Source organism: Winogradskyella epiphytica, from assembly GCF_003217215.1.
Lineage (GTDB): Bacteria > Bacteroidota > Bacteroidia > Flavobacteriales > Flavobacteriaceae > Winogradskyella > Winogradskyella epiphytica.
This window is the reverse complement of sequence record NZ_QJTD01000004.1, coordinates 115,343-173,013: the sequence shown is the minus strand read 5'-3', so window position 1 is coordinate 173,013 and position 57,671 is coordinate 115,343. Positions and strand designations below refer to the sequence as shown.

At 36.4% G+C, this 57,671-nt stretch carries 44 protein-coding genes (1 of these 44 cut by a window edge); 19 read left to right on the top strand and 25 right to left on the bottom strand.

Annotated elements, in window-relative coordinates; genetic code table 11:
- Nucleotides 1-1,262, bottom strand: the 5' portion of a protein-coding gene (locus tag DFQ11_RS10890) for a RagB/SusD family nutrient uptake outer membrane protein (RefSeq protein ID WP_110475911.1). Its footprint begins 223 nt before the window's first position; 1,262 of the gene's 1,485 nt are visible here — the first part of the coding sequence; its start codon is at nucleotides 1,260-1,262; the stop codon falls past the left edge of the window.
- Nucleotides 1,263-1,274: 12 nt separating this feature from the next.
- Complete coding sequence (locus tag DFQ11_RS10885) at nucleotides 1,275-4,499, bottom strand: SusC/RagA family TonB-linked outer membrane protein (RefSeq protein WP_110475910.1); 3,225 nt, start codon at nucleotides 4,497-4,499, stop codon at nucleotides 1,275-1,277.
- A 213-nt stretch (nucleotides 4,500-4,712) separates the two neighbouring features.
- On the opposite strand from DFQ11_RS10885, the gene DFQ11_RS10880 reads away from it, so the two are divergent.
- From DFQ11_RS10880 to DFQ11_RS10865, 4 genes are all read left to right on the top strand, one after another.
- On the top strand, nucleotides 4,713-5,315 hold the full coding sequence (locus DFQ11_RS10880) for a ribonuclease HII (protein WP_110475909.1): 603 nt from the start codon (nucleotides 4,713-4,715) through the stop codon (nucleotides 5,313-5,315).
- A gap of 32 nt (nucleotides 5,316-5,347) precedes the next feature.
- A complete protein-coding gene (locus DFQ11_RS10875; protein WP_110475908.1) occupies nucleotides 5,348-7,723 on the top strand; it encodes a ribonuclease HII in 2,376 nt (791 codons plus the stop codon).
- Nucleotides 7,724-7,796: 73 nt separating this feature from the next.
- Nucleotides 7,797-9,356 carry an OmpA family protein gene (locus tag DFQ11_RS10870; RefSeq protein ID WP_110475907.1) on the top strand — a complete coding sequence of 520 codons (1,560 nt, stop codon included), beginning with the start codon at nucleotides 7,797-7,799 and terminating at the stop codon, nucleotides 9,354-9,356.
- A gap of 152 nt (nucleotides 9,357-9,508) precedes the next feature.
- On the top strand, nucleotides 9,509-10,558 hold the full coding sequence (locus DFQ11_RS10865) for a nucleoid-associated protein (protein WP_110475906.1): 1,050 nt from the start codon (nucleotides 9,509-9,511) through the stop codon (nucleotides 10,556-10,558).
- 8 nt (nucleotides 10,559-10,566) lie between these two features.
- On the opposite strand, the gene DFQ11_RS10860 is transcribed toward DFQ11_RS10865, so the two are convergent.
- Nucleotides 10,567-11,742 carry a dicarboxylate/amino acid:cation symporter gene (locus DFQ11_RS10860; protein ID WP_110475905.1) on the bottom strand — a complete coding sequence of 392 codons (1,176 nt, stop codon included), beginning with the start codon at nucleotides 11,740-11,742 and terminating at the stop codon, nucleotides 10,567-10,569.
- Nucleotides 11,743-12,112: 370 nt separating this feature from the next.
- Between DFQ11_RS10860 and DFQ11_RS10855 the strand changes: the two genes are divergently transcribed.
- Nucleotides 12,113-12,616 (top strand): GreA/GreB family elongation factor, encoded by a 504-nt coding sequence (locus DFQ11_RS10855; protein ID WP_110475904.1) that lies wholly within the window; start codon nucleotides 12,113-12,115, stop codon nucleotides 12,614-12,616.
- Between the two features lie 20 nt (nucleotides 12,617-12,636).
- Here the strand turns inward: DFQ11_RS10855 and lipB are convergent, their stop codons facing one another.
- The 3 genes from lipB to DFQ11_RS10840 form a co-directional block, all read right to left on the bottom strand.
- A complete protein-coding gene (lipB, locus tag DFQ11_RS10850; RefSeq protein ID WP_110475903.1) occupies nucleotides 12,637-13,353 on the bottom strand; it encodes a lipoyl(octanoyl) transferase LipB in 717 nt (238 codons plus the stop codon).
- Between the two features lie 4 nt (nucleotides 13,354-13,357).
- Nucleotides 13,358-14,194, bottom strand: a complete 837-nt coding sequence (locus DFQ11_RS10845; protein WP_146221528.1) for a hypothetical protein — start codon at nucleotides 14,192-14,194, stop codon at nucleotides 13,358-13,360.
- Nucleotides 14,195-14,318: 124 nt separating this feature from the next.
- A complete protein-coding gene (locus DFQ11_RS10840; protein ID WP_110475901.1) occupies nucleotides 14,319-14,477 on the bottom strand; it encodes a YqaE/Pmp3 family membrane protein in 159 nt (52 codons plus the stop codon).
- Between the two features lie 219 nt (nucleotides 14,478-14,696).
- Here DFQ11_RS10840 and lysS point away from each other — a divergent pair, with 219 nt between their 5' ends.
- The 3 genes from lysS to DFQ11_RS10825 all read left to right on the top strand — a co-directional run bounded on the left by lysS (nucleotide 14,697) and on the right by DFQ11_RS10825 (nucleotide 20,098).
- Nucleotides 14,697-16,385: a lysine--tRNA ligase gene (lysS, locus tag DFQ11_RS10835; RefSeq protein ID WP_110475923.1), complete on the top strand. Its 1,689-nt coding sequence runs from the start codon at nucleotides 14,697-14,699 to the stop codon at nucleotides 16,383-16,385.
- A gap of 154 nt (nucleotides 16,386-16,539) precedes the next feature.
- Nucleotides 16,540-17,523, top strand: coding sequence for a hypothetical protein (locus tag DFQ11_RS10830; RefSeq protein ID WP_229791284.1), 984 nt, complete (start codon nucleotides 16,540-16,542; stop codon nucleotides 17,521-17,523).
- Between the two features lie 88 nt (nucleotides 17,524-17,611).
- Complete coding sequence (locus tag DFQ11_RS10825; protein ID WP_373287855.1) at nucleotides 17,612-20,098, top strand: zinc-dependent metalloprotease; 2,487 nt, start codon at nucleotides 17,612-17,614, stop codon at nucleotides 20,096-20,098.
- 65 nt (nucleotides 20,099-20,163) lie between these two features.
- Here the strand turns inward: DFQ11_RS10825 and DFQ11_RS10820 are convergent, their stop codons facing one another.
- Complete coding sequence (locus tag DFQ11_RS10820; protein ID WP_110475900.1) at nucleotides 20,164-20,736, bottom strand: GDYXXLXY domain-containing protein; 573 nt, start codon at nucleotides 20,734-20,736, stop codon at nucleotides 20,164-20,166.
- Between the two features lie 18 nt (nucleotides 20,737-20,754).
- A complete protein-coding gene (locus DFQ11_RS10815) occupies nucleotides 20,755-22,038 on the bottom strand; it encodes a DUF2157 domain-containing protein (protein ID WP_110475899.1) in 1,284 nt (427 codons plus the stop codon).
- A gap of 249 nt (nucleotides 22,039-22,287) precedes the next feature.
- Between DFQ11_RS10815 and DFQ11_RS10810 the strand changes: the two genes are divergently transcribed.
- Both DFQ11_RS10810 and DFQ11_RS10805 read left to right on the top strand, forming a co-directional pair.
- On the top strand, nucleotides 22,288-22,749 hold the full coding sequence (locus tag DFQ11_RS10810) for a Spy/CpxP family protein refolding chaperone (protein WP_110475898.1): 462 nt from the start codon (nucleotides 22,288-22,290) through the stop codon (nucleotides 22,747-22,749).
- Nucleotides 22,750-22,860: 111 nt separating this feature from the next.
- Complete coding sequence (locus DFQ11_RS10805) at nucleotides 22,861-23,202, top strand: hypothetical protein (RefSeq protein WP_146221527.1); 342 nt, start codon at nucleotides 22,861-22,863, stop codon at nucleotides 23,200-23,202.
- A 53-nt stretch (nucleotides 23,203-23,255) separates the two neighbouring features.
- Here DFQ11_RS10805 and hemL read toward each other — a convergent pair whose 3' ends face one another.
- From hemL to DFQ11_RS10790, 3 genes are read right to left on the bottom strand one after another with little or no spacing between them, the layout of a single operon-like run.
- A complete protein-coding gene (hemL, locus tag DFQ11_RS10800; RefSeq protein ID WP_110475896.1) occupies nucleotides 23,256-24,542 on the bottom strand; it encodes a glutamate-1-semialdehyde 2,1-aminomutase in 1,287 nt (428 codons plus the stop codon).
- A gap of 6 nt (nucleotides 24,543-24,548) precedes the next feature.
- Entirely contained in the window at nucleotides 24,549-25,370 is an 822-nt protein-coding gene (locus DFQ11_RS10795) for a glucosaminidase domain-containing protein (protein WP_110475895.1), read from the bottom strand.
- Nucleotides 25,371-25,373: 3 nt separating this feature from the next.
- Nucleotides 25,374-26,267 (bottom strand): 1-aminocyclopropane-1-carboxylate deaminase/D-cysteine desulfhydrase, encoded by an 894-nt coding sequence (locus DFQ11_RS10790; protein ID WP_110475894.1) that lies wholly within the window; start codon nucleotides 26,265-26,267, stop codon nucleotides 25,374-25,376.
- A 270-nt stretch (nucleotides 26,268-26,537) separates the two neighbouring features.
- Between DFQ11_RS10790 and DFQ11_RS10785 the strand changes: the two genes are divergently transcribed.
- The 3 genes from DFQ11_RS10785 to DFQ11_RS10775 all read left to right on the top strand — a co-directional run bounded on the left by DFQ11_RS10785 (nucleotide 26,538) and on the right by DFQ11_RS10775 (nucleotide 36,312).
- Nucleotides 26,538-26,999, top strand: coding sequence for a hypothetical protein (locus tag DFQ11_RS10785; RefSeq protein ID WP_110475893.1), 462 nt, complete (start codon nucleotides 26,538-26,540; stop codon nucleotides 26,997-26,999).
- A 25-nt stretch (nucleotides 27,000-27,024) separates the two neighbouring features.
- Nucleotides 27,025-30,807, top strand: a complete 3,783-nt coding sequence (locus DFQ11_RS10780) for a CUB domain-containing protein (RefSeq protein ID WP_110475892.1) — start codon at nucleotides 27,025-27,027, stop codon at nucleotides 30,805-30,807.
- Between the two features lie 462 nt (nucleotides 30,808-31,269).
- Entirely contained in the window at nucleotides 31,270-36,312 is a 5,043-nt protein-coding gene (locus DFQ11_RS10775) for a T9SS sorting signal type C domain-containing protein (protein ID WP_146221526.1), read from the top strand.
- A 1-nt stretch (nucleotide 36,313) separates the two neighbouring features.
- On the opposite strand, the gene DFQ11_RS10770 is transcribed toward DFQ11_RS10775, so the two are convergent.
- Nucleotides 36,314-36,637 carry a hypothetical protein gene (locus tag DFQ11_RS10770; protein WP_110475920.1) on the bottom strand — a complete coding sequence of 108 codons (324 nt, stop codon included), beginning with the start codon at nucleotides 36,635-36,637 and terminating at the stop codon, nucleotides 36,314-36,316.
- Between the two features lie 347 nt (nucleotides 36,638-36,984).
- Here DFQ11_RS10770 and DFQ11_RS10765 point away from each other — a divergent pair, with 347 nt between their 5' ends.
- The 5 genes from DFQ11_RS10765 to DFQ11_RS10745 all read left to right on the top strand — a co-directional run bounded on the left by DFQ11_RS10765 (nucleotide 36,985) and on the right by DFQ11_RS10745 (nucleotide 41,955).
- Nucleotides 36,985-37,170 carry a DUF5522 domain-containing protein gene (locus DFQ11_RS10765; RefSeq protein WP_110475919.1) on the top strand — a complete coding sequence of 62 codons (186 nt, stop codon included), beginning with the start codon at nucleotides 36,985-36,987 and terminating at the stop codon, nucleotides 37,168-37,170.
- A complete protein-coding gene (locus DFQ11_RS10760; RefSeq protein WP_110475890.1) occupies nucleotides 37,170-39,170 on the top strand; it encodes a urocanate hydratase in 2,001 nt (666 codons plus the stop codon). Before DFQ11_RS10765 ends, DFQ11_RS10760 begins: the two co-directional genes overlap by 1 nt.
- 19 nt (nucleotides 39,171-39,189) lie before the next feature.
- The gene (locus DFQ11_RS10755) at nucleotides 39,190-39,735 is read left to right on the top strand and encodes a DUF4136 domain-containing protein (RefSeq protein ID WP_110475889.1); all 546 of its coding nucleotides are present in this window, start codon (nucleotides 39,190-39,192) and stop codon (nucleotides 39,733-39,735) included.
- A 231-nt stretch (nucleotides 39,736-39,966) separates the two neighbouring features.
- A complete protein-coding gene (locus DFQ11_RS10750) occupies nucleotides 39,967-41,637 on the top strand; it encodes a SulP family inorganic anion transporter (protein WP_110475888.1) in 1,671 nt (556 codons plus the stop codon).
- Nucleotides 41,638-41,763: 126 nt separating this feature from the next.
- Nucleotides 41,764-41,955: a cold-shock protein gene (locus DFQ11_RS10745; protein ID WP_020895249.1), complete on the top strand. Its 192-nt coding sequence runs from the start codon at nucleotides 41,764-41,766 to the stop codon at nucleotides 41,953-41,955.
- Between the two features lie 166 nt (nucleotides 41,956-42,121).
- Here the strand turns inward: DFQ11_RS10745 and DFQ11_RS10740 are convergent, their stop codons facing one another.
- From DFQ11_RS10740 to DFQ11_RS10725, 4 genes are all read right to left on the bottom strand, one after another.
- Nucleotides 42,122-42,364 carry a hypothetical protein gene (locus tag DFQ11_RS10740; RefSeq protein WP_110475887.1) on the bottom strand — a complete coding sequence of 81 codons (243 nt, stop codon included), beginning with the start codon at nucleotides 42,362-42,364 and terminating at the stop codon, nucleotides 42,122-42,124.
- A 62-nt stretch (nucleotides 42,365-42,426) separates the two neighbouring features.
- Complete coding sequence (locus DFQ11_RS10735) at nucleotides 42,427-44,481, bottom strand: alpha-ketoacid dehydrogenase subunit alpha/beta (RefSeq protein ID WP_110475886.1); 2,055 nt, start codon at nucleotides 44,479-44,481, stop codon at nucleotides 42,427-42,429.
- Nucleotides 44,482-44,726: 245 nt separating this feature from the next.
- Entirely contained in the window at nucleotides 44,727-45,788 is a 1,062-nt protein-coding gene (locus DFQ11_RS10730; RefSeq protein WP_110475885.1) for a branched-chain amino acid aminotransferase, read from the bottom strand.
- Between the two features lie 85 nt (nucleotides 45,789-45,873).
- Nucleotides 45,874-47,205 carry a dihydrolipoamide acetyltransferase family protein gene (locus DFQ11_RS10725; protein ID WP_110475884.1) on the bottom strand — a complete coding sequence of 444 codons (1,332 nt, stop codon included), beginning with the start codon at nucleotides 47,203-47,205 and terminating at the stop codon, nucleotides 45,874-45,876.
- Between the two features lie 165 nt (nucleotides 47,206-47,370).
- Here DFQ11_RS10725 and DFQ11_RS10720 point away from each other — a divergent pair, with 165 nt between their 5' ends.
- Nucleotides 47,371-47,853: an Lrp/AsnC family transcriptional regulator gene (locus DFQ11_RS10720; protein WP_110475883.1), complete on the top strand. Its 483-nt coding sequence runs from the start codon at nucleotides 47,371-47,373 to the stop codon at nucleotides 47,851-47,853.
- Nucleotides 47,854-47,902: 49 nt separating this feature from the next.
- On the opposite strand, the gene DFQ11_RS10715 is transcribed toward DFQ11_RS10720, so the two are convergent.
- From DFQ11_RS10715 to DFQ11_RS10675, 9 genes are all read right to left on the bottom strand, one after another.
- Nucleotides 47,903-49,243 (bottom strand): phenylacetate--CoA ligase family protein, encoded by a 1,341-nt coding sequence (locus DFQ11_RS10715; RefSeq protein WP_110475882.1) that lies wholly within the window; start codon nucleotides 49,241-49,243, stop codon nucleotides 47,903-47,905.
- A gap of 11 nt (nucleotides 49,244-49,254) precedes the next feature.
- Nucleotides 49,255-49,854 carry an acyltransferase gene (locus DFQ11_RS10710; RefSeq protein WP_110475881.1) on the bottom strand — a complete coding sequence of 200 codons (600 nt, stop codon included), beginning with the start codon at nucleotides 49,852-49,854 and terminating at the stop codon, nucleotides 49,255-49,257.
- A 111-nt stretch (nucleotides 49,855-49,965) separates the two neighbouring features.
- Nucleotides 49,966-50,718, bottom strand: a complete 753-nt coding sequence (locus DFQ11_RS10705) for an enoyl-CoA hydratase/isomerase family protein (protein ID WP_092132343.1) — start codon at nucleotides 50,716-50,718, stop codon at nucleotides 49,966-49,968.
- A gap of 95 nt (nucleotides 50,719-50,813) precedes the next feature.
- Nucleotides 50,814-53,315, bottom strand: a complete 2,502-nt coding sequence (paaZ, locus tag DFQ11_RS10700; protein WP_110475880.1) for a phenylacetic acid degradation bifunctional protein PaaZ — start codon at nucleotides 53,313-53,315, stop codon at nucleotides 50,814-50,816.
- Nucleotides 53,316-53,490: 175 nt separating this feature from the next.
- Nucleotides 53,491-54,705, bottom strand: a complete 1,215-nt coding sequence (gene pcaF / locus DFQ11_RS10695; protein ID WP_110475879.1) for a 3-oxoadipyl-CoA thiolase — start codon at nucleotides 54,703-54,705, stop codon at nucleotides 53,491-53,493.
- Nucleotides 54,706-54,804: 99 nt separating this feature from the next.
- On the bottom strand, nucleotides 54,805-55,665 hold the full coding sequence (gene ypfJ, locus DFQ11_RS10690) for a KPN_02809 family neutral zinc metallopeptidase (protein WP_110475878.1): 861 nt from the start codon (nucleotides 55,663-55,665) through the stop codon (nucleotides 54,805-54,807).
- Nucleotides 55,666-55,684: 19 nt separating this feature from the next.
- The gene (locus DFQ11_RS10685; RefSeq protein WP_110475877.1) at nucleotides 55,685-56,098 is read right to left on the bottom strand and encodes a hotdog fold thioesterase; all 414 of its coding nucleotides are present in this window, start codon (nucleotides 56,096-56,098) and stop codon (nucleotides 55,685-55,687) included.
- A 13-nt stretch (nucleotides 56,099-56,111) separates the two neighbouring features.
- Entirely contained in the window at nucleotides 56,112-56,492 is a 381-nt protein-coding gene (locus tag DFQ11_RS10680; RefSeq protein WP_110475876.1) for a four helix bundle protein, read from the bottom strand.
- Nucleotides 56,489-57,646: a 3-hydroxyacyl-CoA dehydrogenase NAD-binding domain-containing protein gene (locus DFQ11_RS10675; RefSeq protein WP_110475875.1), complete on the bottom strand. Its 1,158-nt coding sequence runs from the start codon at nucleotides 57,644-57,646 to the stop codon at nucleotides 56,489-56,491. Before DFQ11_RS10675 ends, DFQ11_RS10680 begins: the two co-directional genes overlap by 4 nt.
- Nucleotides 57,647-57,671: the final 25 nt, after the last annotated feature.

Below are 57,671 nucleotides of genomic sequence, written 5' to 3'. Positions count from 1 at the left end.
GAAAGTGGTGCCACATATGCAGCAGCCTCAGACGCGCCTAAACGGTTCGTTAACAACTCAACTAATGTAGCTTTAGCACCAGCTTCATCACCAGTTTTAGCTGCAGCTTCTGCACTTAGTAAGTAAAACTCCTCAACTCTCATGAAAATAAGGTCTGTTGTAATAATATATTGTAAACCTGCAGTTCTAGCTGGGTCGAAAAACTTATTAATTGGCATTAAGTCCGCATTTGGAGTCGTACCAAATTGTGTTTTTCTTATATCATTATCAGGAATTTGGCTAAACAAAAGGTTATCAATAGACTTAGCATCACCTGCCCAAGCATAGCTATACGTAAAGTAATCGATTTGTCCCCACCAATCAATTAATTGATGTCCTAAATCTTCAGTTAAATCAAATCCCCACATCCAAGATCCAGAATTGATATCATTGAAACCTGAACCAGCTCCTGGGTATGCAAGTTGACCAGTTGTAGTTAATGGGTAACCACTAGCTATTACTGCATCAGCTTGTACCTTAGCGTTAGCATAATCACCTTTAGCCGCATAAGTATAAGCTAAAAGACCTTGAGCTACTGATTTATCTATTTGACTCTTATTAGAACGTGTATATCCATCTAATAAAGAAATAGCATCTGTTAAATCACTTATGATTAGATCATAAATTTGAGATGCAGGCACTTTAGCAGTTTCAGCAACTTCACTATCGTAATATGGTAAAATAGGTTGTGCTGGATCATACTCTCTCTGAAACAATTGAGTTAAGTAGAAATAAGCATAAGCTCTAGAAGCTTTTGCCTGGCCTAAAATACGACGAGCTCCATCCGTTTCAGGTTGTGCGTCATTACCACCCGATGACATAATTACACTATTAGATAAGTTAACGATCTTATAGTAGTAATCCCAAACAATTTTATTCTCAGTAGCGGTAAAATCTACAGTTGCAACCAAATTGGCAGAACCGTTATACCATCCATAAGAACTTGTAGCTAAGGCCATATCTCCAGACAACATGTCCATCCAGATATCTACACCTTTTTGCCCAATATCGTAGTGTTGCGTTGTAATACCACGATCTTGTATCATGAAACTTGCAATTCCATCTAATGTACCCTCAATTAAAGCAGGGTTTTGGTCTGAGTATTCCACTAATTCCGCACTCGTGATCACATTTGTGTTTCTCACTGGATCTAGGAAGTCCTCGTTACACCCAACAAAAATCATTGAGGTACATGCAATTAAATAAACTATACTTCTTTTCATATTAACGTTTTTTTAAAATTCAATTTTTGCACCAAGACTAAAAGAAGTCATTGGCATATAGATACCAGAGTTAGTACTGCTGATAAGTGTAGCTGGGTTTAATCCATCTCTAGCACTTAACATCATTAAGTTATCTCCAGATACAAATAATCTTACATTAGTAAGATTCATATCACTAACTGCTTGCTTAGGTAATGTATAGCTAAGGTTTACGTTATTTAATGATAAGTAATCTGCCTTTGTTAAGAAACGAGTAGACGTTCCACTAAATCTAGTATCAGCACTATAACCTGCAGAGAATCTAGGGATATTAGTGATATCACCTGGCTGTTGCCATGCATCTCTAACATCTGTATGGAAGTTATCAGATCCAATTAAGTTTCTGTTTTCCATTAATCTTGCGTATCCACTGTCATACACATAACCACCAATACTATAGCTGAACTGTGCAGTTAAGTCAAATCCTTTGTACCCAGTATTAAGACGGAAACCACCTCTTACCTTAGGAATTGCAGATTTTCCAACATACTTGTTCGTAGCATCTGTATAAGTGTCAGTTACTGTTTTTCTTACATTAGCATTTGGGTTCTCATCTAAATAAATAGTCATACTACCTATCTTCTCGTCACCAGGGCTGAATACACCATTATTATCTACATCATCATAGTACATATTCCATAAAGCAGCACCAGATGCAGGATCTACACCAGCCCACTCACGCATATACCAATCGTATAGAGATTTTCCTTGAGATAATCTACCATCTAATACTTTAGGCTCTCCAGTTAAATAATCATTTGGCATTTCAGTGATTTCGTTTTCAAACATTTCACCGTTTACACCTAAAGATAATTTAAAGTCACCATCTCTTAATAATCTGTAGTTAGCGCTAAACTCTAAACCTCTGTTTTGTAATTTACCATCGTTATACTGAATATTAGCTGAACCACTAGATCCTGGTAAGCTTTGGTCAAAGAATAAGTTAGTTGTGTTTTTCACATAGTAATCAACATCAAGATCTAATCTGTCATTGAACCAAGTACTTTCAAAACCAACTTGTGCAATTTTAGAAGTTTCCCAAGTTAAATCTGGGTTAGCTAAAGTAGCACCTTGTGTAAATGAATAACTACCGTCAGCAGTATCATTGATGTTATATAATTGCCATCCGTACTGTAAGTTAGTACCTTGATCTCCAATTACACCATAACTACCTTTTACTTTTAAGTAATCTAACACACCTGAATTAGCCATAAAATCTTCTGAAGTTACAACCCATCCAAGACCTGCAGAACCAAAAGTACCCCACTTATCGTTTAAGAAACGTGAAGAACCATCTCGTCTAACAGATGCAGTAAAGTAATACTTACCATCATAGTTATAATTCAATTGAGAGAAATAACTATCTAATGTCCATCCTTGAGTAAACGAATACGCCTTACCAAATGGAGTTGTATATTGTGCTAAATCTAAAGTGTTTGGAAGGATTGCTGTTTGAGCACCTGCCCCCATTCTCTTAAATCTATTCTCAGTAGATTCGTGAGCTACGAAAGCCTCTACAGTATGAGCTCCGTATGATTTATTGAAACGTAATAACTGTAAGAAGTTTTGGTTGATATTTAAATCTTGTACTTTAAATAATGTACCACCAACATCTGCAGAACCACCATAGAATGGGTTAGCTCTAGACGCGTAATCTTCGTCATTATACTGTCCACTGTAACGAAGCTCTAATTTTAAGTAATCTGTAAAATCAACACCTACATTAAAGTTTCCAAGAACAGTAGCTACATCAGTTTGTACTAAATCATAGTTAGCATCTGCGATACCATTTGTATTAGTCCAAGCACGTCTTCCGTACTCTCCACCATAATCAAATTGGTAACCTCCGAAGATAGGATCTGCAATACGATTACCATCAGCATCTCTAAGATACACATCGTAAATTGTTGGAGTCGTACTTGTAAGTGCAAAAATGTTACCTGAAGAACTTGCTTCATTTTCCGCATCAGAAGAGTTTACATATCTACTTCCAGTGAAAGCGATATTACCTCCTATAGTTAACCAATCTTTAGCTTTATGCTCTAAGTTAATTCTTGTAGCATATCTCGTATATCTCGACTTAATTGCATACCCTTGATCATCTAAGTAACCAAAAGATGTTGCGAAACGAGTTTTTTCGTTACCTCCACTAAACTGAACGTTAGCTTCTTGTCTGTAACTAGTATTAAAAGCAGCATCAGACCATTTTGTTGGCGTATACTTTCTAGCAATACCTGGGTTAAATTTACCTGTAGAAGGATTAATTAAATCAGAACCTTGAGCATCCCAAATGTTATACTGATTGTTAATACCTTCTGGAGTACCATATAAATTAGCACTTGCCCAAGCAGCTGGATCAGCCTGACCTAATAAAGCACCTTTATTTACAAGAGATCTCCAAGACACCTCCATATATTCTTCTGGAGACTCAATCACATCATATTGAGGTAAAAACAAAGTATTGATACTTGTTTTAAAATCTACTGTAATTTTAGAAGTTCCTGTTTTACCTTGCTTAGTTGTAATTAAAATTACACCGTTAGCACCTCTTGATCCATAAATAGAAGTAGCCGCTGCATCTTTTAATACAGTTGTACTTTCAATATCTGCTGCGTTAATCGAAGAGATATCACTATTATATGGAGCACCATCTACTACATATAATGGAGATTGGTTACCGTTAACAGAACCAAATCCACGAATACGTACTGTTGCAGAAGAACCTGGCGCACCATTTCCTGTTACAACATTCACACCTGCAACCTCACCTTTAAGAGCTTGAGATAAGTTAGATACTGTTTTAGCTTCTAGGTTTTCAGCATTAATTTTTGTTGCTGTACCAGTAAAAGCATCTTTAGTTGTAGTACCATACCCAACAACGATAACTTCATCTAGAGTATTTGCATCCTCTAAAGCAACGTTGTAAGTACTAGCAGCACCTATAAGAACTTCTCCAGGCTTCATACCCACATAAGAAATTACTAAAACATCTCCTTGATTGACTTGAATGGAATACTTTCCATCGAAATCAGTTTGTTGACCCCTTGAGGTCCCTTTTACAATCACACTCGCACCAGGAAGAGGTAAACCATCCGCAGCCGTTGTTACTGTACCTGTGACAGTTTTCTCTTGTGCAAAAGAAAATTGCATCACGAACGCCATAAAAAGCGTCAATAACCATGTTAACTTTAATTTCATAAAACAATTATTTGAGTTAGTCTAGCTGCAAACATCTTAATTTAATATTAAATAAACAAGCCTTTTTGCCAAAAATATGTTAATGGGTTGCGTAATTATTAGGAATTCCATAATCCTGATTTTTCCACTGTTTAACACTGCTACTCAATACTTAGATGTGAAAATTGTAAAAGGGTTGCGTTAAAATTTTAACTTTGTTCAAAATTTAATGCTTTGGCTCTAAAAAAACAGTTTTCTACCTATAGTTTTGAATGTGGCACAGATGAAGCAGGAAGAGGTTGTTTAGCTGGCCCTGTTACGGCTGCAGCGGTAATTCTACCTCAATCTTTCAACAATTCTTTGCTTAACGACTCTAAACAACTATCGGAAAAGAAAAGGCATATCTTAAAACCCATAATTGAAATTGAAAGCCTTTCGTTCGGTGTTCAACATATTTTTGAATCTGAAATTGACAGAATTAATATATTAAACGCATCAATTAAAGCAATGCATGGTTCCATTTCACAACTAAAACAATCACCAGAATACATAATAGTTGATGGAAATAAATTTAAACCATTCAAAAACATCCCTTATTCTACAATAATTAAAGGAGATGGTAAATATTTGAGCATAGCAGCAGCGTCTATACTAGCCAAAACATATAGAGATGAATATATGGAGAGAATCCATGAAGAATACCCTATGTACAATTGGAAAAAAAACAAAGGCTATCCAACTCGAGAACACAGAGAGGCTATTAAAAAGTATGGTATAACCAAATATCATAGAAAATCATTTAGATTATTACCCGAGCAATACCAATTGGATATTTAACTTTTTATATTTGTAATCTAAATTTTATCTTAATGAAGCGACTTGGGTTATTTTCGATTTTGTTCATCTTATTATTTGCTTGCCAGAAAGATTATAATAAAACGAAACAGCCACATCAGTTTATTCCCAAAAACACTCAAGCTGTTATACAAATTAATGAGCTCAATGATTTTATCAGTAGTATTAAAAACAATGATGTTCTATCAGGTATACATAATGACGATTTAAAAAATGCTTCCCAAATCCTCAAGCACTTTAATACAACACAAAAAGTATTCATATCCTTATTAGATACCATTAAAGGAAATTCAGATTATGTCATTCTTACTCCAAACGACAGTACTTTATTTGTCGTAGACTCCATACCTAATCACATTTCTAAAACTTTAGTAGACTTAGATATCCAAGAAACTCAAATTGAAAAGTCTACCATATATCACAAAGTCGTTGGAAAAACATTTGCTGCATCCAACAATTTAAAGGTTCTTCAGGAACTTAACTCTAAGAATGAAGATACGGAGCTCAGTCGTTTAATTGAATCAACGAATCACAAATCTGTAGCGTCTGTTTTATTTAAATCTACAGCCAACAATTATTCAAAACTTCTATTCTCTGACGTTCTCGGTAATGACAAGAGCAACTTTACCGTGCTAGACTTTAACTATATAGACAAAGGTTTACATTACAGTGGAATTCTCACATCAAAAGATTCCAGTACAAATCACCTTGAGATATTTAAAAACACCTTACCTCAAAAAACAAACACACCTTCCATTGCTCCATATAATACGAGCTCTTTGATAAGTATAGCTTATGACGATTTTTCAGTATTTAATAAAAATCTCAAAACCTTCAACAATAATGATGATGAAGAGGTGAGCACTGAAAGTTTTTTAAATTTCACAAATGAAATTGCCTTAATTGACGAGGCGCTTGTGCTTCATACTTTAGACCCAAAGCTTATTTTAGAATCTATAGAAGAAAAATCCGTAACTGAAACTTTCCGCTCTATTGATATTTTCGAATTTGAACAACCGGAATTTTTCACCACGAAACTTAAACCTTTTATAAGCTACGATAATGCCCAGTACTTTTCGGTATATGAAAACTTCATGGTATTTGCGAGTACTCTAGATCAACTAAAACAGGTATTAACACACGCACTTAATTCCAATACATTATCTAATTCAGAAGCTTTTAAAAACATCAATCAAAAGTTGAGTAGCGAATCGTCATTATTTATATTTAAAAATGACGAGGCCCTTTCTAACGCTTTAGGCCAACCTATGGATAATTACAATGCCAATGCTGTTCAGTTTATTCGAGAAGATAATTTCACTTACGTTAATGGGATAATCCGTGAATTCAAGAAAAGAGCCGCCTCAAACTCAGTGACCGAAGTATTCACTACTAAAATAGACGCCTCCATCCTAACGCCACCACAGACCGTTATTAATCATGTATCCAAATCACATGATATCGTGGTGCAGGACGTTAACAACGTGCTATACTTAATTTCTAGTTCTGGAAGCATTCTTTGGAAGAAACAATTGCACGGTAAAATCCTTGGCCAAGTCGAGCAAATAGACATGTATAAAAATGGCCGATTACAATTGGCATTTGCCACACCTCACCGCTTGTACGTATTAGATAGAAATGGGAATAACGTATCCCCTTTTCCCTTAAAGTATAATGACGAAATCACACAACCCCTTTCTGTATTTGATTATGAAAATAGAAGAAACTATAGGTTGTTAATCACCCAAGGTAAAAACCTTCTCATGTACACTGCGAAGGGGAAATTCATGAATGGCTTCAAATACAAAAGCAAAGGGTCTGAAATTATTTCACAACCACATCATTTCAGAATTGGTTCTAAAGACTATATCGTATTTGGCGCAGGAGAAACACTCAAAATTCTAAACCGCCAAGGCTCTATAAGAATTAATGTGAAGGATAAAATTCACTTTTCGGGTAATGATATTTATTTATACCAAAATAAGTTCACAACGACCAATACACTAGGCCAACTTGCACAAGTTGACACTCGTGGGCGAATAAATACTACTAGCTTAAATCTAACAGACAAGCATCGTATTACTACCACCAGTAAAACTTTAGTCACTTTAACAGAAAATAAATTAAAGATTAAATCTAGAACAGTAGATTTAGATTACGGGGAATATACCGAACCGCGAATCTTCTATTTGAATGATAAAATTTACGTCAGCACTACAGATTTACAATCTAAAAAGGTCTATCTTTTTGATAGCCAAGCTGAGCCTATTCCTAATTTTCCTGTTTTTGGAACAGGGCCTGCCGAATTACAAAAATTAGATAAAGACCAAAGTTTGGAACTTATTACACAAAGTGATGATAAAACCATCGTTGTTTACAAGTTACACTAGGCAAAACTGAGTTTTCATTTTTTAAATTGATTAGTTATTCTTAAGTTTACAGAGCTATTAATCAATTACTTATATGAAATATTCACTATTTTATAAGCAGTTATGCTTATCGGTTTTACTCCTAATGTTTGTTATTCCTCATGTGGATGCGCAAACCAAAAAAATCAAACGTCCAAGAAGCAGAGTTGGCATATCTAGTGTCGATAATTTCGTTCAGAAATCCTTCAACTTATATGAGAAAGTGTATAAGTATGACGGTTACGCCGCTTCCGGAACACCATTAGATGATGAGGACATAGATGTTTTAGAAGAGGCGCTTGAAGAGGTTACTATAGTCAGTGAAAATGCGCCTAATATTCTCAATGACTTAGACGGCAAAGGCGCTCTAAAACAAGCCAAAGCTACCTTACAAATCAATAAGGCAAAAAAAGCGCTATCCTACAGTATTTCTACATCAAAAGAATTATTACTTGGCCAACGTGAACGCAATAAGAAAAAGGAAGAAAACACTTCAGAAGACAAAGACCAAACAGTAGAAGCCTCTAACGACAATTCAACAAGCAGTACAAACACGCATAGCAACACTAGCACTGCTTCTTCAAACATCTCAAAAGACCTAGAAGTTTACAGTAAATATGATTTTGTTCCAGGTGATGAAACTTTATTTTTTGATGATTTCTCTGAAGATTTTATAGGTGATTTTCCATCACGATGGAACACCAATGGTTCTGGTGAGGTGGTAAGAATTAATAATGCTGAAGGGAATTGGTTTGAAATGCAGCCAGGACGCAAAATTTATTCTATCCCAGATGTAAAAAGTTTGCCAGAAGACTACTCCATCGAATTCGATTTACTTACATCTGGTTTGTCTAAAAAAACCTCTGCTAACGCCATGTTCTCCATATACATCAGTGATACCAATACATTCGAAGATGGCAAAGATCACTTTGTAAAAGTTTCAATTCCTTTAGGCCAACATAATATTTTTAGCATTCACAATTACAACTATTTTAATGGAAGCCCAGGCACCATTGATAGTCATATTTCTACAGATATTAGAAACGAGATTTTAAACCAACCTCATATCGCCATATCGGTAACTAAACACCGTTTTAGACTATGGATAAATGAAACCAAGCACCTCGATATTCCAAGGTTTATTGAAGAATCTAATGTGCTCAACCATATAAAATTTGGCATTGTGAGCCTAGTCCATGACGGTGAACGTATATTTATTAATAACCTTAAAGTAGCTAAAGGTGGTGTCGATTTAAGACGAAAGTTAATGTCGGAAGGGAAAATTTCTACGAATGGCATTTTATTTGAATCAGGCTCAGCAAAAATTGAACCCCAATCCCTGGGCATTGTGCTTCAAATTTCACAAGTCTTAAAACAAGATGAATCGATAAAATTGAACATTATAGGTCATACAGACTCTGATGGTAAAACGGATGCGAATCTAAAACTTTCAAAAGCCAGAGCCGCAGCTGTAAAAGAGGCCTTAGTTTCCATTTATAATATTTCAGAAGAACGCTTAACCACAGATGGTAAAGGCTCGAGCGAGCCCGTTGGGGACAATAGTACATCAGATGGTAAAGCGCAAAACCGACGTGTGGAATTTATAAAAATATAAAGAAGGTTTTAAGTCTTAAAATATCAAAATTAAATGGTCGTTTTATAATTTATATATCTTTCCTTTTGTAGTATTGTAGTCTTAAATTTAGGTTTTGGTTTTATAAACTTAAAAGCCTTTATTAGTGACAAACAATTTGCAAACATTTTAAAATGATTAAACGACAAAAAGCCTCTTTAAAAAGCTGTATTATACACAAGGTTGGAAACAAATTTAACGGCACCAAAAATGCCTTCTCTGATGCTACAGTAGATTTTGACGAAGCCACTTATAACTTAATGCTTCCTTATCTTTTAAAACCTTTTGTGAGTGTTGCAGAGAGCTACAGATTCCATCACCACAGTGATGTTGGACTCAATGAAATCAACATCTACAGCGACCAATTGTTTAAAGAGGATGCCGATTTTGTAGAGATATCAAAACATATTGTCACCCACTTATTTGAGCAGAGTAATTCAGCACAAATTAAGACCGGAGATGTGCTTGTTTGTCATTTCGAAAATGTACAATACGAAGACTATTTTACAGACGCTATTGGTATTTTTAAAATTGAAAATAAAACCGAGTTTTTTCAAACCTATTTAGAGGATAACAACTACGATATTTTAGTTCAGAAAGGCATCCAAGCCAAGAAGGTGGACAAGGGTTGTTTAATCCTAAATACTTCCGATATGGAAGGAAAAATTGTGTTCAGTGTAGATAACAATACTTACGATACACAATATTGGATAAAAAGTTTTTTAAACATCAGATATCCTGACGATAGTAACCAACATACAAAAAACTGTATCGAGCTTTGTAGAGAGTTTTCAAAAGAAGTACTTCAACCTAATTTTGGTGGCCAAGAGCAAAGTAATTTCCTAGCTAAAACCGTCGATTTTTTCAAGGAAAATGAAATTGTAAACATCGAAACTTTTAAAGAGGAAGTCTTTGATGAAGAAGACAAAATTCAACTCTTTGAAGATTATAAGAAAAACTACGAATCAGACCATAAAGTTCTCATTAGAAATCAGTTTGACGTCTCTGAAATTGCCTTAAAAAAGCAAAAACAAAAGATAAAAACAGAGATAAAACTCGATACGAATATTCAAATCAAACTCGATGTCGATGCGCCAGATGCTTCAGCAGAGTATTTAGAACGCGGTTACGACGAAGACAAAAAAATGCACTATTATAAAGTGTTTTTTAATGATGAGTCTTAACGAAGTGGTTAAGCGACGATCTTTTCTTTAGTTATCTTATCGACCACTAAAGAAATAGCACCATCTCCGGTGACATTACAAGCGGTTCCGAAGCTGTCCATAGCAATATACAAGGCAATCATAAGACCTATCATATCTTCGTTAAATCCTAACATAGACTGTAAGATTCCTACGGCCGCCATAATCGCGCCTCCAGGCACTCCTGGTGCTGCAATCATCGCGATTCCTAAAACAAAGATAAAACCAGAGAATAGAGCAAAACTAAAAGGCATCCCTTGTAATATCATTAAAGCCATTGCGCAGGCCGTAATTTTCATAATACTTCCAGACAAGTGAATGGTAGCACATAAGGGAATAACAAATCCTGCAATTTTTTCTGAAACACCATTCTTTAAAGCTTGTTTCAAAGTCACAGGAATAGTCGCTGCCGAAGATTGAGTCCCTAATGCCGTAAAATAAGCGGGCATCATAGTTATTAATAACTTTATAGGGTTCTGCTTTGTTACAACTCCTGCTATCACATATTGAAGTAATAATAGAAGAATATGCAACGCAAAAATAACACCTATAATGCTAATGAATACGGATAAAATAGAGAATACCTTACCGTTAAATGACATACTCACAAATATGCCTAATATGAATAGCGGCAGTAAAGGCACGATGACATTTTCTATTAATTGCATTATAATTTTCTGAAAGTCCTTAACTATTAATTTCAAATTCGATTTCTCTTGAAACGACAGTCCTAAACCAATAACAAACGCTAGAACCAAGGCCGACATTACATCCAAAACAGGAGGTATATTAATACTGAAGTATGGCGTCAATTCCTTACCCGAATCCGCTATTTGCCCCGCAGTTTCCACATGCGACTCTAATAGAAATGGGAAGATATTCGAAGCTGTAAAATAGGTCATAAAACCAGAAAACAAGGTCGAACCATAAGCTATCAAAGCTGTAATCAATAATAACTTTCCGGCACCTCTACCCAAATCGGAAATGGCAGGCATAATTAAGCCCATGATAATTAAAGGTATAGAGAAACTTAAAAATTGGCCAAAAAGCGCATTAAATGTGGTAAATATTCGGTTTATGGATTCAGGTAAAACTTGACCAAAAAGAATCCCTAAAACTATGGCAATAAAAACCTTAAATAATAAATTTGAATAAATACGCTTCATAAGTAATGTTAACTTGATTAAGACTCATACAGTCTTCAGTAGATTATTTTAAGTTTGCTAATATACAGCCTATCGCAAGAACAAGCATTCTCTATAAAGGTTTTATTCATTCAAACAAAGTCTGTACAAAGTTTTAAACATTGATTTTTAGTAGCAATAATTATGAATTATCTTTACCAAAGACTAAATAGATATACTCATGAAATCCAGTAAAAGAATTTTCGATCTCAGCTTTATAATAATTGCAACTGGGTTATTTATAGCTCTAAACGAATTCAATGTGCTTAACAAACACATCGCTTTTAGCATAATTCCGATACTAATTGCTTATTTTATCGGACAGTATTCAGCAAAAAAGTTTCAATAAATTATGAGTAGAGGATTTGTAAAAGAAGATGATCAGGAAGAAATTCCTATTGTACCACCTAGAGCAGACTTACCGGAAGGGGTGACCAATTACGTGACTCAAGTTGGTATGAATCAACTATTGGAAGAAAAACAGTCGTTAATAGACGAAAGAGATAAGCTTGATACCACCAACGACAACGAAAGGCGAATTGCCGTCAACCACATTAATGCAAAATTACAGCTCTTACTAAACCGTATTGCAACAGCCAAAATAGTAGAGCTTGATAAACAACCACAAGAAGAGGTGCGCTTTGGTGCCACAGTGACACTTAAAATCGGAAAAGAGCCCAAACTCAACAGGTATCAAATAGTTGGTGTAGACGAGGCCGATATATCCAAAGGTAAAATAGCATTTATCTCACCAATAGCTAGGTTACTAACCAATAAAAAAGTGGGAGAAAAAGCCGTATTAAAACTCGCCACAGAAGAGCGTGTTTTTGAAATTAAAGGCATCGATTATTTATAACTCCGAAACGCTAATTCAAATTAAAGCACTGAAGGCTCATAAACATATTCTGCTTCAAACAAGTCTTTAAAATGCTTTAAAATCTTTGTTTTCACCTCAGCTTCATCAACCCTATCCACACCTAATTCATTATTAAGTGTTGTGACCGCTTTACCGCGAATACCACAAGGAATAATATTATCAAAATAACCTAAATCAGCATTCACATTTAAAGCAAAACCGTGCATAGTCACCCAACGGCTCGCTCTAACTCCCATAGCGCAAATTTTACGAGCAAATGGCGTCCCTACATCAAGCCAAACTCCTGTTTCTCCAGGACTACGCTCGGTTTCCAAACCGTATTCAGCTAAGGTGAGAATAATCGCTTCTTCCAAAAAACGAAGATATTTATGGATATCCGTGAAGAAATTATCTAAGTCCAAAATTGGATAACCCACAATTTGACCTGGACCGTGATAAGTGATGTCTCCTCCTCTATTTATTTTATAAAATGTAGCTCCTTTTTCCTTCAATTGCTCTTCAGAAAGCAGCAAGTTAGATAAATCTCCACTTTTACCTAATGTATAAACATGAGGATGCTCAACAAACAAAAAGTAATTATCTGTTTCTAAACCAGCGTCCTCTCTTCTATTCTTAATTTTTGTATCTAAAATTGATTTAAAAAGCATCTCTTGGTAATCCCAAGTTTCTTTAAAATCTTTAGTCCCTAAATCTTGTATCTGTACTGTTTTATTCAAAATCTTAATCTTCTAGTATAATATTTAAATTCATCACTGAATTATCTTTGTTTATGACATCCCAAGGCATTACAACCGTGACCGTTTTCCCGTCTTCAGAAATTGTAGCTCCTTCATGCTTAACCGATTTTATTTTCTTCGGAAAGGTATACACCAACGTATAATTAGATTTGGCAAATATCTCCTCAAATTGCACCTTAAACTGCTCTCCGAATTCGTCGGCATCAGCTTCTATTTCGGTGTTTTCATTATCTAATTCCTCTTCTTCAATCGAATCATTATCAATAACACTATCATCGGTCTCAGGAAAAGACTGAGTTCTTGAAAACGTATTGTTTTTAAAAGTATAGATTACTTGATCGGTTTTTGTTAATTCGTCCAGTTGATCTTCGGGAGCTTGCCCCTCCTTATTTCCTAAGGTTTTCACAATACCAATGGCTTCATTAGTTTGATCATGCACACTCTCTAAATCATTAACCGACTTAAATGGTTTAAGAATACTAAATTCAAAAATATGTTCTTCCTCATCCATCCTTATGCTCATGGTCACATCTTTCAATTTTTCCAGTCGTAGACGTTCTGCTTCAGGAAGTGTAGAGATACTATCCTTATAGGTTTCCATTAAAGAACTAAAAACGATAGTCGTATCCATCTTCTGCTCTTTTGCCTTTTGTTCTTTTTCAGCATCTGACTTCTGAGAGTTGGCAAAATTTAGCATAGGCGACATATCAAATGAAGACTTGAAATCGCCACTCATATCCTTATTGAAAACAATCGATTCGGTAACATTGCAACTTGTAAGAAGAACAAGAATAGCAATAAATAATAATTGAATTTTCATACCTAAAATTTGAACCAAAGGTAATTAAAAAGTAATTAGACCAATACGAATACAAACGAAGAATGCTATTCCTTATTGAATTTTTATATTCCTATGGGGCCCATAAAAACATTCAAACCAACTATTATCTTTTGGGATTATTTAAAATAATCAAGGCCGCAATCACCCCCGGAGCCCAACCACAAAGCCATAAAATAAAAGTGATAAGAATAGAACCACAGCCTTTATCAATAACCGCTAAAGGTGGACAAATAATAGAAAGTATAACACGCCAAAAACTCATAATTTAATTGATAATAAAATACAATGATTAGACGCTAATGAACCAATAATGTTACAAAAATCAGTGGTTTTCATTCATAATAGAACAAAATTGATACAATTGTTAAGTTTTAAGCCTTAAGATGCTTAAAACATTCCTAAAAGAATTCCCTAATTTTTCTAAATAGTGTAATTTTGCAAACGCTTGTCAAAAATTGGCAAGATTATAAAATTATTCAGAATGCAACTTTCAGAACAAGAATTGGTAAGACGCCAAAAGTTAGACAAGCTTAGAGCTTTAGGAATCAACCCTTATCCAGCGGATTTATTTCCAGTTGATCACACTTCGAAACAGATAAAATCGAATTACGAAGATGGTAAACAGGTAGTTATTGCTGGTCGTCTAATGGCTATCAATATCCAAGGAAAAGCTTCTTTTGCTCAATTACAAGATAGTGAAGGTCGTATTCAGGTATATTTTAACAGAGACGAAATCTGTCCAGGTGAAGATAAATCCTTGTACAATGATGTCTTTAAGAAATTACTAGATTTAGGTGATTTTGTAGGGATTGAAGGTGAACTTTTCACAACGCAAGTGGGTGAAAAGACAGTAATGGTAAAGCAGTTTAAACTATTAAGTAAGGCTTTAAAACCGCTACCTATTCCTAAGCAAAAAGATGGAAAGACTTATGATGCGTTTACAGATCCTGAACAGCGTTACAGACAACGTTATGCCGACTTGGCTGTAAATCCACATGTAAAAGAAGTGTTCATCAAACGAACGAAGCTTTACAATGCCATGCGTCAATTTTTTAATGATGCAGGATATTTTGAAGTTGAAACGCCAATCTTACAGCCTATTCCAGGAGGAGCTGCAGCAAGACCATTTGTAACACATCACAATAGTTTAGACATTCCATTATATATGCGAATTGCTAACGAATTATATCTAAAACGATTAATTGTTGGTGGCTTTGATGGGGTATATGAATTCTCTAAAAACTTCCGTAACGAAGGGATGGACAGAACTCATAACCCAGAGTTTACAGCCATGGAAATCTATGTATCTTACAAAGATTACAATTGGATGATGGATTTCTGCGAGCGCTTATTAGAGCATTGTGCCATTGCCGTAAACGGAACATCGGAAGCAACTTTCGGTGAACATAAAATCAATTTCAAAGCGCCATACAAGCGTATTACCATGCGTGATTCTATATTGGAATTCACAGGTTTTGATATTTATAACAAAACCGAAGATGAAATTAGAGCCGCTGCAAAAGCAATGCATATCGAAGTGGATGACACCATGGGTAAAGGCAAATTGATAGATGAGATTTTTGGAGAGAAGTGTGAAGGCAATTATATTCAACCAACGTTCATCACAGATTATCCAAAGGAAATGAGTCCACTATGTAAAGAACATAGAGACAACCCAGAATTAACAGAGCGTTTTGAATTGATGGTTTGCGGTAAGGAAATCGCTAATGCCTATTCCGAACTTAATGACCCAATAGATCAACGTGAGCGCTTTGAAGAGCAACTGAAGCTCGCTCAAAAAGGCGATGACGAAGCTACCGAATTTATAGATTACGATTTTTTACGTGCCTTAGAATACGGAATGCCGCCAACATCTGGTATGGGAATTGGAATGGACCGTTTAATCATGTACCTCACCAATAATCAAAGCATTCAAGAAGTATTGTTCTTCCCTCAAATGCGACCAGAAAAGAAGAAAGTAAATCTTAGCGATAACGAAAAAACGATTTTTGAAATTCTTAAACTTCAAAATCGAATGGATTTAAATGTTCTAAAATCGCAATCAGGCTTAAGTAATAAAGCTTGGGATAAAGGCATCAAAGGTTTAGGAAAACACGGTTTAACAAAGGTAGAAAAAACCGATGAGGGCCTATTTGTTGAGTTGGTTTAAACTTAAAATTTTAATCATGAAAAGGAGTTACTGAAGAGTAATTCCTTTTTTTTATCCTGTTTTTTGGAGTATGAACAGATAAAAATTAGTTTTTAATCTGTTTTTCTATACTTTAGAATTCTTTATTTAAATTAGAAAAGTCATATCTCTTAACATGAAAAACCTATTCAAACTACTTATTCTTACCCTACTTTTCAGTTCTTGTGAGAAAGACCCCTCTATCTTCCCTGTTGAAACTCCCGAAGTTGTGGCAGAATTCAAAACCAACCTCTCTGAACTCAATCTATTTACTGGTGAATTAAGTGAATTAAATCATTCATCACGTGCTTTTGAATACAATCTGAGTAGCACCCTATTTTCAGATTACTCGCATAAACAACGCCTTATAGCTCTACCTGAAGGGACAAGCATGACCTTTAATGGCGACGGCTTACCTATTTTTCCAGACGGGACCCTGATTGCTAAAACCTTTTATTATAATAATGATGAACGAGACCTTAGCTTAGGCCGTACGATAATAGAGACCCGCATATTAATAAAAACTAATGGCGAATGGGAATCGGGCGATTACAAATGGAATGACGAGCAATCAGAGGCCGTGTTAGACTTATCAGGCAGCTCTTTGCCTGTTTCATGGATCGATAGTGAAGGCAACAGCCAGACGACCACTTATAAAATCCCTTCAAATACAGATTGCTTTACCTGCCATAACAATTATGGCTCCACCCAACCTATTGGCCCAAAATTACGATCGATGAATTTCAACATTAATGGCGTGAATCAATTAGAGCAATTTATCACTAACCAACAACTAACGGGCCTCTCAAATAGTTCTTCAGTAAGAAGTCTTCCTAATTGGGAAGATACTTCTATTCCGCTAGAATACAGAGCTAGGGCCTATATGGATATTAATTGCGCGCACTGTCATGTTCCTGGTGGTACTTGCGACGATTTATCCACCTTAAACCTGGCATTTGAAACACCTTTAGAGGAAAGTCAAATTATTGAGCGCAGCTTTAGTATCGATTATAGAATTTCATTTTACTTAGAGGGATTAAGCATGCCATATATTGGAACATCAATGCTGCATAACGAAGGAGTAAGTTTAATTCAAGAATATCTGAATTCCCTAAACTAAACCCGTTAAAGATTTACTAAAGTCGCTTTTAATACTCTCGGAATATCAATAGAATCCTTATTTTCAACAAAATTTTTTAAAACCAACAATTTTGAAACACGTATCAATCAAATTAGTCTTTGTAGCGTCTGCATTTCTTGCATTTTCATGCTCGACCGTGCAAAACGCTGGAAAGTCAAAAAAGGATGCCACTGAAATGGCTCAAAATTCAGGAAAAAAACCTGGAAAAAACGACCCTAAACCTTACGGAAAAGTCATCACTAAAGACGCAAAAAGCGACCAAGGATTATTTACTGTACACGCTTTAGATGACAAATACTACTATGAGATCCCAGATTCTCTTTTTAATAGAGAAATGCTCATGGTTACTCGTATTGCTAAAACAGCATCAGGACTTGGTTTTGGTGGTGGAAAGCAAAATGAACAAGTATTACGCTGGGAAAAAAGAGACAAAAAAGTAGTACTTCGAGTAGTCTCTTATAACGTGGTGGCTGCCGATTCTCTTCCGGTAAATGAAGCAGTAATCAACTCTAACTTCGAGCCTGTACTATTCACATTTCCTATTGAAGCTATAGGCAAAGATTCAACAAGTACAGTCATCGATGCAACACCTCTTTACGAAAAGGATGTTAAACCATTAGGTTTACCACAATTCAGAAGAACAGCCTATAAGATATCTCGATTAGAAAGCGATAAATCGTTTATCGAATCCATTAAAAGTTACCCACGAAATATTGAAACACGTCACGTAAAAACGTATACGGCTGGAAAACCACCTTCAAATTCAAGTACAGGAACAATTTCACTAGAGATTAATAACTCTATGATTTTGTTACCGGACACACCTATGAAGCGTCGTTATTTCGATAAGCGTGTGGGATGGTTTACAAGTAAACAAACCGATTACGGATTAGAAGATCAAAAAAGTAAGACCTTAGAATATTTAGACCGTTGGAGGCTTGAAATCAAAGACGAGGATATCGAAAAATTCAAACGTGGTGAACTTGTAGTTCCTAAAAAACAAATCGTTTATTATATCGATAGAGCAACTCCAGAAAAATGGAGACCTTATATCAAACAAGGAATTGAAGATTGGCAAGTAGCTTTTGAAGCTGCTGGATTTAAAGAAGCTATTATTGCCAAAGACCCTCCTTCAGTGGAAGAAGATCCAGATTGGAGCCCAGAAGATGCACGCTACTCAGTAGTGCGTTATTTAGCATCTCCAATCCCTAATGCCAATGGACCTCACGTAAGTGACCCAAGAACTGGTGAAATTATTGAAAGTGATATTAACTGGTATCATAACGTAATGTCCTTATTAAGAGGATGGTTCTTTGTTCAAACAGCAGCTATAAACCCTGAAGCACAAAGCCCACAATTTAAAGACGAAGTGATGGGACGCTTAATTCGTTTTGTATCTTCTCACGAAGTAGGACACACCTTAGGTTTACCTCATAATATGGGTTCAAGTGTGGCTTATCCTGTTGAAAAATTACGTGATGCTGAATTCACCAAGAAATTCGGAACTGCGCCATCAATCATGGACTATGCACGTTTTAACTATATCGCACAACCAGGAGATGAAGGTGTTGCTTTAATGCCAGATATCGGTCCTTATGATAAATATGCTATCGAATGGGGTTATAGACCTATTTTAGACAAAACGGCTGAAGAGGAAAAACCAATCCTTAACGAGTGGATTATGAAACATGCAGGTGATCCATTATACCGTTTTGGTCATCAACAAGTTGGCGATGTTGTAGACCCGAGTTCTCAAACTGAGGATTTAGGAGATGACGCAATGCTTGCTAGTGATTATGGGATTAAAAACTTAAAGCGTATTGTTCCAAATTTAATTGATTGGACAACAGAAGCTGGTGAGCACTATGACGATTTAGAAGAAATGTACGGACATGTTTTAGCGCAATTTAATCGTTATATGGGTCACGTATCTAATAATATTGGTGGGGTTTATGAGCACTATAAAGCAGCAGACCAAGAAGGCGCTGTATATACGGCCGTTCCAAAAGATCACCAAAAGAGAGCTATGGCTTTTATTCAAGAGCACTTATTCGAAACACCAGAATGGTTAATTGATAAGGATATTTTTGATCGTATTGAGTTTTCAGGCTCTGTAGAACGTGTTAGAGGTATGCAAGAAAGAACCCTAAACAATATTTTAAGTTTAGGTAAAATGCAACGTTTAATTGAAGCACATACTTTTGATGCAAATGCTTACGCACTTACAGAAATGATGAAAGATCTTCGTTCAGGTGTTTGGAGTGAATTACGTACAGGTCAAAGTATCGATACGTACAGACGTAATTTACAACGTGCACATATTGATAGATTAGCCTATTTAATGACGGCTGAAAATCAAAGTGGACGATCAAGAAGTGCCTACGTTAAAATGACAGCAGTAAATACTAGTCAGTCTGATATTAGAGCTGTAGTAAGAGCTGAGTTAACTACCTTACGTAATCAATTACGTTCGGCACGTGGTAGAGATGCCATGAGTAGAATTCATATTGCTGATGCTATAGAGCGAATCAACCTTATTTTAGATCCTAAATAATTTAAGGCTAATTATAGAAAACAAAAAAGGCTTCAATTCAATTTGAAGCCTTTTTTTTATGGATATCATTCAGAGGTCTTTAGTTCTAAATAATTCAGAAGAGGTCGATCATTAATATAGACCTCTTTTAAAACCGCATCTCCATTTTTAACAGACACTAAAGCATAAGTCTGATTGATGGTATCTAAAACCGAATTGTATTTTCTATAGATATTTTCTGCTGGTTTGGCTTTAAATTCTTGCATATAATAGCGATTGAATGGTAAACTGAAACCAACATCATTGGTATATGGATTATACCAGTCAACCTTGACTTCAATAAAATCTTTTTCGTTTTCAATCTTCGTCTTACTTACTGCTTTCACTTGTGCATATCCTGAACTATCTTTTTCCAGATACACGAGAATCTTATCGTCTTTTTGAAGTGTAGAATCTCTACTTTTTGCAGAATTTAATTCATAACTCAAAGTCACATACTTCCCTCTAAAGGGGTCATTCGGATCTATGGGTTGTGTTTTAAATTTATATAAAGTTCCTGTTTTAAGAATATGTTCTTGATTATAAATCATGTTTGCAGGAGCAAACAGTTGTAAAACGGCAATAACCACGAAAATTATAAATAGATATTTAGATTTCATAAGTGCGATTTAACGGGGTTAAGACTGAATAGACTTCTGTTTTTTAAACATGAAATAATTCGTTAAGAAGAATCCTAGACCAACCAGAACAAACAGAATTCCTCTTAGAACAAAGCTCATATCAGTATCAAAAAAGCGACAAATAATGGTCACTGAAATAATTAACAGACCATAATTTAGAATACCAAAACTTAAACGCTCTGTCCCAGACTTCACCGCAAATAATCCTAAAAGCAGCAAAATACTATTAGTAAGTACAGTCGCTAATCCGGCATTTATAGTACCTATTGCAAACAATATTACAAAGACGAGGAACACAAATTGAAAAACATCCAACATCACTTCCGTTCTCTTTTTGTAACTGAAGCCTAATAAAACTAAAGCGCTCACAAATAATAGAACTGAAATGATCAACTCTTGCGAGTTAACCACAAACACCTTACTTTCTACGTCTTCCCAAATACCATTAAAGGAGAAAACAACCAATAAAACCACTGTTCCTAATGATCCTAAAAGCTTAAAACTATTTCTCCTAAGGAGCCCGTTTCTATAAACATTAAGATAGCCGAGATTATAATACATTCCGAATAACAAGGCATACATCAAAAACGCTAATGCCCAATTAGAATTGATACAGGTGCCCAAGCTTATCATTAAACTCACCGCATATAACCAATTTAAAATTCCAGTGGAATTGGCTTGTGCACTTTTTAACAAGGCCGATATGTAAAATGGTAAAGTTCCTAACATGATCAAAAAATACAACCAAGGCACCCTACTCCCACCATTAAAACTATAACCAAGCTCTACGGCGTAATACGTAGCCAATATTATAACCAACATGTCGACTGCTTTCGAATCTAGCAGATAAATCAGCGGCAATCCAAGGCTTATCCATAATAGCAAATAACTACTCAAATCGCCAGGTATATGGTAAATCTGACTTACAAGTGCAATGGACGCGCCTATGGAAAAAAACAGAAATGTGCCTGCAGATTCTTTCCACGCCCGACTTTTATTTTTCAGTATAGCGATTCCCGACAACACTTGCCCAATGAGTAATGGAAGAAAGGCAAAAATGGTCTTGATAGGTCTTGATAGATGATCCCAATTATGAGCCAGAATTAAAATAACCCCTAATCCGACTAAAGCCGAACCGAAGATTCCAAAAATCATAAACAAAGGGTTAGATTGCCCCTTCTCTTTATACCTATAATATTCAGTAATACGAATGGCAGTATCTTCTGAAATAACCTTATTATCCACTAATTCGGTCAGTTCTCTATTAAATTTAAACTTCATAGGTTTTAAAATTTCCTTTAATTAAAATGACCGCTGATTATTTAGCATTTATTCAGGATTTAAATTCCATAGCACTGTCATTATACAATCCTATTGCTTTTCAATATATGGAATATTTGAGGTTTCTAGGCTAAGTACTTCGTAATTAGATAGGTTGTTATATGTTAAATTCTTTGTTAAATAACAAAATCTCATTAAACGATTAAGAGTATTTACGGTCTTAAATAGCAGAACATAAAAAGATAAATCATGAAAAAATTAGCAATTATGACCTTAGCGCTTATTTCCTTCAGCGGAATGGCGCAACAAAAGGAACAAAAAAAGATGGAAAGAAGTCAAGTTTCTGAATTAAGAAAAGAATTGACTCCTCAAGATAGAGCAGATTTGCAAACCAAAAAGCTTACCTTAAAACTAGATTTAACGGCAGATCAACAAGCAAAAGTGCATAGTTTGATATTGAGTAAATCCGAAGAAATACAAAAGCGTAGAGAAGAAAGAAAAGCATCTTCCAATACCGAAAAGGAAAAACTCACAAAAGATGAATTGGTTAAAAGAAGAAGCGATAAGTTGGACGAGAGAATTGAAATGAAACGCAAAATGAAAGCAATTCTTAGCCCAGAACAATATGCTAAATTTGAAAATATGCTGTCTAAAAAGAATAAAATGAAAAGAAAACACCAACCGAAAGCAGTCAAAAAAACCCAGCAATAAAAAAGACAAATTCGATTTTTAAAATAAAAAAGTATCGCTTAGTCGATACTTTTTCTATTTATTGAATAAAATTGTTATTTTAGTGTCCAATTTTAAAACTATTAATCCATAATGAAAAAGATATTTACACTTTGTCTATTTGTAGGTGCTATGTTACTTGGTAGCCAATCAATTGCTGCTCAAAATAATACAGCTCAAGACCTCAAAGAAATTAATAAAGTAGCTGCTGAAAAAACAGAAGAGTTGAGACTTAATGTTAAGTTTAGCAATGAACAGCGAGATGAAATTTATTCAGCATTTCAAAAATACGGTAAAGTGAAGGCGAGTTTTAAAGTATATCCTTCAACTTCAGAAAACCTTGAAAGAAACGAAAAAGAATTACAAGAGAAGATTAAATCAATTTTAGATGCAGAACAGTATGAGCGTTATTTAGCTTATATAAAAGCCAACTAAAAAAAATTATTTTAATAAAAAAAGCCTCGTAAATTTTACGAGGCTTTTTTATTTTATAAGGTTTTCGCTATCCGTTCAACGGCCGCGATGGTTTCATTTAAATCTTCATAAGTTAAAGCATCAGTAATAAACCAAGTTTCAAAGGCGCTAGGTGCAATATATATGCCTTCATCTAGCATACCGTGAAAGAACTTCTTAAAAGTCTCATTATTTCCTTTAGCAGCAGACTCAAAATCTACAACGGCCTCTTCAGCAAAATGAACAGAAATCATAGAGCCAATTCGGTTAATCGTATGGGTAACATTATTTTTATTTAAGGCATCAGCCATACCTTGGTGTAGATATTTGGTCTTCTCCTCTAACCTATTCATTAAGCCTTTATCGGAATGAACAGCTTTTAACATTGCTAATCCGGCAGCCATAGCTAAAGGGTTACCACTTAAAGTTCCTGCTTGATATACTGGTCCTAATGGCGCTAGGTAATCCATAATTTCATTTCTTGCGGCAAAAGCTCCCACTGGCAATCCACCACCTACTACTTTTCCAAAGCAAACAATATCTGCATTAATGCCCTTCAGCTCTTGCACACCACCTTTAGCTAACCTAAAACCAGTCATTACCTCATCAAATATCAACAGGATATCATTCGCATCACATACAGTCCTTAAGCCTTCTAAAAACCCTTCAATTGGAGGAATACATCCCATATTACCCGCAACAGGTTCAATAATAATCGCCGCTACTTCACCTTTATTGGCTTCAACCAATTCCTTTACATTCTCAATATCATTATAACGTGCCAACAAGGTATCCTTAGCTGTACCTTGAGTAACACCAGGGCTATTTGGAGTACCAAAGGTCACAGCTCCACTTCCTGCAGCAATTAAAAACGAGTCGCTATGCCCATGATAACAACCAGAGAATTTTATGATTTTATCTTTCTTCGTATAACCTCTGGCTAACCGAATAGCACTCATACAAGCCTCAGTACCAGAATTCACAAAACGAATCTTATCTACATTGGGAACCATTGACACCGCTAATTCAGCGATTTCAGTTTCTAAAGCCGTCGGCATTCCAAAGGAAGTACCTAATTTAGCCTTTTCAATAACCGCATCTACCACTGGCGGAAACGCGTGACCAAGTAACATTGGCCCCCACGAATTAATATAATCTATAAAACGATTTCCATCTTCATCATAGACATAGGCGCCTTTTGCCGATTTAGCAAAAATAGGTGTACCTCCAACGGCATTAAAAGCTCTTACTGGAGAATTTACACCACCTGGAATCACAGTCTTTGCATCTTTAAATAATGCACTACTTCTTTGATATAACATAATTTTTTAATTAGGAATAATAAGTTCTTGACCAATAGACAGGTCATTTGATTTTAATCGGTTACTAGCTTTAATAGCTTCAACCGTTGTTTTATATAATCTTGAAAGCGAGTACAAGGTATCTCCCTTTGCTACAATATGTGTTGTCGTTGAATTTTTAGATGTCTTTTCAATGATTGTAGTTGATCGTTGTGATCTTGAACCTAACACTTCTTCATCAAATTGATACAGCTTGTAACGCTCTATCAAACTGATTAATTTTTCAGGATATCGTCTATCCGTAGCATAACCAGCTGCTCTCAAGCCTTTGGCCCAACCTTTATAATCGTCTGGTTTTAATTTAAATAAACCCGAATAACGCTGTCTTCCAGTTAGAAATTCTGAATGATCTTCATAAGACCCTTCTGCCTTTTTATACTTTCGGAAACACTCTTGAGAACGATCATCGTCATGATAGATTTTAGCGCCTTGCCAACCATGACACTTAATACCAAAATGATTGTTGCCTTCAACAGCTAATCGTCCACGTCCAGACCCAGATTCTAAAATGCCTTGCGCCAAAGTAATACTTGCCGGAATTTTATGAGTTCTCATTTTATTTTTAGCAATTTCAGAATATTGATCGATATAAATTTCTACAACATTGCGAGTATCATTAACTTTTACTTCTGGTTGTTTTTCAACCTCAACGCTGCGGTCTTCTTCTCTGTCCTTAACAACCACTGTCTTATTGGTCTTGCTGTTTTTCTTTTTTGTAACAATTCCTTTCTTTGGACCACAACTCATAGCTACTAAAACAAGTAACATTATTAAATATCTCAACTTCATATTTTATATATCGATTAAAGGCTGATTTTTTCGTTTCAATAATTTATTAACACCTGAAATTCCCTGTAAACCTCCGGTATGAATGGCTAGAATTTGTGAACCCTCTGCGAAAAATCCTTTGTCCATCAAATCAAAAATCCCATACATCATTTTACCAGTGTAAATAGGATCTAGTGGAATATGATATCTGTTTTTAAATTGATTTATAAACGCAATTAATTCGGGCTTTATTTTGCCATAACCACCAAAATGATAATCAGTTATTAAACTCCAATTTTCTTGATGTGCAAATTTACGAATATCTTCTCGTAAAAAGTCACCTTTAAGCGCCGGAAAACCTAAGATATGTTGATGTGATTGAGAACTGTTAATTAATCCTGAAATGGTACCACCTGTCCCTACGGCACAACAGATATAATCATACTTCGAATCCTCAAGTCTTAATATTTCCTCACAGCCTTTAATTGCTAAAGAATTTGTACCGCCTTCAGGAATTAAATAAAAACTACCGAACCTTGATTTTAAGTCATTTAGAAAAGTTGCTGAAGTCTTTTCGCGATAAACGTTCCTTGAAATAAAATGAAATAGCATCCCCTGATCTTTCGCAAATGACAAGGTGGAATTGCTTTCAATTTTATCAACTAACTCTTCGCCACGTATGATGCCAATGGTATCAAAACCAAATTCCTTACCCGCTGCAGCTACTGCCGCTATATGATTAGAATAAGCACCTCCGAACGTTAATATTTTGGTAAAACCAAGACCCTTAGCCTCTAGAAGATTGTACTTCAACTTTCGGTATTTGTTGCCTGAGATATATTTATGATTTAAATAATCGAGTTTAATATCAATTTGATGCTCTAAATAAATAGGATCCTGGTCTTTGATAACAATCACACCTGTACGTTAAAAGTTAATGAGTTCAAAGGTAACAACTAAGGTTCAGAACTTATGATTTACTAAAAATTTTAATTGTTTTAGTCAAGCCATTAAATCATCATACTTCACAACAGTAATCTCCCTTTATTATAGAATTTATTAGAAAATACTTTACGATTTATTTAACATTTTTAATTATTTTCATGACATTTAACAATTTTACAGAATATCTATTAAAATTAACACCTAATCAAGTCACTTAAGAACAATATTAGCCTCATTTAATCTATGAAAACGCAGTACTCCTACCTTAATTTCCCTACATCATTCAGATTTTCCGATTTATACCTACCACTGATTTTAGGACTCCTATTTTCATTAAGCGCTTTTGGACAAACAGAAATTAATAAAAATGGCTTTGTCATCGAGTCTAAAACCATTTTGATTGAAAATTCAAGTACCAATAATGTAGAAATTTCATGGGACTTTTCTAATTCAACAAATAGAACAGCCACTACTTTAAACATTGAAGTCCAACCAATAAATGATTGCTGGAATACATTGAATGGAAAAAACAGATCTGATATGGTTTTAAAAACTTTTAAAAACCTAGCCGAAAACCCAACAGGAAATCTCTTATTAAGTTCACGCGAATACAACACCAAATGTTTTAAATGGCGTGCTCAAATCATAAACACTAACACGCGCCAAGAACAATATACCGATTGGCAATTTTCTAGTTTCCTTTAAGCCCTAACCTACCAAAGCAACTAAAATGAAAAAAATTACCCTACTACTTATTTTCGTCACCCTATTTTGTCAAAACAACTTTGCCCAAGGAGATTCCGTAGCAAATGCGGAACAATTTTGTGCAGGCGGATCCGAATTGGTGTTCCCAAATGTTACAGGAGAAACTAATTGGACAGATGTAGGATGTTTAGGCAGCATCCCAAACGCTGCTTATTACTATATAACCATAGCCCAACCAGGTGATTTAATTTTTAATATCTCACAAACAGATGTGAATGGAGACGGATTGGATGTTGATTTTATAGCATGGGGTCCATTTAATTCTATCGCTGATGCCGATGCCTCGATTACATTAACTGATTGCGCTACATGCCCTAGCAATACAAGTACAACAGAACCAAATTTTTACCCCTATACACCCGACCATATAGTAGACTGTAGCTATGATGCTGCTCCAGCAGAAACTCTTACCATAACAGGTGCCCAAACTGGTGAAATTTATATCGTGCTAATTACCAATTATGGTAATAAACCTGGGTCTATCTCGCTACAACAAACTGGTGGAACAGGGGCCACTAGCTGTAAAGACCTTCCTGTTTGCGGTAATAAATTTTATGACAGTGGTGGGGAAACTGGGGATTACTCTAACAATTTAGCAGAAACCACAACCATATATCCGTTTGAAGCAGGAGGAACCGTAACAACAACTTTCACTGTTTTTGATATAGCCCCCGGAGATAGCTTAGCAGTTTATGATGGACCTGACACCTCAGCACCTTCATTAGGTACATATTCTGGAACAACTAACCCTGGGCCATTTACATCTACCCATGCTTCAGGCACACTTACCTTTGTTTTTACAAGTAACGGTTCTGGAGTAGGCGCTGGTTGGGCGGCAGATATTGTATGCACCCCTCCCCCATTAATACCTACATGTGGAGATACGTTTTACGATAGTGGTGGTGTATCTGGAGATTATACAAACAACGAAAACGAAACAACAGTTATTGCACCAATTAACCCTGGAGATGCTGTTACAACAACTTTTACCGCATTTAATCTTGATAGTGGTGACACTTTAGAGGTTTTTGATGGAGCAACTTCATTAGGCTCCTTTACAGGAACAACAATTCCAGGTCCATTCACTTCAACAGATCCATCAGGTGAATTAACGTTTACTTTTACAAGCAATGGAGGTGGAACACAATCAGGGTGGGCTGCAGACATTACCTGTAGTATTTTGTGTAACATTTCTATTGCAGAAGCGCTTAATCCTATTGGTGCTGATGACTGTACTTTAAATTATTCTCAATTTGTAGCAACTTCACTTGGAAGTCCAGGAGGTACAACTACTGTTTTTTCAGAAGATTTTCGTGGCACAAGTATACCTACAGGTTGGACAGTAAATAATAGCGCTGGCGCTGGAAGTTGGACTGTTACAAATTCGTCAAATGCAGGTGGAACACCTTATGAAGGTACATTATCAGGAGGTTATGATTCATCAGCCAATGGCACTGTGAGTTTAACCTCACCTCCAATTAACATTGCCGGACAAACCAATCTACAATTAGACTTAAAACAATATTTAGACCATTATGGCAGTTCTTATTTTTATTCAATATCTATACAAACAAGTTTAGATGGTGCTGGTTGGGTAAATCAATATAATGTCAACCCTGTTACTAATGATATCAATCAAGAAACTCGTAATATTGATTTGTTTGCTTTATCGGGGAACAGTTTACGTATTCGATTCCAATTGAACGGAATGCCATTTGGTTTATCTTATTGGTATATAGATGATATCATACTTACAGGTGACGCACCCCCCGTAATACCACAAATAACTTGGTCTCCAACAACAGGCCTTTATACAGATGCTTCCCTTACCACAGCCTATACTGGTGGATTTACAGATACCGTCTATGCAGCTCCAAACGGCACACAAACTTATACCGCTACAGACCAAAATGGCTGTAGTGACACCGTTACGGTCTCTAGAAATAAAAAAATCTGGAACGGCTCCATAAACACAGATTGGTTTAACTCCAGCAACTGGACCCCAATAGGGATTCCTACCAACCAAAACTGCGTGATTATTCCAGACGCTAATACTACTAATCATTCACCAATTGTAGATTCGGCTACTAGTCCAGGTTTAGGAAAAACCTTGCTGGTAGAAACCAATGGCTATTTAGAAGTAGAAAGTGAATCCGGATTAATCATAACCGATGATATTACCGTAGATGGAAAGCTTATTTTACGAAACTCCTCTAACTTAGTGCAAATTACCAATACGGGAATCACCAATACGGGTAATATTCAAATGCAACGCACTGTCAACGATCTTTCACCACAAGATTATGTGTACTGGTCTTCTCCTGTGGATGATTTTTCGGTAACAGCTGTATCACCAGGTTCAAACCAAAGATACAAATGGCTGCCAACTACAGCTGCTAAGTATGGAAATTGGCAAGCTACCTCAGAAATTATGGAACCAGCTAAGGGTTATATAATTCGTGGAATTTCTGGCACAAACCCTGAAGGCGTAGCACCAACCAATACCGTGGAATTTACAGGAGTACCAAGAAATGGAAGGATTCAAATTCCTATCATGCATGGTGGTTATACTGGAGCAGATTATACTGGTGCTGGGAATACAGATGCAACAGAATTAGACGATAATTGGAATTTAATTGGAAACCCATATCCATCTTCTATCTCTGCCGATTTATTTATAGCTGTAAACGGAGGCACATTAAGTGAAACACCAGACCCAAACACACCTGCTATTTTTGGAACGGTGTATTTATGGACCCATACCTCTGCACCAAGTACCATAGACGATCCTTTTTATGGCGACTATGTGTACAACTACAATCCAAACGATTATATTGGCTACAACAGCACAGGATCTAACCCTGCTGGGTTTAACGGCTACATCGCGGCAGGACAAGCATTTTTTGTACTCATGGATCATAATGCAAGTTCACCTTCTATGGTAACTTTCAATAACACCATGCGTTATGATAATTCTACGCCTACAAATCCACTGCCTTTTAATAACACGCAATTTTACAGGGCTGCACCAACGGCTAAGTCCTTAGAATATGGCACAGAAATAGAAAAACATAGGATTTGGTTAGATTTAATTTCACCAAACAACCGTGCCAACTCTATTTTGGTAGGTTATATTGAAAATGCCACCAATGGCATAGATCGACTGTATGACGGCTACGAATTAAGCGAAACGAGCACACGTTTTTACTCACTAATTGAAGGTGAAAAGATGGCTATTCAAGGAAAATCTGTAACATTTGAAGACACAGACAAAGTGCCTCTAGGCCTAGTTGTTGCACAAGCTGGAAATTATACCATAGCTATCAACACCCTAGATGGCTTATTTGAAAGCACAAACCAAGATATCTACCTAGAAGACACCTATACAGGTATGATACACGATTTACGAGGAGCACCTTACAGCTTCAACTCCGGAAAGGGTACTTTTGACGACCGCTTTATATTGCGTTATAACAACGTGACATTAAGCCTACCAGACGAGCAGGCTTTAAATAATTTACTTATTACGGCACCAGGTAATCAGTACATTAAAGTGAGTTCTGCTTATGAAACCATTAAATCCGTATCTGTATACGATGTTTTAGGACGAAACCTATTCATAAATAATAACCTCAACCAAAGAGAGTTTATGTTAAACGACGTGCCGTTTTCAAATGGGACCTACATTGTAGAAGTTACATTAAACAGCGGACTTCAAAAAATACAAAAAGTGGTTATAAATCTTTAAGTAAACACAATTAGTCATAGTAATAACTTCTCTAAAGTCCTTGACAAATAGTGTCAAGGACTTTTTTTATACTTCCTCCTTCAATAGTATAAACAAAATCTCTTCCTAGATATATAGCAGCTTGCGGTTCCTTAAATACGTTAAGCTATGTGATATCATAGTATCGATTCATGCTATTACTTATAAGAATTAACATGCAAACTCTAAATAAAACCAATACTAATAGACACAAACTTTCATCATCAATAAATGTTTTATCTCAATGTTGGACTTTAGATTCAATAGTAGGGCCGTTATGTTTTACAATTGCAAAATTTACCGACAACCTTATTTCGTGTTTTTTTCAATTCTTTTAATATCAACTACTTAAAATTTTTAATTATATTAGCTAATACCCTAAACAATTGTATATCAAAAAAATATATAATCTACCAAGAACAGCCATATAATACCCAGAATTTTATGAAAACGCACGACATTTTCCCATCTCCCAAATCTGTCATAAATTCAGTATTCAGCTGTTTTATTATGGTCTTTTTTCTATTAGGAAATTTCTGTGTAAATGGACAACAATTGGCGAAGGAAGTAGCTAATGCCAAATATGCTCAAAAGCAATCTCAAGACAAAGCCATTTTTAAAAACACGTTAAAATCATCTCTGAATAGTAAACAAACTCCTTTAAAAAACGAAAGAATAAAATCCGAACCCGAACCAAATAGTTACGTTCCATTACCTAAGCCTCAAGCAGGTCCTTTAGAAGCTCAAAAAAACAAAAAAGAAGACCTTAGCAAAAGAGACATATCTTCCAAACACTTTATTAATGACGATGGTAGCTATACGGCTCTTATTGGTGGTGGACCAATCCATTATGATAATAACGGAACTTGGGAAGATATAAACCACAGCATAACTACCAATAACAATCCACAGTATCCGTATAGCAATACGACCAACTTATTAGAATCTTACTTTGGAGCCACCGCCCACCTTGGAGCTAGAAGCAATACCAAAGAAGGCGAGGTGAAAGAATTTTTAAACACCAAAATGTATTGGGAAGTGAATGGTCAAGCTGTAGACATACAAAATAGCCAAAACACTTCCGTGACTATAAATGGTAGTAAAGCCTATTACAACAATTTATTTGGAACAATTGCTGCGGAGTATTCCATATTGTCGGGGAAACGAAAATTAAATTACATTATTCCAAACGCCCAAGCTTTTGGAAACATGCCTAACAATGCCCAATATTTAGTTTTTTCTGAAGATATAGTACTTCCAAGTGGTTGGACACATCGTGTAGATAAACAGAAAGGCATACTAATTAATGATGCATCAGGTGAAACCATCTACGCCTATGAAAACCCAACAGTTTATGAAGATTATCACGGAGAATTAGTACTACACGAACAAAACAACCCCGCTTCATTTGAAATTAAAAAAACAAACAATACCATTACCTTATTTTTAAAAGTAGAAACATCTTGGCTAAAAGATGCTAACAGAATTTTTCCTTTAGCTATTGATCCGACGGTTATGGTTTATCCTGATAACGCCAATTTTTGGAGCGGATGGGTTAATAGCAACGGAGCAGGAGCCAATGGCAACATGAGAGTAGGCCACACCAATTCAGGCGCTGAAATTGATGCTTTTGTGAAATTTAATCTCACTTCAATTCAAGCAGGCTCAACTGTTTCATCTGTAACTTCTCACCTTTTTCGCTATGGTGGTGTAGGTTCCCATCCTAATAGACAAATGACTATAGGAAGCTCTAATGTGGACCCAGTAACAGCAGTATTCTGGGCAGACATTTATAACGGCTATACCGGTGACATCTCAAATTCAGTTTCGGCAAACAATGGCAATGGATGGAAAGTTAACACTTTTAATCCTACTGGAATAACGTTTATCGAAAACGCCTTAGCTGATGGTTTTGCATCTATTTTAGCATGGCCATCATCCAACGAATGGACAAACAATAATTATGATAATTTTGGTGGCTATTCTCATGAAAATCCTCCTTACTTAACTATAGATTACACTGTGACAGAACCTTGTTCTCCAACATCCGAAGAACCAGATGGTCTGTACATCAATAGTGTTTCAATTGTTGGAACACTTTCTGATCCACCAACCAATACCTCAACATACAATACAACAGGTTTTGAAGATTTTACAACCTTACCACAATTGGCCGTCCAAGCAGATGGTGAAGGTGTTAATATAATTGCTAGTAGTCAAGGAAGCATACTATCTAGAGGAACCTGGAAAGCATGGGTAGACTGGAATCAAAATGAAGTTTTTGAACCCTCTGAAGAAGTATATAATATTTTTGGCTTTGTTGGCTCTAATGTTACTTTTGGCTTTGAAATACCTGACGGACAAATCCCTGGCGACTATAGACTAAGAATTAGGGTTAATAATAGTGTAGACTACTTGATGTATTATGAAGAAGCCTATGAAGGTTATGGCTTTGATTTTAGTCCCTGTGATGTTTTTGAACATTACTATTATGGATATGAAGGATTTCCTTATTACGACGATATATATAAATATAATTTTGGTGAAACTGAGGACTACTTATTTACCGTTATTGCCAACTGCGATGCGGTTATTACAAACATTATAGATAGTGAAACTTGTAATAACGGTGCTGTAACTCTTAATGTTACAGCTAGCCCAGGAACCACTATTAATTGGTATTATAATGAAACCGATACTACACCATTCCAAAACACGCCTCAAGGAGATTGGACAACACCAGTACTAAGTTCTACAACATCTTATTGGGTAACAGCCACTAATGGTAGTTGTGAATCTATAGTTAAAACCGAAATAACTGCAAAGGTAAATCCAACGCCAACAGTAACCTTTAACCCCGAAACCCCTGTAATCTGTGGTAATGATATCATACAATTAACAGCTGGTGGTGATATAGAATTAGCATACCTTATCGATGAAGACTTTGAATCTGGAGGACTTGGTGCTTTTAACAACTATAAACATTCCGATAATTTAAACAATAATCTAATAAATGATACAGCCAAATGGCAAAACAGGGAAAGTGTCTATGTTCCAGGAAACAATGTAAATGTATGGTACCCAGCAATATCCTCTGGCTTTGGAAGTGATAAATTTGCTTTAGCACTGTCCGATACGGCTCCAACCCCACCAAATAGTATAGTACATAATTCATTAGAACTAGTAACTCCCGTTGATGCCACTGACTTTTTAAACTTAACTTTAAATCTAAAATTATACTATTCAAGATATTTCCAAAACGGAAGCAACCCAGATAATGAATATGTAGCTATTGAATTATCTACAGACGGTGGGTTAACTTACCCTATTGAAATTCAAAAATTCACTAATACCGTAGGATATGGCTCTAAATTTCACGAAATAAACCATGATTTATCAACCTATATTGGTGAAAGTAACTTAAGCTTGAGAATCAGGCACTATTCAGAAGCAAGTGAGAATGGTTGGTTAGGTGACGGTGTTGCCGTAGACGATATTAAACTTTACGGTGACAAACCGCTTAATACAGCATTTACTTATGACCCTTCTACAGTGGATGCATTTACGGATGCAGCAGCTACAATACCTTATACACCAGGAACACAAATTAATTCTATTTATATCAGGCCTACGATAGACCAATTAGAAAATGCTACTTTTCATATTCCCGTAAGCGCCACCTTATCTAATGGATGCGAAGCAACAGGTACAGCTCTTGTGACCAACAACACCAAAATTTTCAAAAGCCCCTACAACGATTGGAACAATGATAGTAATTGGAGCCCACCTGGTGTACCAACCTTAGACAACTGTGTGATTATACCTAACGGTCAAGAAAGTAGTGTAGACGGTACCCTACTTCATGCCGAAGCGTTAAATGTTACAGTGAAAAATGGAGGTATTTTACACCTAGAACCAGAGTATATGCTAACCGTACAAGATTGGATAAACGTTGAAAATACAGGTGTTTTTAATATTAAAAATAGCGCGAGCCTCATTCAAATAAACGATCTTACCACAAAACCAAACTCCGGAAATGTTCATGTACAACGAGCTCCTAAAGACGATTTTTCACCTGTAGACAACCTCAACTATGTCTATTGGTCATCGCCAGTAAAAGGTTTCAATGTAGGCAACATCTCTCCAAATACATCCGCAAGTCTTATTTGGCAATGGATTCCAACCATTACAGAAAATGGAAGTGGTAATCATGGTGATTGGCAAAATGCCACAGGTACAATGATTGATGGTACCGGTTATATCGTTAGGGGTCTTTCGGGCACACCAACCGTGCTACCTCCTGCAACCACCATACCGGTATCCAATAACACCGCCTTATTCACAGGAGTGCCTAACAACGGTGAAATAGTAGTACCAATAAATAGAGGAAACTATACAGGATTAGACTATATTGGTAATGGAAATACAGCCACCGCCCAAGACGATAATTGGAATTTATTAGGAAATCCATATCCGTCATCCATATCCGCAAATAAATTTGTGAATTTAAATTCCCATATTAGCGGTACCATTTACTTATGGCCTCATACGGCGTTACCTAGTGCTGCAAATAATGATCCTTTTTATGGGGATTACGGCTTAAACTACGATAATATCTATATTGAACATAACCCAACGGGAACCATACCTCCTACGGTTGGCGACTTAAACATAGCCTCCGGACAAGCTTTTATGGTACTCATGATGGATACAGCAGGCTTAAGTGAATCCGTCCTTTTTAATAATAGCTTAAGAGACAAGTCCCAAGCTAATAACAGTTTTTACAGACAAGAAGTCGACACTCCAGAAAAACATAGAATTTGGTTAGACTTAGCAGGGTCAGATAATAAGGGGCATACCTTACTAGTCGGGTATATTGCTAATGCCACAAACGATTACGATAGATTATACGATGGATATAATTTTCTAAACCAACCTACTAATTTTTATTCACTAATCGGTGAAAGTACATACTCTATACAAGGTCGCGCATTGCCCTTCTCACAAGACGACACGATTCCTTTAGGTTTCACCATATCGGAAAACGATTCGTTTACCATCGGCATAAATACAATTGATGGGTTGTTTGAAAGCACTAATCAAGGTATCTTTTTAGAAGACACTTATATGAATATTATTCACGATTTAAGAATAGCTCCTTATAGTTTCAAATCAGATGCCGGGACATATAACGATCGTTTTATCCTTCGCTACACAAATGCAGCCTTAAGTATTGCAGACCAACAAACCTTAAATAACCTGAGCATCACCGCTCCTAACAACAGTTACATAAAAGTTAGTTCCGATAATAACCTTATTAAATCAGTTTCAGTATTCGATGTTTTAGGTAGAGAGCTATTCAGTAATGACAGCATCAATAATTCCGATTTCATTTTGAACAATATGGCCTTATCAAAAGGAACTTATGTCGTTAAAGCTACTTTAGAAAATGGCATTCAAAAAGTTGAAAAAGTTATTTTAAAGTAAATCATAAATATGTCCAAAAACCCCAAAAAGGCCTTGACTTTAAATAGTTAAGGTCTTTTTCTTTAGCATAAGCTTCTCGCTCAAAAGAAACATTTCGATATGCCAAATCCCAATTCCTGTATTGAATCCATCGATATATAAATTCAATCATATAAAAGATAAAAAACGGAATAATGAGTAGTTCTAATTGCTGTCTAAGATGAATTTTCTCATGATTAATCACCACGAGATTTGCCTTTAAAGATTTGGTCTTTAAAAACACAAAAGGGAAGATACTAATACCTATATAACCTTTCGGAACAACATATTTTGAAATAAATATCACAAACAACACAATTCAATAATCAAACCAAATTACAATTTAAAAAATATAAAGGAGAAGGCCATCGGGTTGATTTTTATTTAGAAAGACCTCCAAATTATGATTGTGTACCTGATTTTCTACAGCTAAATTTTAAAAATTAACCTAATCATGACTCCGTAGTGACTCCGTAGTGACTCCGTAGTGACTCCGTAGTGACTCCGTAGTGACTCCGTAGTGACTCCGTATAGAGTATGTAAGAAACAAATAAACTTCTCAACAACAAAACATCTTATTTAAAAAATGAAAAAAATTAAACCTCTTTAACCCATAAGTCATCCAACAATCTATTTTCTTATCTTTGTGAGATGATGAAAAAATACGTTCCAATTGAAGACGGTGACTATTATCTTACACCTGAAGGTTACCGCTGTTTTACTGAGCAATACCATCTAAAGCGTGGCTATTGTTGCGAAAGTGGCTGCAGACATTGTCCGTATGGATTTAATAAAAACGCGCCACAGAAAACGAATAAGAATTTACAAAACAAAAAGTAATGCATACAACTAAACTATCATTTCAAGATCAAATACTAGAAGGTATTCCTAATATATTACCAGAACCAAAAGCTTACGATACTTCAATAAATCATGCACCAAAGCGAAAAGCAATTCTTTCTCCTGAAGAAGAAAAATTAGCACTTAGAAATGCGCTGCGCTATTTTGATAAAAAGCACCATGAGACTTTATTACCTGAATTCAAACACGAATTAGATACTTATGGTCGTATTTACATGTATCGCTTGAGGCCTGATTATAAAATGTATGCGAGACCAATTTCAGAATATCCAGCGAAATCAACTCAAGCCGCAGCTATTATGCTAATGATTCAGAATAATTTGGATTATGCAGTAGCTCAACATCCACATGAGCTAATTACTTATGGCGGTAATGGTGGTGTATTCTCAAATTGGGCACAATACCGACTAACCATGAAGTATTTGGCTGAAATGACAGACGAGCAAACTTTAGTGATGTATTCTGGTCATCCTATGGGATTATTCCCTTCACATAAAGAGGCGCCACGCGTGGTAGTTACAAACGGTATGATGATCCCTAACTACTCCAAACCAGATGATTGGGAAAAGTTCAACGCCTTAGGTGTGACCCAATATGGCCAAATGACGGCAGGAAGTTATATGTACATTGGTCCTCAAGGAATTGTTCATGGTACAACGATTACAGTTTTAAACGGTTTCCGAAAGATTAACAAAGAACCTAAAGGCCATCTATTTGTAACATCTGGTTTAGGAGGTATGTCTGGAGCGCAACCAAAAGCAGGAAATATTGCAGGTTGTATTACAGTTTGTGCAGAGGTTAACCCAAAAATCACCCAAGTAAGATTAGATCAAGGTTGGATTGATGAGAAAATCACAGACCTAGATGAATTAGTTGCTCGTGTTCATAAAGCTAAAACTGAAAAAGAAACCATTTCAATCGCATATCTAGGTAATATAGTGGATGTATGGGAGAAATTTGATGAAGCAAATATTCAAATCGATTTAGGAAGTGACCAAACATCTCTGCACAATCCATGGGCAGGTGGCTACTACCCTGCTGATATTTCTTTTGAAGAAGCCAACGAAATGATGGCCAACCAACCTGAATTATTTAAAGAGAAGGTTCAAGAAACATTGCGTCGACATGCGCGAGCCATAAATAAACATACGGCGAAGGGCACTTATTTCTTTGATTACGGAAATGCTTTTCTTCTTGAAGCATCGAGAGCAGGAGCCGATATTATGGCCGTAAACGGTATAGATTTTAAATACCCTAGCTATGTTCAAGATATTATGGGACCTATGTGTTTCGATTTTGGCTTTGGACCTTTTAGATGGGTCTGCGCTTCAGGTAAACCGGAAGACTTAAAAAAAACGGATGAAATCGCTTGCCAAGTTCTTGAGGAAATCATGAAGAATTCTCCTGAAGAAATTCAGCAACAAATGGCTGATAATATTCAATGGATTAAAGGCGCACAAGAAAATAAACTTGTTGTAGGATCTCAAGCCAGAATTCTATACGCAGATGCAGAAGGTAGAATGAAAATTGCCGAAGCCTTCAATCAAGCGATTAGCAAAGGAGACATTGGCCCTGTGGTTTTAGGAAGAGATCATCACGATGTTTCAGGAACGGATTCTCCTTACAGAGAAACAAGCAATATATACGATGGTTCACGCTTTACAGCAGATATGGCTATACAAAATGTAATCGGTGACAGCTTTAGAGGAGCAACTTGGGTAAGCATTCACAATGGCGGTGGTGTTGGTTGGGGCGAAGTAATTAATGGTGGTTTTGGTATGGTTCTTGATGGTACTAAAGAAGCATCTAAACGATTGAAACAGATGTTATTTTGGGATGTTAATAATGGCATCTCAAGACGAAGTTGGGCTAGAAATGAAGGGGCTATTTTTGCCATTAAACGCGCAATGGAAATGGAACCAAATTTAAAGGTAACCTTACCAAACTTCGTAGATGATAATTTATTAAACGAAGTATAACTTAAAACACCTTGCCATTATGAGAAAATTACTCAAATTCACGCCAATAATTATGTTGCTAATTGGACTTACGTCCTGTAGATCAGTTAAAGTTGCATCCGACTACGACAGAGAAGCAAATTTTGACAATTACAAAACCTTCGCCTTTTTCAAACCTGGTATTGATAAAGCTGAAATCAATGACATCGATAAACGGAGAATACTAAGAGCTATTGAGGCCGAATTAATGGCAAAAGGTTTTACCAAATCTGAAACCCCAGATATGCTTGTGAGCATATTCACCAAATCCAATCAACGTGTAGACATTTATAACAATGCTTGGGGCTATGGAGCTTGGGGCTGGGGCGGCTATGGTGGCTGGGGATGGAGATCCCATGGCAATACCGTATCTACAACCACAGAAGGTGTGCTATACATTGATCTTATAGATACAAAGAAGAAAGAATTAATATGGCAAGGTTCAGGAACAGGAAATCTTGAAACTAGAAACATTGACAAAAAAGAAGCGCGTATTAAAGAATTCGTTTCTCAAATGTTATTACAGTTTCCACCAGAGAAAAAATAAGTATTGCAATTTAAATATAAAGAGCATTGGTAATCCCAATGCTTTTTTTTGTTGACATAATTACAATAGAAAAATTGAAAAGCATCAAATCCACAATAGTTGTATAAGCCACTCTAAAAGAATAAGAATATCTTAGTATAAACCATATAGAGATACCTCATATTGAAAAACCAAACTTTTCAACTATAAATCCAAAAAGTATATCTTTGCCGCCTTTCAACAAAATAAATTATGATTCTAGGACAAAAAGCCATTAAATACTTTACAGAAAACCCTAAAAATGATATTCTTGCGGGTATTACAGTATCATTAGCTATGATACCTGAAGTAGTTGCTTTTGCATTCGTCATACAAATTGACCCTTTAGTAGCCTTATCAGGTGCCTTCATGGTTGGATTAATCGCTGCGTTTTTCGGAGGTCGTCCTGCGTTAATATCAGGTGCTGCTGGCGCAGTAGCGGTTATATTTATCAACCTAATTCAAGATGGACATTCTAAAGGATTATTATTTGACTCGCCAGTTGATAATATGGGCTACTTTTATTTATTAGCAGCCGTTATACTCATGGGCGTCATACAAATACTAGCAGGTGTCTTTAAGTTAGGTAGGTATGTACGATTGATACCGCATTCAGTAATGATGGGCTTCGTCAATGGTTTGGCCATAGTTATATTCCTAGCCCAACTCCGAATGTTCTCTCATAAGGAACTAGAGGTAGGTGCCGATGGTCTAAAAAAATACATCAATGTTCCAATGGAAGGAACAGAATTATATATCATGATTGGCTTAGTTGCTTTAACCATGGGTGTGATCTGGTTACTTCCTAGATTAACTAAAAAAATCCCAGCAGCTTTAACAGCCATCTTAATCACTACAGCAGTTGTTGTTTTTGGTGGACTAGAGGTAAGTACCGTAGGATCCTATATTATTGAAGGTGGTGGAGATGGATTAAAAGGCGAATTCCCTACTCCAAATATGGAACTTTGGCAAAACCTACCTATTAACTTAGATACTTTGAAGTTCATCCTTCCATACGCCTTCTTAGCGGCCTCTGTAGGGCTTATTGAGTCATTAATGACTATGAACCTAGTAGACGAACTAACGGAGACTAGAGGTGATGGAAACAGAGAATGTGTAGCTCAGGGAACTGGAAATATCGTTAGTGGATTATTCGGTGGAACTGGTGGTTGCGGTATGATTGGTCAAACCGTTATTAATTTAAACGCAGGAGGTAGAGGTCGTTTATCAGGAATTGCTATGGCCTTAACCCTATTGACCTTTATCTTATTTACAGCACAATATATTGAACAAGTTCCTATTGCAGCTTTAGTGGGTGTAATGTTTATGATGGTTATTGAAACATTTGCTTGGTCAAGTTTTAGAATTATTCGAAAAATACCTGTGTCAGATGCCGCAGTATTAATAATTGTGTCTGCTGTAACAGTATTTTTTGATTTAGCAATTGCCGTATTTATTGGAGTTATTGTTTCAGCTCTTGTATTTGCATGGAAGAACGCTATCATGATTAGAGCACGTAAACGTATGAAAGAGGACGGAACGAAAGTCTATGAAATTTGGGGACCATTGTTTTTTGGATCCATTCAAAATTTTAATATGAAGTTTGATGTGAAAAATGACCCAGACCATGTAATTATCGACTTTGTTGAATCTCGTGTGAGTGATCATTCGGCATTAGAAGCTATTTTCAATCTGGTCAATAAATATGAAGCCGCGGGTAAAACGATTAAATTAAAACATTTGAGCTCTGATTGTAAAGCCTTAATGTATAAAGCCAGCCCGAAATTTAAAGAAGTTATCGTCGATGATATTGATGACCCTAGATACCATTTAGCCGCTGACCCAGAGAAATTCACGAAACCATTATCCGAGTATAATATTTAATCTTTTTAAACACTAAGCCTTAGACCATTAGCTGCTATTAATTTTTATTTTTTAAATTAAACCTTAAAAATAGTTGGTATTCAACTAATTAGAGTATCTTTGCTGCTTAATTTAATATATTTTAATATGAGTACTGGTACAGTAAAATTTTTTAATGACTCTAAAGGTTTTGGATTCATCACAGAAGAAGGAAACAACAAAGAGCATTTTGTACACATTTCAGGTTTAGTCGATGAGATTAGAGAAGGTGATAATGTAGAATTCGATTTAGCAGAAGGAAAAAAAGGTTTAAATGCAGTTAATGTAAAAGTTATATAAGTATATATCTTACAATCTTTTTAAGTATAAAGCCTATCTTTTAGATAGGCTTTTTTTTGTTTACACCCTTAGCTCTACCGTTATTCTGGTCCAAATTGAGATACTTAAAAACAAAAAAGTCAACTCAATAGAGCTGACTTTAAAGATTTCAAAGAAGAATAGTTAATTAATTATCAGTGTCAGTTTTGACTTTGATTTTAGTTTCCCCATCTTCCTCTTTAATTTTTACTTTCTTGTTTTCTGTTTCCATTTTAATCTTAGACTCATCACCATCTACTTTCTTTTTCATAGTAGCTCCTTCTTCTTTCATTTCCTCAATTAACTTATCCTTTTCACTTTGCTCTCTGCAAGAAGTCAGTGACAAGGTTAGAAAACATGCCATAAAGAATACATAAATCAACTTTTTCATAAGTTTATCTTATTTTAATGTTTGAGTCAATTTACAAATTTTATTCTAATTCAGATAGCTGATTAATAATTAAGTAGCTCCTGAATTTTTTCCTTTACTTTTTCTGTTGAAGGAATCATAGTTTCTTCTAAAACTGAATTCAATGGAATCGCAGGCATATTCTCACTTCCAATAGTCATCACCGGTGCATCTATAAATTTGAAGCATTTTTCCTGAATCTTACCAGCTAAGGCTCTAGCAAAACTATTATTCGAAGGCTCCTCAGTCACCACTAAACATTTTCCTGTCTTCTTCACAGATTTCATTACAGTATCTTCATCTAATGGAAACAACGTACGTAAATCAATCACTTCAATTTGATCTTGCATACCAAGTTCAGCTGAAGCATTCATTGCCCAGTGCACTCCCATTCCGTAGGTAACTATAGTCATAGTTTCTACACTTTCTCGTTTCCATATTTCTTGAAGCACCCATGCTTTACCAAACGGCAACACATAATCTTCACTTGGCTCTATTGAAGTTGCTCCTTGTGTTCCTGGAACCTTAGACCAATACAAACCTTTATGTTCTAAAATTACTACTGGATTTGGATCGTAATAAGCGGCTTTCATTAAGCCTTTTAAGTCGGCACCATTACTTGGATATGCAATTTTAATACCGCGAATATTAGTAATTACACTTTCTACCGAAGATGAATGATAAGGTCCACCACTACCATAAGCACCAATTGGCACACGTAGAATCATGCTTACTGGCCATTTTCCATTAGATAAATAACAGCTTCTACTGACTTCGGTAAATAACTGATTTAATCCTGGCCAAATATAATCGGCAAACTGAACCTCAACAATCGGCTTTAGTCCAACGGCTGACATACCAACGGTTGAGCCAACTATAAATGCTTCCTGAATTGGTGTATTAAACACACGATCATCACCAAATTTTTGCGCTAAGGTTGCGGCTTCTCTAAACACACCACCTAAGCGACCTCCTACGTCTTGACCATAGAGTAAACATTCTTTATGTTGTTTCATGAGCTCTTCAACAGCAAACAAAGCACAGTCTACCATAACCACTTTATCTGCACCTTCCGGTGAACGTGTTCCTTTTTCTTCAGTGATTGGAGTCGGTACAAAGTCGTTTGTAAATAAATCTTCTGGTTTTGGATCTTCGGCTTTTAACGCTTTTTCAAAGTCCGACTGAACATCCGCCTTAGCAGAGTTCTCTATGTCTTCAACTTCTTTTTCAGAAAAACCATTATCCAATAATTGTTGCTTTAAAACCGGATAGGGATCTCTTGTGCATGCTTCATCTAGATCATCTCTATACCATTCCATGCGCACACCAGAAGTATGGTGATTTAATAACGGAACCTTAGCATGAATCAAGAATGGTCGTCTTTCTTCACGCATAGTTTTTATTACTTTTTCTACAGCTTCATAGCTCTCAATAAAGTTAGCACCATCAATAGATATGGCCTCTAAACCCTTGAAACCTTTAGCATATTCAAATGCATCTTGAGCACGAGTTTCGGCTGCATTAGCTGAAATATCCCAACCATTATCTTGAACTAAATAAAGTATTGGCAATTTCTTTAATACAGCCATTTGGAAAGCTTCAGCAATTTCACCTTCGGTAACAGAAGCGTCACCTAAAGAACATACACTAATGGGTTTTAAAGACTTTGAGTCATCATCTCCCATTCCTTGCAACTCTTTATATTGTATTCCCATAGCAACTCCTGTTGCTGGAATAGCTTGCATTCCTGTTGCTGAAGATTGATGTGGAATTTTAGGTTTGTCATCATCCTTTAAACTTGGATGTGCATAATAAGTTCTACCTCCTGAAAACGGATCATCTTTTTTAGCTAATAATTGCAACATTAAATCATAAGGCTTTAAACCGAACGATAATAACATAGCATCATCTCTGTAATATGGAAAAGCATAATCTTGAGGTAATAATTGCATACCTAAAGCAATCTGAATCGCTTCATGTCCTCGAGAGGTTGCATGTACATATTTTGAAACCAATTTAAAATTAGCTTCATACAGCTCTGCCATAGCCTTAGCTGTGCAGAGTTTTGAAAATCCTGTTTTTAGAATGTCTTTTTTCATATTATAATTAGTGTCAGATTAAGCTCGAAGCGTCTCATTAGATTCTTCGTTTTGCCTTGAATGACATTTTATTTATATTTCTTTTTCAGATTCCTATTAGCCTAAGCATTACCAAGCTTTATCAGATGGAATCTAGTTTCTTTGGAGCAACTTCCGCGTTAGGGATTGAGGCTTTGTTGGAGCTCCTCGCAGAGAGCGACTGCCGAAAGCCCGACCCTTGTGGTAACGCCCAAATTCTTATAAACCTAGGCTTTATCTACCTTGGTCATCCAACCAAATTTATCTTCTAACTGACCTGTTTTAATAGCGTTTAGCGTGTCGTTAACTTCTAAAGCTACAGGGCTTTCATCTGAAACATGAATGGTTTCATCCTCTAGTCCAATTTCTTGGATGTAAGCAATACCTACAGCGGTTCCTGTTCCGAATGCTTCTTCTAGACTTCCGTTTTCTGAAGCTTCTTTAATTTCATCGATCGTGATTTTACGCTCGGTAACTTTAAAATTCATAGAACGCAACATATCGATAACACTTGCTCTAGTGATTCCGTGTAACACAGAACCATCAAGGTTTGGCGTGATAAATTCTCCATTGATTTTGAAGAATATGTTCATAGTACCAACTTCCTGAATATATTTATGTTCTGCTGCGTCTAACCAAAGTACTTGGTCGTAGCCTTTTGCTTTTGCTAATTCGGTTGGAAGTACTGCTGCTGCGTAGTTTCCGGCTGCTTTAGCTTCTCCTGTTCCACCATGAGCGGCACGGATATATTGTTTTTCGGCCCATAATTTAATGCGCTTACTATACAGTGCTTGTGCTGGCGATGCCATGATGATAAACTTGTAATGTGTTGCTGCACGCATCCCAATAAAAGCCTCATCGGCATACATAAAAGGTCTTAAATATAAAGCGCTTCCTTCTGTTGGAGGAATCCAATAATGATCTATAGAAATTAATTTTTTAAGTCCTTCAACAAAAATTTCTTCTGGTAATTCAGGCATTCCCATACGCGTTGCACTTTCGTTTAAACGTTTTGCATTTTGCTCTGGTCTGAATAACATTGGCTTACCATCGGTATCCTTATAAGCTTTCATTCCTTCGAAAATTGCTTGTCCGTAATGCAAAGCCATTGCTGCAGGATGCGTTGGAATTAATCCCATAGGTACTACTCTTGCATCTACCCACTCGCCATTATCATAATCGCAAATGAACATGTGATCTGTAAATGTAGTTCCTAAAGGAATGTTGTTAAAATCTAATTGGTCAACTTTTGATTTTTCTACTTTATCAACTGTAATCTTGTACTTCATATTTTTATTTTTTTCATTTCGAAAAACGAAATAATACTGTATTAATTTTATTGAAATTCTTCGCTAGGACGGGAATAACAATATATTATATTTCTCTGTTTATATCAAATTGCTCAAAGTAATCGGCAACACGACGAACGAAGCTTCCTCCTAAAAATCCATCGACTACCCTGTGGTCAAAAGATAAGGATAAATACATCATGCTACGAATAGCAATTTCGTCTCCTTTTTCGGTTTCAATAACTTCTGCACGTTTCTTTATAATTCCTAAAGCTAAAATAGCAACTTCTGGTTGGTTGATAATTGGTGTTCCCATAACAGACCCGAATGTACCAACATTAGAAATGGTAAATGTGCTTCCTTTAATATCATCTCCAGCCAACTTGTTTTCTCTGGCTTTTCCTGCAAGTTCATTTACATTAGAAGCTAGGGTTTTTAAATCCTTAGTATCAGCATTTTTTACCACTGGAACAATTAAGTTTCCACTAGGAAGTGCTGTTGCCATACCAATATTAACATCCTCTTTCACAATGATGCTATTACCATCTACCGAAGCATTTATATTTGGAAAATCTTTTACTGCTTTCGCTACAGCCTCCACAAACAATGGTGTAAATGTTAATCGTTCACCATATTTTTCTTGGAATGCTACTTTATTAGCATTTCTCCAATTTACCATATTCGTTAAATCGGCTTCCACATAAGCAGTTACGTGAGGCGATGTGTGTTTTGAATACACCATATGATCGGCAATCATTTGACGCATTCTATCCATTTCAACCACTTTTCCTTTGCCCTTATCGAAGGTCAATTGAGGTATACGATAGGCTGTTGGGTCTTGAGTAACTGGCTGAGCGAATTTATAAGGTCTGCCGTCTTCGATATATTGAAATAAATCACTCTTACGTAAACGACCTTCGTGACCCGTAGCTGGAATTCGTGCCAATTCTTCAAAACTAATATGTTGCTCTTTAGCAATTGAGATGATTAAAGGCGAAAAGAATGTATTACTATTTGAAACTGAAAATGAATTTGTCGTTGAAACTGAATGTTGAGGCGTTGGTTTTGGTCGCTCAACCTTCTTCTGCTTTGCAGGAGCTTTGCTTTTGTTTTGAGCTGGACTCTCCTTTTTTGAAGATTTTACCTCTCCTGAAACTTCCAGAATAGCGATCACCTCTCCAACTGGCACGACATCTTTAGCCTGAAACATCGTTTTCTTCAATGTTCCCGAAGCTGGCGCAGGCACTTCATTATCAACTTTATCTGTAGCGACTTCTAAGATGATATCGCCTTCTTCAAAAGTATCCCCTTCATTAACTAACCAATTGATGATTGTTCCTTCGGTAATACTTTCACCCATTTTGGGCATCTTAAGTTCGTATATTCCTGCTTTGGCAGAAACCTCTTTGTCTTTCATCTCTGATTTTTATTAAAGGAATAAAGATAATAAAAGATGATGCTTACACCTGTTAACAACTTCTAAATATATTTTAAAAAGAAAATTATTCTTATGATTCTACACTTTAAAGATTATATTTCTTTATTACCTTTGAATATCGCTTTTTAAAAACATAATTTTCTTATGCAGCCCACACTTGACAAAATAGACACCAAGATTTTAGAGATTCTTCAAAAAAATAGTAACCGCACCACCAAAAGCATCGCTACTGAATTGGGAATGACCACCTCACCTATTTTTGAGCGGATAAAAAAACTTGAAAAAGAAGGTTATATAGAAAAATATGTTGCCGTACTAAACAATAAAAAGATTGGTTTAAAACTGACTGTATTTATTGGTATCACCCTACAAGGCCATACACGAAGCTATTTAGAAAAGTTCGTTAAAGAGATTAACAAATTTCCTGAGGTTATTGAGTGCCATCGTGTTAGCGGTAATTTTGATTATTTATTAAAGTTAGTCGTTGAAGATATTGAAGCTTACGAAACATTCATTATATCGAAACTAACCTTACTTCCTTACTTAGGGAATGTACAGAGTTTGATTGCTTTATCAACCAGCAAAGAAACTAATGAGATAGATTTGAGTAGAATTATTAAAATATAAAAAAAGCCTAAGTCGTTACTTAGGCTTTTTTTGTACTTCTTAAGAAGTCTTATAAATTTCTTAAATCGACTATTCGGTTTAGTTTTCCGCCTTCACTTTTAGGAATGGAATCACAACAACATAAAGTCACCTGCATACTTAAACCAACTTTATCTCTAATATTCTTTTTTAATTGATTTGTCATTTCCATTAAAGCTGAATTCTTTACGATTTCATCTTTAACAAATCCGTTACCTAAACCTATTTTTACTTGGAAATCAGTACTTGTTTCCACCTTTACTTCTACTTGATCTGTAAGCCCTTGTTTTGTTACCACCAACTGATAATTTGGTGCTAGTTCGGTATATTCTGTAAAGATTTCTTCAATTTGTGTATGGAATAAATTCACACCTCGAATGATTAACATATCATCGGCACGACCTTTTAATTTACCCATTTTTATGTGGGTTCTAGAGGTGCTATGATCGTACGACAGACTACAAATATCGTTTGTCCAATATCTAAGAAATGGCATCGCTTCTTTAGACAGTGTCGTAAACACAAGCACGCCTTCCTCTCCGTAAGGAAGAGGTTCTCCCGTATCTTTATCTACAATTTCTGGAAAGAAATGATCTTCCCAAACATAACTTCCTGTTCCTTGTTCATCCCAAGCTTCTTGCGAAACTCCAGGTCCGATTATTTCACTTAGACCGTAAATATTAGTTGCTTTTACACCTAACGACGATTCTATATCTGTTCTTATCGCTTCGGTCCATGGTTCGGCACCAAGAATAGCATATTTTAAGTTGATATCTGATTTACTCAAGTTTCGCTTTTCCAATTCACTTGCAATGGTTTGCGCATAAGACGGTGTACAACAAATAACTTCCGGTTTAAAATCTTGTAATAGGGTAATTTGCCTATCGGTCATCCCCACAGAAACAGGAACCACAGACATCCCTAATTGTTCTGCTCCATAATGAATTCCGATACCTCCGGTAAATAATCCGTAACCATAACTGTTGTGCATTTTCATTCCTGGTTTGGCACCTCCTGCAGCCAATGACCGCGCCACCACTTCAGAAAAAATATTTAAGTCTTTCTTGGTATATGCTACTACGGTAGGTTTCCCTGTAGTACCACTAGAGCAATGAATTCGCGCTAGCTGAGTTTCGGGCACTGTTAAAAACCCAAAGGGATATTGATCTCTTAAATCTGTTTTTTTGGTAAATGGTAATTTATGAATATCATCAATTGATTTTATCGATGACACATCGATACCAGATTTATCAAATAGATCTTTATAAAATGGCACTGTTTTATATACGCGATTTACAAGGTTTACCAAGCGTTCGCTTTGCAGCTTCCTAAGTTTTACAAGAGGAAGCGTTTCTATTTCTTTATTATACATGATGAGATGTCTTAATTATTCTTTCTAAAATCTTGTAGCGTTTTATAAAAATCCTCTTGCTTGGGTAAGTCTTTTGGAACTTCTCTTAAAGGTTCTACAGCCTCTAGGGTCTCGTGACAGTCGGCAGGTAATTGCTGATATAACTTGGTACCTGCAGTTTTCCAAGAGATCATATCATCACTCACCTCTTTTACTACTTTCGCTGGATTGCCGACTACTAAACTACGTCTTGGTATTTTTGTTTCTGCTTTTACAAAGGCCATAGCTCCTACAATGCATTCATCTCCTATTTCGGCATCATCCATAATAACAGAATTCATTCCGATAAGGCAGTTTCTACCTAAGTTAGCCCCATGAATTATAGCACCATGCCCCACATGAGCACTTTCTTTTAAGATAATAGATTTCCCTGGAAACATATGGACTGTACAGTTTTCTTGTACATTCACTCCGTCTTCCAAGATAATTTGTCCCCAATCACCACGAATGGCAGCGCCTGGTCCGATGTAACAGTTCTTTCCAATAATGACATTGCCAGTAACTGCGGCTAAGGGATGTACAAAACTACTTTCATGTACAACAGGTGTGTAGCCTTTGAATTTGTAAATCATATATTAGTTTTTAGTGGGGAGTATTTAGAGAGTAGGACATAGAGGGTAAATAGTTAAGATTAGACTATTCATCCACTCTGTACTATCTACCCACTATTCTCTACTCACTAATTATTTATAGGTCTTTAATTTTTCTTTTGTGAATTCTGAAAGCACTAAAGTTCCACTAGTTGCAGCACGTTCTGCTAACAGCGTATCCCAATCTTCCGTTCCTTTCCAGAAAATCGCTTTCATTTCTTTAATCGCTTCTGGATTGTAGGTACATAAGTGCTCCGCTGTTGCTTTTACAGCCTCGTCTAAAGCTTCTGTAGAATCGTAAACTTGTGTATAAAGTCCTTTTTGTTGTGCCCAGTCTGCAGGGTAAAATGAGTTGGCATCAATTGCGATTTGCGACATGGCGCTTAATCCCATTTTACGCTCTATAGCTGGTCCGACTACGAATGGTCCGATACCAATATTTAATTCACTTAATTTTATGGCAGCAAATTTCGATGCCATACAATAATCGGTTGATGCTGCTAAACCAACACCACCTCCTACGGTTTTACCTTGCACTCGACCGATAATAAATTTCGGACATTTGCGCATGGCATTAATAACATTTGCAAACCCTGAAAAGAAAACCTTTCCTGTTGCTGCATCGTTGATGTTGATTAATTCATTAAAACTTGCTCCGGCACAGAAGGTTCTATCGCCTCCACTCTTAAGAACAATCACTTTGATGTCATCGTTAGTTCCCGCGTCGGTAATTGTTTGTGCTAATTTTGCTAAAATATCTCCCGGTAGAGAGTTGTGTGCAGGATGAAAAAATTCTATATATCCTACTTCGTTTTGTATGTCTAGTTTAACATAAGGTTGACTCATCTTAATATATTTTTTGTCTTTCCTGCGAAAGCAGGAGTCCATTTTATGATTATTACTTTTTCTTTAAAGATTCCTGCATACGCAGAAATGACAGACTAAATTAATCCGAATTGCTCGAAATGGTGGTTTAAATGTTTACGCTCTAATAAATACCACTCGTATCTATTTAAATCTCCAAAAACCATGTTTGTTAAAACGGCATCTGGATTTTCTTTATAGAAGGCAACATAAGCCTCTCTTGCTTCAAAGAATTTTGCCTTTGCTGTTTCGAAATCTGGATGTTTTAAATCTTCTAACTCTTCTTTTTTATACGTTGGGAAACTCGTTCCTTTTGGAAATTTCTCGTAGTTGTATAATGAATTATGAACTTTCTCAACGATTTTTTCCGGAGTAACACATTCGGTTACTTTAATTTCTCCTGAAGCTAATCTGTAACCTTCTTCAAGGTGTTCTAAAAGATGCTGAGGCGTTAGAATTCCCCATTTCGGTTTAAAATCTTCTTTTAATTTTGAAAGGCATTCTTTGATTTTATCTTCGGTCATTTCAACAAAAACCTCTTGCTTTTTCTCAACCATCGTTAAGATTGTTGCAAAGGCCACCATTTCGTCGGTTAAGGCATCAAAAACCTCAACGTACCATTTTACGATTCCGCTTGGGTGTTCTGCTGAAGCCACATCACGATCAATTTTTTGCTTACAAGTTAAACGCACATAGATCGTGTCGTTGTGGTATAGCGGACGAAGGAATCTACATTCTTCCAATCCGTAGTTTGCTGCTACAGGCCCTTTATTAGGATAAACAAATAAACCGGCTGCTGCTGCTATAATGAAATAGCCGTGTGCTGTTCTTTTTTCAAAAATACTACCGTCTAAAGAGGTGGTATCGGTATGTGCATAGAAATGATCCCAAGTAAGATTCGCGAAGTTGATAATATCAGAATCTGTTAATGTACGGTTATGCGTTTTAAGCGACATACCCGCTTTGATATCTTCCCAGTGGTATTTAAATGGATGCTGTTCTGCTTCCTTATACTCTGCATTTTGCTGATAAATACCTGTAATTTCTGTTAATGTGGTTGGTGAACCTTGAATGGCTGTACGTTGTAAATAGTGTTTTATACCACGCATTCCACCCATTTCTTCTCCTCCACCAGCACGTCCTGGACCACCGTGCACTAAGTTTGGTAATGGTGAACCATGGCCTGTACTTTCTTTAGCCATATCACGGTTTATCACTAAAATTCGTCCGTGGTGACTTGCCGCATTAACCACATAGTCCTTAGCTACTTTATTATCGTAAGTGGCGATAGAAGATACTAACGATCCTTTACCCATTTGCGCTAATGTAATGGCTTCGTCCAAGTTTTTATATGGCATTATAGTACTGACTGGTCCGAAAGCTTCGGTTTCGTGTACTGCTAAATTTGTAAACGGATGATCTTCACGAAGTAAAATCGGACTTAAGAATGCGCCTTTTTTAGCATCGGCACCAATCGTCTCAATCTTATCTAAATCACCATAAACAATACTTGCTGTTTTAGATAGTTCTTGAACACGCTCTCTCACTTCGGTTACTTGGTCTTTACTCACCAAAGCTCCCATGCGAACCTCTTTTAATCTTGGGTCACCAATAGTTACTTTAGACAAGGCTTTACCTAGGGCAATTTGAACATCTTCAACCAAATTTTGCGGTACAATTATTCTACGGATAGCCGTACATTTTTGTCCACATTTCACAGTCATTTCATTTCTTACCTCTTTAATAAACAGGTCGAATTCTGGCGTTCCAGGAATAGCATCTTCTCCTAAAACAGATGCGTTTAATGAATCAGCTTCCATATTAAATGGCACAGACTCGTCAATAATTCGCTTATGAGATTTTAATAAACGTCCCGTTGTTGCCGAACCGGTGAAGGTCACGACATCTTGAGATTCTACGGTATCTAAAATCGTTCTTGCCGAACCGGTAATAAGTTGCAGTGCGCCTTCTGGTAAAATTCCAGAAGCTATAATTTCACGAACAACAGCTTCGGTTAGAAACGAGGTGTTTGTTGCTGGTTTTACTACAGCAGGCACACCGGCCATCCAGTTCGTAGCACATTTTTCTAACATTCCCCAAACCGGGAAGTTAAAAGCATTAATATGAACAGCAACTCCTTTTTTAGGCACCATAATATGATGCGCCATAAAGCGACCACCACGAGACAAATCGATAGCATCACCTTCTACGTGATACGACTGATTTGGAAATAATTTACGTAGCGATGCATTGGCAAATAGGTTTCCGAAACCACCTTCAATATCTATCCAGCTATCTACTTTTGTTGCCCCTGTTCTATAACTTAATTCGTAAAAAGCGGCTTTCTTTTTCATAAGATAAAGCGCCAGACTTTTTAGCATATTTCCACGTTCTTGAAACGTCATTTTACGTAGTTTTTCACTACCTTTTGTTCTTCCGTAGTGAAGAATTTCGCCAAAATCTAGACCTTGCGTATCCGATAAGGCAACTACTTCTCCTGTAATAGCGTCAAACATTGGAACACCTTCACCTGTACCTTCTGTCCATTTTCCGTTGACGTAATTTTGTATTTTTTTCATTACTTACTATTTTATCTTACTCCGATGTACTTTCGTGAACAGATACATCGGAATGCTATTTAAACTATTAAACCGTTCTTTTGCGTTAGCGATTAAACGGTGTGTTTGAGCTCTCCAGACTTTTGGGTCTGGAAGCGAGTAGTGCAAGCGCGACCCTTGTGGTAACGCCCAAATACTACAGATTTACGTTTTCGATAACCGCTGCATAACCTTGACCAACACCAATACACATGGTTACTAAAGCATAACGTTTTTTCTGCTCGTTCAATTCTAGAGCTGCAGAATAAGTGGTTCTCGCACCGGTAACACCTAGTGGGTGACCAATGGCGATAGCACCTCCATTAGGATTTAACCTCGGGTCGTTGTCTTTTAATCCCCACGCACGCGTACACGCTAAAGCTTGAGCAGCAAAGGCCTCGTTAAGTTCGATAACATCCATATCGTCCATTGTTAAACCTGCTTTTTCTAGGGCTTTATTAGACGCTTCTACAGGACCGATACCCATAATTCTTGGCTCTACTCCTACAACTGCAGAACTTACGATTCTTGCTAGCGGTTTAAGGTTATATTTTTTTACGGCATCTCCAGAAGCAATGATTGTTGCTACTGCACCATCGTTTAATCCTGAAGAGTTTCCTGCGGTTACACTTCCGCCTTCTTTTTTAAACGCTGGACGTAATTTTGCCAGCACCTCTAAAGAACTCGTAGGTTTTACGAATTCATCTTTTGAAAATTGAATCGGGTCTTTTTTACGCTGTGGAATTTCTACGGTAACAATCTCCTTTGCCAATCTTCCGTTTTCTTGAGCTTTGGTTGCTTTTTGCTGACTCCAAAGTGCGAACTTATCTTGGTCTTCTCTTGATATATTATATTTCTCTACTAGGTTTTCGGCAGTGTTTCCCATACCATCTGTCCCGTACATCTCGTTCATTTTCGGGTTTACAAAACGCCATCCGAAACTAGAGTCGTACATTTTAGAATCGTTTCCAAAAGCACTAGAAGGTTTAGCGATAACGTATGGCCCGCGGGTCATATTTTCTACACCACCAGAAATAAACAAGTCGCCATCTCCAGCTTTGATCGCTCTATTAGCGTGAATGATTGCTGATAACCCTGAACTACATAATCGGTTCACCGTTTCTCCTGGAACCGTAAAAGGAAGGCCTGCTAAAAGCGCTGACATTCTCGCTACGTTACGATTATCTTCTCCTGCTTGGTTAGCACAACCCATAATCACATCGTCGTAAGCATCACTTGGTATGTTTGGATTACGTTTGACAATTTCTTTGATTACAATAGCTCCTAAATCGTCTGTTCGTACAGCAGATAAAGTACCTTTGTAATTTCCTATTGGTGTTCTGATTCCGTCTATTATATAAGCTTCTTTCATAATCTTTTATTCTTCTCAGCAGCTGAGCATTTTAATATTATAATTTTTTATTTTGGATTCCGTAGCCCGTACGAAATACCAATGGTATACATCTAAAATTTAATTCAGAATAGCAGAAAAGGTATCACCTTGTCTCATATCCCCTGTTTTAAAGCCTTTCATAAACCACTCCATACGTTGCTCTGAAGTCCCATGAGTAAAGCTATCTGGAGAAACCGTTCCTCTTGTACGCTTTTGAATGGCATCATCTCCAACTGCATTGGCAGCACTTAGAGCTTCTTCGATATCTCCTTCTTGTAAATATTTTCTATTGTGATGCGCCCAAACACCTGCATAGAAATCGGCCTGCAATTCCTGGGCTACAGAAAGTCTGTTTGCTTCTACTTTACTCGATTGAGACTGCAACTGTCGTACTTTGTTGGACGTTCCTAATATGGTTTGAATATGGTGACCAATCTCATGTGCTGTAACATAAGCGATAGCAAAGTCGCCTCCCTTAGCACCGAAACGCGATTTGAGTTCGTTGAAAAAGACTAAATCCATATACACTTTTTGATCTCCTGGGCAATAAAATGGTCCTGAAGCGGAACTTGCGCTTCCACAAGCCGTATTCACAGCATCACTGAACAATACCATTTTAGGTTCTTTGTATTCCCCTAAATTATATTCTCTAAAAAGTTGAGTCCATATATCTTCTGTATCTGCCAATACGGTAGCCATAAAATCACCCATAAGTTGTTCTTCTTGGGTTAATTCTCTTTGCTCTACCTGCTGAACCGTTTGACTATTACCTACTTGTTCTATAATTGGAGCTATTTGCTTTCCTGTTTCACCACCAAAAAGCTGTAAGAGAATCACAACAACGGCGACCAAACCACCACCTGCTGCAATTTTACCTTTAGACCCCATACCACGACGGTCTTCTAAGTTTCCACTTTTTCTTCTACCTTGCCATTTCATATATTAATAGTTTTATGGTTTATTCCCAGTCTTTTTGCGTTCTATAAGCAACCCCTTTAAAAAGAGCTACTAATTCGTCTCCACGTTTTACTTCAATAATATTAAAGCCCAATCTGTTTTTTACATTTTCAATTACGGACTCGGCCACTAAATAATCCCCTTCGTTTAAGGCTTCAATATGATTAATACTCGTTTCGATAGAAACGGCATATTTACCATGGGTATTCGCTGCAAAACCGAAGGCGGTATCTGCTAATGAATAACTGATGCCACCATGGGCTTTTCCCATACTATTAAGCATTTCCTTTCTAACGGTCATCCCTACTTTGCAACGTCCTAATTCACATTCTAGGATTTCGATTCCTAGCCATTGACTATAGGCGTCTTGGCTGAGCATCTTTTTAGGTATGAGGTGTGAGGTAATAGGTTTCATTCGTTATTTAAAATTATATATTAATTCTTTTGAAAATTATTGCACGTAAAGTTGTTATCATTTTTGATAATTCGGTGATTAATCTTCTATTTTCCTCATCTTCTTCAGTCGTAATATAGTTTCTTAACCAAGCTTTAGAACTACAAGCAATACATTCATGTGCACTATACCAGGCGTTACCTAAATAATTATGAAACTGTTTATCAGAACCGCTTGCCCCCTCTGCTATATTCAGAGCTATAGAATCTGCCGCTCTTTTAAATTGTGATGTCAACTCAAATCGTTCATCTTTAGGAAATTTCTTTGTTTGTACATTAACAACTTCTCCAAATTCCATTGCGGTTGTATAAATCGCTAATTCCTCAAATTTGAAATGATACTTGGACCTCCTCATACCCCAAACCTATTACCTTTTTTCTTCATTCGTCTTAACAACGGACTACAACGGTATCTGTCTTCGTGGTATTCGTTATATAAATCGTCTAATTTTGACACGCACCAATCGATGCCTTTCTCATCTGCCCAAGCCAATAGCCCTTTTGGGTAGTTAACCCCTTTAGTCATGGCATTGTCAATATCTTCGGCTGAAGCGATGTTTAAAAACAAGGCATCTGCCGCTTCGTTGATTAGCATCACCAATACTCTATCGAATATTTGATTTGCTAATTCTTTATCTTGTTTTGGTTCTGGTTTTACAGCACCTTCAGAATAATCATAATATCCCTTTCCTGATTTTCTTCCTAGGTAGCCTGCTTCTGAAAAGCGTTTTTGTGTAAAAGATGGCTTATATCTCGGATCGAAATAGAAGGCCGTAAATACGGTTTCGGTAACGGTATAATTCACATCATTTCCAATGAAATCCATGAGTTCGAATGGTCCCATTCTAAAACCACCAACCTGTTTCATTGCATCATCAATCGTTGCAAAGTCAGCTATACCTTCCTCGTAAATTCGTAATGCTTCACCATAAAATGGACGTGCTACTCTATTCACGATAAACCCAGGAGTGTCTTTAGCAACAGCGACTGTTTTTTTCCAATCGCTAATGGTTTGTATGGACTTTTCAAGAACTTCTTTTGAGGTTTGAATTGCAGGAATAACCTCTACCAGCTTCATTAATGGTGCTGGATTAAAAAAGTGAATCCCAACACAACGTTCAGGCTTTTGAAGTGATGAGGCAATGGAAGCGATAGACAAACTAGAGGTGTTGGAAGCGATAATACAATCGTCTGCAACATAAGACTCTAATTCTGAAAATACTTTTTTCTTAATGTCAAGGTTTTCAATAATAGCTTCGATGGTTAGGTTTGAATCTGCTAAACTTTTCAATTCAACGACATAAGAAATATTCGATTGAATTCTGTTTTTTTCTGCAGAATCCATTCTACCTTTCTCGATTAAACGAGATAATATTTTCTCAAGAGACGCCTTAGCTTTATCTAAAGCCGCTTGATTGGTATCGTATAATTTCACTTGGCAACCAGCAGTAGCAGCAACTTGCGCTATGCCACTTCCCATGGTTCCTGAACCTATAATTCCTACGTTCATGTTTTATATTTTTATTGTGGATTCC

Bases quoted from the DNA above. Each gene is read 5' to 3' on its own strand.
- DFQ11_RS10885 (WP_110475910.1), bottom strand. From the start codon at position 4,499: ATGAAATTAAAGTTAACATGGTTATTGACGCTTTTTATGGCGTTCGTG.
- DFQ11_RS10875 (WP_110475908.1), top strand. From the start codon at position 5,348: ATGAAGCGACTTGGGTTATTTTCGATTTTGTTCATCTTATTATTTGCT.
- DFQ11_RS10870 (WP_110475907.1), top strand. From the start codon at position 7,797: ATGAAATATTCACTATTTTATAAGCAGTTATGCTTATCGGTTTTACTC.
- DFQ11_RS10865 (WP_110475906.1), top strand. From the start codon at position 9,509: ATGATTAAACGACAAAAAGCCTCTTTAAAAAGCTGTATTATACACAAG.
- DFQ11_RS10860 (WP_110475905.1), bottom strand. From the start codon at position 11,742: ATGAAGCGTATTTATTCAAATTTATTATTTAAGGTTTTTATTGCCATA.
- DFQ11_RS10855 (WP_110475904.1), top strand. From the start codon at position 12,113: ATGAGTAGAGGATTTGTAAAAGAAGATGATCAGGAAGAAATTCCTATT.
- DFQ11_RS10845 (WP_146221528.1), bottom strand. From the start codon at position 14,194: ATGAAAATTCAATTATTATTTATTGCTATTCTTGTTCTTCTTACAAGT.
- DFQ11_RS10840 (WP_110475901.1), bottom strand. From the start codon at position 14,477: ATGAGTTTTTGGCGTGTTATACTTTCTATTATTTGTCCACCTTTAGCG.
- lysS (WP_110475923.1), top strand. From the start codon at position 14,697: ATGCAACTTTCAGAACAAGAATTGGTAAGACGCCAAAAGTTAGACAAG.
- DFQ11_RS10830 (WP_229791284.1), top strand. From the start codon at position 16,540: ATGAAAAACCTATTCAAACTACTTATTCTTACCCTACTTTTCAGTTCT.
- DFQ11_RS10820 (WP_110475900.1), bottom strand. From the start codon at position 20,736: ATGAAATCTAAATATCTATTTATAATTTTCGTGGTTATTGCCGTTTTA.
- DFQ11_RS10815 (WP_110475899.1), bottom strand. From the start codon at position 22,038: ATGAAGTTTAAATTTAATAGAGAACTGACCGAATTAGTGGATAATAAG.
- DFQ11_RS10810 (WP_110475898.1), top strand. From the start codon at position 22,288: ATGAAAAAATTAGCAATTATGACCTTAGCGCTTATTTCCTTCAGCGGA.
- DFQ11_RS10805 (WP_146221527.1), top strand. From the start codon at position 22,861: ATGAAAAAGATATTTACACTTTGTCTATTTGTAGGTGCTATGTTACTT.
- hemL (WP_110475896.1), bottom strand. From the start codon at position 24,542: ATGTTATATCAAAGAAGTAGTGCATTATTTAAAGATGCAAAGACTGTG.
- DFQ11_RS10795 (WP_110475895.1), bottom strand. From the start codon at position 25,370: ATGAAGTTGAGATATTTAATAATGTTACTTGTTTTAGTAGCTATGAGT.
- DFQ11_RS10785 (WP_110475893.1), top strand. From the start codon at position 26,538: ATGAAAACGCAGTACTCCTACCTTAATTTCCCTACATCATTCAGATTT.
- DFQ11_RS10780 (WP_110475892.1), top strand. From the start codon at position 27,025: ATGAAAAAAATTACCCTACTACTTATTTTCGTCACCCTATTTTGTCAA.
- DFQ11_RS10775 (WP_146221526.1), top strand. From the start codon at position 31,270: ATGAAAACGCACGACATTTTCCCATCTCCCAAATCTGTCATAAATTCA.
- DFQ11_RS10765 (WP_110475919.1), top strand. From the start codon at position 36,985: ATGAAAAAATACGTTCCAATTGAAGACGGTGACTATTATCTTACACCT.
- DFQ11_RS10760 (WP_110475890.1), top strand. From the start codon at position 37,170: ATGCATACAACTAAACTATCATTTCAAGATCAAATACTAGAAGGTATT.
- DFQ11_RS10755 (WP_110475889.1), top strand. From the start codon at position 39,190: ATGAGAAAATTACTCAAATTCACGCCAATAATTATGTTGCTAATTGGA.
- DFQ11_RS10750 (WP_110475888.1), top strand. From the start codon at position 39,967: ATGATTCTAGGACAAAAAGCCATTAAATACTTTACAGAAAACCCTAAA.
- DFQ11_RS10745 (WP_020895249.1), top strand. From the start codon at position 41,764: ATGAGTACTGGTACAGTAAAATTTTTTAATGACTCTAAAGGTTTTGGA.
- DFQ11_RS10740 (WP_110475887.1), bottom strand. From the start codon at position 42,364: ATGAAAAAGTTGATTTATGTATTCTTTATGGCATGTTTTCTAACCTTG.
- DFQ11_RS10735 (WP_110475886.1), bottom strand. From the start codon at position 44,481: ATGAAAAAAGACATTCTAAAAACAGGATTTTCAAAACTCTGCACAGCT.
- DFQ11_RS10730 (WP_110475885.1), bottom strand. From the start codon at position 45,788: ATGAAGTACAAGATTACAGTTGATAAAGTAGAAAAATCAAAAGTTGAC.
- DFQ11_RS10725 (WP_110475884.1), bottom strand. From the start codon at position 47,205: ATGAAAGACAAAGAGGTTTCTGCCAAAGCAGGAATATACGAACTTAAG.
- DFQ11_RS10720 (WP_110475883.1), top strand. From the start codon at position 47,371: ATGCAGCCCACACTTGACAAAATAGACACCAAGATTTTAGAGATTCTT.
- DFQ11_RS10715 (WP_110475882.1), bottom strand. From the start codon at position 49,243: ATGTATAATAAAGAAATAGAAACGCTTCCTCTTGTAAAACTTAGGAAG.
- DFQ11_RS10710 (WP_110475881.1), bottom strand. From the start codon at position 49,854: ATGATTTACAAATTCAAAGGCTACACACCTGTTGTACATGAAAGTAGT.
- DFQ11_RS10705 (WP_092132343.1), bottom strand. From the start codon at position 50,718: ATGAGTCAACCTTATGTTAAACTAGACATACAAAACGAAGTAGGATAT.
- paaZ (WP_110475880.1), bottom strand. From the start codon at position 53,315: ATGAAAAAAATACAAAATTACGTCAACGGAAAATGGACAGAAGGTACA.
- pcaF (WP_110475879.1), bottom strand. From the start codon at position 54,705: ATGAAAGAAGCTTATATAATAGACGGAATCAGAACACCAATAGGAAAT.
- ypfJ (WP_110475878.1), bottom strand. From the start codon at position 55,665: ATGAAATGGCAAGGTAGAAGAAAAAGTGGAAACTTAGAAGACCGTCGT.
- DFQ11_RS10685 (WP_110475877.1), bottom strand. From the start codon at position 56,098: ATGAAACCTATTACCTCACACCTCATACCTAAAAAGATGCTCAGCCAA.
- DFQ11_RS10680 (WP_110475876.1), bottom strand. From the start codon at position 56,492: ATGAGGAGGTCCAAGTATCATTTCAAATTTGAGGAATTAGCGATTTAT.
- DFQ11_RS10675 (WP_110475875.1), bottom strand. From the start codon at position 57,646: ATGAACGTAGGAATTATAGGTTCAGGAACCATGGGAAGTGGCATAGCG.